The organism is Hymenobacter sp. BT491 (assembly GCF_014349165.1).
In the GTDB taxonomy this organism is placed as follows: Bacteria; Bacteroidota; Bacteroidia; order Cytophagales; family Hymenobacteraceae; genus Hymenobacter; species Hymenobacter jejuensis.
In genome coordinates this window covers 1,211,098-1,267,879 of the sequence record NZ_JACSJJ010000002.1, presented here as the reverse complement: position 1 = coordinate 1,267,879, position 56,782 = coordinate 1,211,098, and the positions used below count along the sequence as shown (strand labels likewise).

Sequence of the window (56,782 nt, the reverse complement as noted above, 5' to 3'; positions counted from 1 at the left end):
AAACCGCAGTAGGCACGCCGTTCCCGGCGCCCGGCAAAGGCCAGATTGTGCGCCTGAACGCTTCCGGGAGCCGCGAAACCATTGCCACCGGCCTTTCCATGCCTACCGGTATTACCTTAGGGCCTGATGGTCAGCTGTATGTGTCGAACGTCGGGTTTGGCCCCTTAGCCGTCGGCGGTGGCCAGATTTTGCAGATTGATGTAAGGGCCTGCACCAACAACGGCTCGCCTTATACCAGCATGCACCCTTAGCCAAGCCGCAGGCGCACGCTTTACGCGCAAGCCCCCAGAAAAGGCCACCCCGCAAAGTGGGGTGGCCTTTTCTGGGGGCTTGTTTGCTATAAAAGCTTGATTAACTAACTAATTGATAATTAGTTAGTTACCTGTACGCCTTTCCAGAAGGCTACGCGGTCTTTGATTTGCTTGGCGGCGTCTTTAGGCTCGGGGTAATACCACGCAGCATCTTTGTTCAGCTCCCCGTTGACGCGCACGGAATAGTAGCTGGCCCGGCCTTTCCAGGGGCAGGTGGTGTGGGCAATGCTGTCCTCGAAATACTCTTTTTTGATAGAATCGGCGGGGAAGTAGTGGTTGTTTTCGACCACGACGGTATCGTCGCTTTCGGCCAAAATGGTGTTGTTCCAGATAGCTTTCATGGCAATAGAGGAAGGAGGGTTTAGCAGCAAAAGCCGCAACGGCGGTGCTTTGTTTTCACTGACGCTCAGTTACCTTACAAACCAACGGCCGCCGCACTGAACATTGCGGCCGGGCGCGTTGTTCTTTTAGCTCAATTACCTGACTTATGGCTGCTGGCTTCCGTTTCCGAGACTACGTTCCCGACGAGTCGCCCGAAAAGGGCTTCGACTCGCTTTTCAAGATATTTATGCAATTGGTCACCATCACGTCCGGCGACGTGGGGGAGGCGCTGTCGTGGCTGTCGGAACTGGACAAGCAATATGGCCTCACCGACGACCAATACGGCATCGGTGACTTCATCGAAGACCTCAAAAAGAAAGGTTACATCGACGACGATCCGCAGAAAGCCGGTGCGTTTAAGATTACGCCCAAAAGCGAGCAAAACATTCGCAAAAGCGCGCTGGAAGAGATCTTTGGCCGCCTGAAAAAGAGCAACACCGGCAACCACCGCACGCCGCACACCGGCCAGGGCGACGAGATGAGCACCGACATGCGCGAATTCCGTTTTGGCGACTCGCTGGATCAGATTTCGATGACCGAATCCATCCGCAATGCCCAGCTCAACCACGGCTTGCAGGACGAATTCATGCTGGCGGAAGGTGACCTGGAAGTGCGAGAAAACGAGCATAAGTCGCAGACCAGCACGGTGTTGATGATCGACATTTCGCACTCGATGATCCTGTACGGCGAAGACCGCATCACCCCGGCCAAGAAGGTGGCGATGGCCCTAGCCGAGCTGGTGAAGCAGAAGTACCCCAAAGATTTCCTCGACGTAATCGTGTTCGGCAACGACGCTTGGGAGATCAAGGTGAAGGATTTGCCCTACCTCGAAGTTGGGCCGTACCACACCAACACGGTGGCCGGGCTGGAGCTGGCAATGGACTTGCTACGCAAGCGCAAAACCGCCAACAAGCAGATCTTCATGATCACCGATGGCAAGCCAACTTGCTTGAAAGAAGGCAATAGCTACTACAAAAACAGCTTCGGCCTGGATCGCAAAGTGGTTAACAAAACGCTGAACCTAGCCGCCGCCGCTCGCCGCCTCAAAATCCCGATTACCACCTTCATGATCGCTTCCGATCCTTATTTGCAGCAGTTCGTGGAGGAATTTACCGAAATCAACCAAGGCAAAGCCTATTACAGCGGCTTGAAAGGCTTGGGACACTTGGTGTTTGAAGACTATAAAAAGAACCGGCGTAAAACATTGTAAATCAGGATTTTATAAAACAAAAAGGGGAGCCGAACTTGGCTTCCCTTTTTGTTTTAGCCCCAGCAGCAAGCCGCTGTTACTTTGCAGCTATAGCGCCATCTTCAGCGGTGGCGTTGCGTAGTTTGGGGATGGTTTGGAGGTAGGCGAACATCGCCTTTACTTCTTCGTCGCTCAGCACCGAAAACTTGGGCATGGGCAGGCGCAACGGGCCGTGCGGCGACTGCCCAAACTTCACGGCCTTCACAAACTGCTCTTCCGACCAATCACCGATGCCGGTTTCGGGTTCGGCAGTGAGGTTGCGCGAGAAGATGGTCTCGCCATTAGGCGTGATAAACTTGTTGCCGCCGGCCATAAAGCCTTCCGACCTTTCGGGCTCTAGGATGTTGTTGGTCTGAAAGTCCTTGGAGTGGCAATCGTAGCACAGATAGCGCCCCGTTACTAAGTAATGGCCAAAAGCAACTTTGTCGTCGGGGTTGGGCTGGACGATGGCGTGCGCCGGCATGGGTGTCGGTTTCATCACTGTGTTCACGAGCACTTTGCCCAGAAAGGACGGCTCTTGGGCATGCGAAGCCACGGCTTTGGGCTGTACCCATTCGTGGTTGGAGCGCAGAAAGACCACCAAGCTGTTGATGTCTTCGTCGGACATGTGCACGAACTGGGGCATTACGATGCGGAAACGGCCGTCGCGCCCGATGCCGGTCCGAAACAGCGTGATCAGCTCGGCGTCCGTCCACTTGCCGATGCCGTGCTCGGGGTCTTGGGTGATATTAGCCGAATACAGCTTGCCAAATTCGGGCGGCAGGTCACTGATATAGCGGCCGGAAAAGGAATTGGCTTTCCGATCGAGATGGCAGTCAGCGCACATCGACATAGCGATTTTCTCGCCGTTGGCGAGCAAGGCCGGCGTGGATACCACGCTGCGGATGGCCACTTTAGGCACCTCATACGTTGGGATGCCGCGCACGCTCACAAACGCGGCCGCTCCGGCCGCTACTACAAGTACAACAACGATTATGGCGAGAAGTATTCGTAGGGCTTTTTTCATAATGTATTGTTTTGTTTAGGTAAGGCGCTGACTATCAAGGATATTTTTGCAATTATAATATCAAAAATTCTCTATATCTGTCACATAATGATGTGAGCGCTTTTGCTTGCGTTTTGATTAAATAACCGTAATAATCCTTTTGGCCTGAACCTCAGGTGGGGCTCGGCGGTTAAACCATGGGGACCAATTCTCCACTCTCATTTGCACATGACCCACGACCATATCCGCACCCTTGGCCAACTCCGCGCCAGTGGGTATCAGCCGCGTTCCGTCAAGCAGGAACTGCGCGACAATCTTATCGCCAAACTCCGCAACAAGGAGGAAGTATTTCCGGGCATTTATGGCTATGAAGAAACCGTAATTCCGGATTTGCAGCGTGCCATCCTGAGCATGCACCACATCAACCTGCTGGGGCTGCGCGGGCAGGCCAAAACGCGCATTGCCCGCCTCATGGTGGACTTGCTCGACGAGTACATTCCGGTGGTAGAAGGCTCGGAGCTGAACGACGATCCGTTGCAGCCGCTCTCGATCTACGCCAAAAACCTCATTGCCGAAAAAGGCGACGACACGCCCGTGTCGTGGATGCACCGCTCGGATCGCTACACCGAAAAACTGGCAACGCCCGACGTTTCGGTAGCTGACCTGATTGGGGATGCTGACCCCATCAAAGCGGCAACGCTCAAACTGCCGTATTCCGATGAGCGCGTGATTCACTTCGGTCTGATTCCGCGCTCGCACCGAGGCATTTTTGTGATCAACGAATTGCCCGACTTGCAGGCTCGCATCCAGGTGTCGCTGTTCAATATTTTGCAGGAAGGCGACATCCAGATTCGCGGTTTTAAAGTGCGCTTGCCGCTGGACATTCAGTTTGTGTTCACGGCCAACCCCGAAGACTACACCAACCGTGGCTCGATTGTAACGCCGCTCAAGGATCGTATTGATTCTCAGATCATTACGCACTACCCGAAATCCATCGAGATCGGTAAGCGCATCACCAAGCAGGAAGCTCGCATCAAAGAAGAGCAGAAGGGCATGGTGACCAGCAACGAAATCATCCATGACCTCGTGGAGCAGGTAGCCGTGGAGGCTCGCGGCAGTGAGTTTGTCGATGCCAAAAGCGGTGTGTCGGCGCGTCTGACCATTTCGGCCTACGAAAGCCTGATCAGTGCCGCTGAGCGCCGGGCGCTCATCAACGGCGAGAAGAAAACCTACGTACGAATCGCCGACTTCATTGCCGCCGTGCCTGCGCTTACCGGCAAGGTGGAATTGGTGTACGAAGGCGAGCAGGAGGGCGCCGGCATTGTGGCCGAGAAGCTGATGGGCAAAGCCATTCGTACGCTGTTTCTCAATTACTTTCCCGACCCCGACAAGCAGAAAAAGGTGAAGACCAAACCCAATCCGTACAAGGAAGTGCAGGATTGGTTTGGCGCCGGCAACACCGTCGACGTGCTCAACGATTCGTCGGACAAAGACTACCAAAAAGCGCTCGACCAAGTACCGGGCCTGCGCAACATCGTGACGTTCCTGCACCCGAATGAGGACAAGGAAACGACGTATTTCCTGATGGAATTCTGCCTGCACGGCCTAGCCGAGCACAGCCTGATTTCGCGCAACCGCGTTACGGCCGGGGCGCAGTTCAAGGACCTGCTCTCGTCGATGTTCACCATGCCTAGCTTCGGCGGCGACGAGGACGACGACGAGGACGAGAAACCCCGCCGTCGCCGGTAGTTCTTTGATTTAGCTCATAAATTTAGCTCATAAAAAAGCCGCCATCTCAGTTCTGAGATGGCGGCTTTTTTATGAGCGGTTTTGCGAGCTACTCGCTGGTGTATTTACGGCTTAGTCTGAGAGATATATGTAAATATCTGATAATAAATTATTTGTGATTACAGCCGCACGACCATTCCAGCTTGCCATTGCTTGTCTGGAATGTGATATCGACCTGGGCCACTCGCTCACCGGGGCTGAACTTAGCGGTGGTTGGGCTTCCTTTCGTGAAATAGCCACTCAGGAAAGTCAGTCCGCCGGTAGCTGCGTTGTAGCTGTATTTTCCGGCTTGCCCCATGTATTGGTATTGGCCGTTGGCGCCGAGCGTGAGCGCACCTTTAGGGTCGGATTTCATGCGGCGCTCGCTTACGTCCCAATGGCCCGCGTCGCAGGCATAGACGCCTAATAGGAGTGGACCACCAACCGCGCGGCCCGTGGGGGCTGGTGCTGCGGGCGTTGGGCGTACGGCTGGTGCAGGGGCCGCCGGAGGAGCTGGGTTTACTGCAACGGGGCTTGCCGGCGCAGCGGGTGCCGAAGCTGCAACGGCCGCATCCAATTGCGCGAGGTAGCCGTTGGCTTCGTCGCGGTAAGCAGGATTTAGCTCCACAGCTTTTGCCAATTCTGTACGCGCTTTCTCTGCTTTGCCTAGTTGCACGTAGCATTGGCCCAAGCGAAGATGCCCCTCCGCAACTGCTGGCCATTGCAGCACTACAGTTTCGTAGCGCCACGAAGCATACGTGTAGTTTTTATTGGCCAAATATTCGTTGCCATAGCGCAGCTCGGATTCCATTGAACCCGGAGCTTGAGCCTGGCTAGCTGTCGAACAGAGGACCAGCGCCACAAGCAGTAAAAAAGTGTAGAGTTTGAGCATACGCAGTTGGGGTGTGGGGAAGAAGAGTACCGCCAAATGTAAAAAAAAGAGGGCCAGCGAAATCGCCAGCCCTCTTTTTATGTGCAAGCAACCGATGCCTGCAAGTCAATCGTCAATCTTACGATTCGGTGACCGTGATTTTCTGGATCTCGTCGTTGGCTTTGATCTGGTCGATCACGTCCAGGCCTTCCACAACTTTCCCAAACACGGTATGGTTGCGGTCGAGATGGGCCGTGTTCTGACGATCGTGCACAATGAAGAACTGCGAACCACCCGTGTTGCGGCCGGCGTGCGCCATCGACAGGACGCCGCGCTCGTGGTACTGGTTGTCGCCGGTAAGTTCGCAGTCAATTTTGTAGCCAGGGCCGCCGGTGCCGGGCACGCCCTTCGCGCCATCGCGGGAATTCGGGCAACCGCCCTGAATCACGAAATTCGGGATCACGCGGTGAAACTTAAGGCCGTCGTAGAAGCCTTTTTTGGCGAGGTCGGTGAAATTTTTGACCGTGTTGGGAGCGTCTTTTTCAAAAAACTCCACTTTCATTACACCCTTGCTGGTGTGGATTTCGGCAGTTTTCATGCGGGTAGGAATTGATAAATCGGGAAAGTTATCCCGAAGCTGGAAAGCGGCTTCGGATGCGGCAAAGGTAGCCATTTCGGCGCGGAGCAAACATCCGAAGCGTTACTGGGTTTCGTAGGTCAGTAAACAGCCGGCATCTGCGTGCTGTTTTCGGGTTCGCTTTTAATATTTGCGTTCCTAACCCAACTTTTTTCTTTTTCTATGACCAACGTGTTCAAAAGTACTTCCTTCTCCTTGCTGACTGCTGGCCTCTTTGCACTTGGCCTGGCCAGCTGCGGCGACAACACCAGCACCGAAAAATCGGCGGCTACAACGGCCGCCGACCTAGCCGTAGCCGACTCAGCAGCCATGCCCACCGACTCGGCCCGCATGGGCAAATCCGACGGCGTGATGGTGGATGGAGTGGCCATGACGCCCGACAAAACCATCATCCAGAATGCGGTGCAGGCCTCAAGCGTGAGCACGCTCGTGAAGGCCGTGCAGGCTGCTGGCCTCGATGGCACACTTAGCGGCGCGGGTCCTTTTACGGTGTTCGCACCCACCAACGCCGCCTTCGATAAGCTGCCCAAAGGCGCAATGGCCGGCCTGCTGAAGCCCGAAAGCAAGGACAAGCTCAAAGGCGTGCTGACTTACCACGTAATTGCCGGCCGCCTGCTCGCCGCTGACTTGCGCGACGGGCAGCAACTTACTACCGTCAACGGCGAGAAAATCAAAGTTTCCGTGAAAGGTGGCAAGGTCATGATTAGCAACGGCAAAGATGCGCCAGTGACCGTCACGACGCCGGATGTAATATCAAGCAACGGAGTCACGCACATCGTCGATGGCGTGCTGTTGCCTCCGCCCGCTTCCGAGTAAGATTTCCCAAATGGTGAAAAAAGCCCGGCTGTTTCGGCCGGGCTTTTTTGTGTATGGGTTAAATTATAAATAATTGACTATCAATTATTTATAATTATCAACGCCGGCGTCATCCGATACGCGTTGGGCAAAGCTGGCCCAATCGATGTTTTCGTCGTTGCGGGCCATCGTAGCCGAAAGCCGGTCGAAGATGATGTTGGCGAAAGGTAGTGGCACCACACGTTCGCGGCCTTCGTTGAGCATGAGTTTCAGGTCTTTGCGAATGATGGAAGGCGGCGCGCCTACGGGTTGGTAGTGCTCTTCGGCAATGAGCTTGCCGTAGCCTTTGTACACGGGCGAGTTAAACAGCGTGCTCGTGAAGAATTCGTACATCTGCTGCCGCGGAATGCCACTTTTCTGCCCCAGCGTGAAAGCCTCCGCCATTGCCTCGATGGCCGCGCCCAACATAAAATTGCCGCAAAGCTTCACGACGTTGGCCGCGCCCGGATCGTCGCCAAAATCCTGCGTGCCTTGTCCCAATGCAGCCAGAATGGGCTTTATGCGTTCCCGTGCTTCGGCAGGGCCTGCCACTGCCAACCAAAGCTTAGCTGCCGCCGCTGCGTCGGGCTTGCCAAACACCGGTACCGCGACGAGGTACGAGCCGTGAGTTGCGTGTTGGGCGGCCAGTTGGCGGTTGGTTTCGGGCGCTACCGTGCTACAGGAAGCGTGTATGGCATTGACCGGCAAGTCGCTCAGAATTCCAGCCGGACCGGTGGTGAGTTCGGTTAGGGCATGGTCGTCGGTAACCATTGAAAAGACAAATTCTGCCTCGCGTACCGCTTCGGCCGGCGAAGTTGCCACGCGTGCGCCTTGCTGCTTTAGCGCGTCGGCCTTTTCGGGTGTGCGGTTGTATACGGTGAGCGCATGGCCCGCTTTGAGCAGGTTGGTGGCCATGGCTTCGCCCATGCGGCCTAAGCCGAGGAATGCGATTTTTGACATTTGAAAGAAGAAATAGTAGAAGGTAGAATACGTGAAAAGCACGCGGAAAGTCGGTGCAGGCCTTTCAGTTTGCCATCGCCTGCATAGCAGATAAGCTAAAATCGCCTGTCATCCACAGCGTAGAGCTGGATAGCAGGCGATTTTGGAAATAAACTCTTTTGAGTAAATGGTTGACTTAGTGTCGGTTATCTTCGCCGTTCATCATGCTCAGGTAGCTGTCGTAGCGAGGTAGCGCAATTTTGCCGGCATCGACGGCTTCGCGCACGGCGCAGCCGGGTTCCTGCAAGTGGCGGCAATTATGGTAGCGGCACTGATTGAGGAGGGCGCGCATTTCGGGGAAAAAATGCGCCAGCTGCGTCGGCGGAATGTCTACCAAGCCTAGTTCTTTAATGCCTGGAGTATCAATTAGATATGTGCCGGGCCGTACTTCCAGCATTTCGGCGAAGGTGGTCGTGTGCACGCCCTTATCAGAAAAACCGCTGATTTCCGAGGTTTTCAAATCCAGATCGGGCACCAACGCATTGATCAGTGTGCTTTTGCCCACGCCCGAATGCCCCGACAATAAAGTGACTTTCCCATCGAGTTCGGCGTCGACTTCCGCGATGCCTTCGCCGGTTTCGGCCGAGCACCGCAGGCTGTCGTAGCCGGTGCGCTTGTACATCTTCCGGATCTGCTCCTGGTACTCGGTGAGGTCGGCATCGTAGAGGTCGATCTTGTTGAAAATCAGCTTCACCGGAATGCTGTACGCTTCGGCCGTGACCAAAAATCGGTCGATAAAGCCAAAGGAAGTGGCCGGCGAAACCAGCGTCACGACCAGCATGGCCAAGTCGAGGTTGGCGGCTACGATGTGGGCGTGCTCGGCTTTGTGCACCGAGCGCCGGATGATGTAGTTGCGGCGCGGCTCGATGTGGTGAATCACGCCGGCGCCCTCGGTTTGCTCTTCCACCGTAAACTCCACCTGGTCGCCGACGGCCAGCGGGTTGCTCACCTTCAAGCCTTGGTTTTTAAACTTACCCCGCAGCCGACAGCGGTGCAGCTTACCCGTTTCGTGCTCCCGCACCAGATACCAAGAGCCCGTGGATTTGATGACTGTGCCGATCATGAGTTAACTGCTTCGGGATGAAACCATTGCGATAGCGCTGTCATTATTTTCGGAGTGGCGCCAGCATGATCGATAACGTATTGGCGATTAGTAACGCTTTCTGCTTCACGCGGTTGGTCAGCCCGAAGCCAGCTTCGCAAAACGGTTTCCAATTGCGCGCTGTCGGTTACTGAGTGTGCTCCGCCCAGGGTAATCAGGTCAATGGCTTCCTGAAATTTTGCATAGCGCGGCCCAAACACCAGCGGCAACCCAAACGCTGCCGCTTCGAGCGTGTTGTGCAGGCCCTTGCCAAACGCGCCGCCGATGTAAGCAAAAGAGCCATAGCGATATAGGTCGCGCAGCAGCCCAATGGAATCGATGAGCAATAGCCGGGCGCTGGCCGCCGTCGCAGGCGTCGCTCGCGAGTAGCGCACCGTTTGGCCCGGCAGCACGGCTTCAATTTGCTGTAAGCCGGATTCGTGCAGTTCGTGGGGGGCCACGATTACGCGCAGGCCGGAAGTTGCCGCGTCCGATATAAGCCGTTGAAGCGCAGGCGCTAATACGGAAATGTCCTCTGGCCAACTGCTGCCCACCACCAGCACAGGCCGCTTGTGGGCCGTATCGCTGGCCACAAAAGCTTCCAACAACGGCAGCAGCTTATGCGGCGCAGCGGCGGTGGCTACTACTGTATCAAAGCGCGTGTCGCCGGCGATGCTGGCTTGTGTAACTTCCGCTGAATGAAGGAGTTGCACGGAAGCTTCATTTTGGGTGAAAATATGCGTGAACCGCCCCAAAATCTGCCGGAAAAAGCCACCCCAGGGTTTGAAAAACGCTTGCTGCGGCCGAAAAATGGCCGAAACGCAGATTGTGGGAATGCGGCGTTGGTTAAGGACAGTCAGGAAATGATACCAGAACTCGTATTTCACAAACACCGCTAGCTGTGGCTGCACCGCTTCGACGAAAGCGCGGGCATTGGCAGCCGTGTCGAGGGGCAGGTAAAAGACATAGGCCGCACCCGGCCAGTTTTTACGCACTTCGTAGCCAGAAGGCGAGAAGAACGTCAGCACGATTTTGTGCGTCGGGTATTGTTGCGCAAACGCTTCCATCAGCGGGCGGCCCTGCTCAAATTCGCCCAAGGAGGCGCAGTGAAACCACACCCGCGGCGCGGCATCTGGTTGCAGCGTTTGCCGAATGTGCGTTAATAATCCGCGTCGGCCAGCCGTCCATTGTGCGGCTTTTGGCACAAACGGAGACAGGAGCCGTAGCAGCAACGCGTACGCTTGCAGCGCTAAAGTGTATAAAAATGGCAAGTTGTTGTAAATCAGTTGTTTATGTGCCTGCCGTTTTTGTGCTTCTGGGCAATAGAAAAGCGGTGGCCGCTCAAAATTACTTCCTTCTGACTTAGCCCAAGAAAAAAGCCCCGACCGCAAGGCCGGGGCTTTTCGCTAAGCACCAGAAGCGCAGTACTTTACCTAGTGCGAATCGCGCTTGCCGAGGTAGTTGGCTACGCCCTCACGGGTAGCCGACATGGCCTCTTTGCCTTCTTCCCAGTCGGCGGGGCATACTTCGCCTTTCACCTCGAAGTGTTGCAGAGCGTCCACCATGCGCAGGGCCTCGTCGATAGAGCGGCCCAGCGGCCCGTCGTTTACCAACTGGTGACGCACGATGCCGTCACGGTCGATCAGGAACAAGCCGCGGTAGGCGAGGGGCGAACCTACGAATACCATTTCGCCTTGCTCGTTGTAGTCGTAATGACCACCCAGCACGTCGTAATTGGCCGCGATGGTTTTGGTAGCATCGGCTACCAACGGATAAGTAACTCCCTGAATGCCACCGTTGTCGCGGGGCGTTTGCAACCAAGCAAAGTGCGAGAAATGCGTGTCGGTCGAGCAGCCCACTACGGCAACGCCTTTGGCTTCAAACTGCGCGATCTGATCCTGAAAAGCAATGATTTCGGTAGGACACACGAAGGTGAAGTCGGCGGGATAGAAGTAAAAAATCACGTGCTTCTTGCCCAAGTAACGGTCGAGGGAGAAATCTTCTTCGAATTCGCCATCGATTACAGCCGTAGCCTTGAAAGAAGGAGCACGTTTGCCAACGAGAACTGCCATTGTAAATGAATTTGGGGTGTTAAAAAAGAGGTACTAAAAACAAGGAAATCAAAAAGTTATAGCGGTTTTATCTCCTGCGCGGCATCTACTTTCTCGCCCGTGATGTGCAGGGAAAAAGCGCGGGGCTGGAAATTCTGGAAGCCGCGAGCCGCAAAAAACTCCTGAATGAGAAGATCAAGCTGTGGATTGCAGTAATCGATAATCTCTTGTGTGTCAGTGCAATACAAATGGTGATGCGCCGAGCAGTCGGCGTCGTAGCGGCGGCTGGCACCTTCGGCAGCCGCCACGCGCTTGATTAGGCCGGAAGCCACAAACGAATCGAGCGCTTTGTAGATGGTACCCAGCGAGATGGTGGGCGTTTCCAACACCACACGTCGATGCACCTGCTCGGCCGTGGGGTGGCCGGGCAATACCATCAGGCTTTCCAGAATTACAATGCGCTGCTGCGTAGCTCGTAACCCCGCCTGGGCCAGCCGGGCGCGCACCTGAGCGCGGTCCGGCTGCGAAAGAAACTGATCAGAAGAAGGGGACACAGACAAGAATAATTCTCCGCAAAAGTAGTTCTATAAGCTTTTGTCGGCCAAAATTGTTTCCGGAGAGCATTGCTCTTTCTGCCCGAACCAACTGCTTGTCAAGCGGTTATCGGCCTTTAAATTCTGGCTTGCGCTTCTCCACGAAAGCCGCCATGCCTTCCTTCTGGTCTTCGGAAGCAAACGTGAGGTAGAAGTTTTTGCGCTCAAAGTGCAGGCCTTCGTCGAGGTGAGTTTCGAACGCCCGATTCACCGATTCTTTTGCGAGCCGCGCTGCCACCGGCGACATTTCGGCGATGCTGGCCGCCAAGCGGAAAGCTTCTTCCAAATACTGGCCTACTGGTACCACCCGATTTACAAGGCCATGACGTTCAGCTTCTTGTGCTGTTATAGGTCGGCCCGTGAGTACCATTTCCATGGCGCGTGCCTTGCCCACCGCCCGCGTCAGGCGCTGCGTGCCGCCGGCCCCCGGCATGGTGCCAATGCGAATCTCGGGTTGGCCAAACTGGGCGGTTTCTGAGGCTACAATCATGTCGCAGGTCATGGCCAATTCGCAGCCCCCGCCCAGCGCGAAACCCGATACGGCCGCAATCAGGGGCTTGCGCGTCTTGCGAATCTGATCCCAAGTGCTAAACTGATCGACAATGAGCATGTCGATGGCCGTGCGCCCGGCCATTTGCTTGATGTCGGCACCGGCAGCAAAGGCCCGCTCGTTGCCGGTCAGCACGATCACGCGCACCTCATCGTTGTCGTCGAGTTCGCGCAGGGCATCGCGGATTTCCAGCATCAATTGCAGGTTCAGCGCGTTGAGCTCTTTTGGGCGATTTAGCTGAATAAGGGCTACCTGCGGGCGGGCATTGGGCGTAACAGTGATGAATTCCATGGGAGTTGGGTGGGGGTGAAAGGCAAATGAGTGAAACTTTAAAATATTATAAATAATTGATTATGAGATAATTATAAATCTATTTAATGTATTCATTGGCGCTGCCTCGGCAGATGAACTGAAACGTCTGGCGCGTGCGCTGCTCCAGCAACAGCTCGCGCCCGTCGGTGAGGCGGCGGATGCTGGGCGCATCGTAATTCTTGATGGTATACAGCTCAAGACCCGTGTTGTAGTGAATGGTAAACTGGTCGCGGAGGAGCGCCAGCAGCTTTTCCAGCCGATACGCCGAAAAATCGGTGCACACGGAAAAGGAGATAGCCGAATTCTGCATCAAATGGATTTTGAGCCGCACCTGCGCCAGCGCCCCGAAGATCACCTCTAGGTTTTCTTCCGAAATGAATGTCAAATCCTTCGATTCGAAGGAGATCAGGCATTGACCGGTCTTGCGGATAAATGCCGGGGCGAGCAGCGCATGGCGGCAGTCGCCGATGCGGGTGCCTTCCGCCGCCGGATCCAGAAACGACTTTACATACAGCGGAATCTGCTTGACGGCCAGCGGTTTGATCGTCTTGGGGTGAATCACGGAGGCGCCATAATAGGCCATCTCGATGGTTTCTTGGTAGCTGATTTCGGGGTAGCGCACCGTGTCAGCAAAGAACTTGGGGTCGGCGTTGAGCAGACCGGCTACGTCTTTCCAGATCGTTACGGCTTCGGCGTGCAGGCAATAGGCAAAGATGGCGGCCGTGAAATCCGAGCCTTCGCGGCCCAAAGTCGTAGTCTGGCCGCTGGCCGTGCCGCCCAAAAAACCTTGCGTCACGACTGGCCCGCGCTGCAAAAGCGGCGGGACCGCAGCGCGCACATTGCGCTCGGTAGTCGGCCAGTCCATACGGCCTTCCCGCCACGTATGGTCGGTGCGCAGCAGGGGTCGGCAATCCAACCAATGCGCACCCAAGGCCTTGGCAACAATTACAGTAGCCAGCAATTCTCCAAAGCTCACTACCTGATCGTATTGCCGATCGTAGTCGCCGGGCGTAAGGGTTGCTAGGCGGTCGCCGAGTTGCTCGAGCAGACTTCCCAGCGAATGTGGTTCGGCGTTTTGCCAATCGTGGGGAAGAAGCTCGGCGGCTACCCCCAGATGAAAATCGCGCAGGGCCGCGAGCTGAGGTGCATACTCCTGCCCGGAATGTGCCAAGTGAAAGAGTTCTTCGAGCGCATTAGTCGTTTTGCCCATCGCCGAAACCACGATCAGCAATTGCGTGTCGCGGCCGTACTCGCGCGCAATGCGGACGAGGTTTGTGATGGCCTCGGCGTCCTTTACCGAAGCGCCCCCAAATTTGTAAACGTGTATCGCATGCGGTCTCTGCATGGTTCAAAAGTAACAACAGTTGGCAGTTAGCGAGCGGCTACTTCAGAACTGCCCAGTTGATTTCTCGTACTTGAAATAGGCGTTGGCTTTCAGCATCCGAAGGTCCGGAATGCCGACGACTGTCGTTTTGAAACCCGCAACTCCCGACTCGCAACAGCTAATCGCAACCCGAAAAAGGTTAGTTTTGTACACCATTCCGATAGCACATTCTTTCCTTACTCATGGACCACAACAAACTGGCTCTTCCCGTTGGCACTACCCTGGATCGCTTCATCATGCGCAAGCAAGAAGACTTTCCGTACGCTACCGGGGAGCTTTCGCAATTGCTGCGTGATATCGCGCTGGCTGCCAAAATTGTAAACCGCGAAATCAACCGTTCCGGGCTTATCGATATTGCTGGAGCTTACGGCAACCGCAATGTGCAAGGAGAGGACGTGCAAAAGTTGGATGTAATTGCTAACATTCGCTTTATCAGAGCGTTACGCAACGGAGGGGAAGTCTGCACCATCATTTCCGAAGAAGAGCAGGAAATGATTCAGACGGGCAACCACCAAGGCAAGTACGTGGTGGCCATCGACCCCTTGGATGGCTCGTCTAACATTGATGTGAACGTCAGCATCGGGACCATTTTCAGCATTTATCGCCGGGTATCGCCAACGGGCAGTGAGGGTACGGAGCAGGATTGCCTGCAGCCAGGCACCCATCAAGTAGCGGCCGGCTATGTGATTTACGGCTCGAGCACCATGCTGGTATATACTACCGGAAACGGCGTAAACGGCTTCACGTACGAGCCGTCGCTGGGCGAATTTTTCCTGTCGCACCCCAATATCACCATTCCCAAAACGGGCTCGATTTATTCCATCAACGAAGGCATTTCGGAGTCTTTCACACCCGCTACAGCAGCCTTTGTTAAGCACTGCAAAGACCAGAATTACTCGGCTCGCTATATCGGCTCGTTAGTGGCTGATTTTCACCGCAATCTGCTCAAAGGCGGTATTTATATGTATCCCGCTACCAAAAAGTCGCCGGAAGGCAAGCTGCGCCTCATGTACGAGTGCAACACGCTGGCTTTTATCGTGGAACAAGCCGGTGGCAAGTCCAGTAACGGGCAGATCCGCACGATGGAAATTGAGCCCAAAGGACTGCACGACCGCTGCCCGTTCTTCATTGGCTCGATGGAATTGGTAGAAAAGGCTGAAGAGTTTATGGCCAGCGAGTTTTCTAATTCTTCCGCTCCGGCGGTTTAGATCATTGCTTGCAGACACAAAAAAGGCCGCCTGCGCAAGCAGGCGGCCTTTTTTGTGTCTTTCAGACCGGTAAAAGCTATTTCTTGGCGCCCTTACCAGTTGATGAAACTGCCTCTTTGGTCGCGGCCTCCGGATTGGCAGGAGCGGAGCTTTCTTCCTCGGCCGAAATGATACCGGCCGTGCTCAAGGCTTCGTCGGCAGCAGGTGTATCTTGTTGGGTTGATTCTGTATCCGTTTCATTATCAGATTCTTGTGAATCATTGCCAGCAGCTTGATACTCCAAGTTACTGCTGACGGCCTTGTACCACGTCACCAGCTTTTTGATGTCGGACATGTACACGCGCTGGCGGTCGTAATCCGGAATAGTTTCTTCCATAAACGCCACCAGATCACGGTCATCCGATTTGCTGTTGACGGGCAGCTCAGTGCCGTACTTCTGATAGACGCGGTCGAAAGCCTCTGTCAGCGGCACCGTTTGGTCGTAATCCTGAGTATAAATTGAGATTTCCTGCAGAAGGGAAACCTTGTTGCGGGCCGAAGCCACCGAGCGGGCGGCCCGCTCGTCGAGCGATTCTACAATCACACCGGCGCGTGTGGGGCGCACCAAGCGGTAAAGACCGGGCATACCGCTAATCGCGGCTATTTCCTTCAGGTCGTAAGGCATAGTAAAAAGGAGTTGGTAGAAGATTCAAAGGTAGGAAGTAGTGCCGACCTCGTGGTAGGTTAGAGCTTAAAAGGCACTGGCAGGCTGGTCAGGATGGCGTAATCGGGCTTCTTGAATTTGAGCAGGCGCACTACACGCAGCGCTTCTTCGCCACAACCGCCGCCAATGTTCTTTACCAGTTTAATGCCCGACATTGTGCCATCAGTATTGAGTGTAAAGCTCACAATGCAAGTGCCCTGAATGCGGTTGCGTTTCGCCAGGATCGGATACTTGAGTTCGTTTTCGATAAAGGCGTACATGGCTTCTTGGCCGCCCTCGTAGTATTCGGCAACTGGTATTGCTTTGCCCACACCGGCCTGCGCTGTCTGGGGAGCTGCGGGCGCCGGGGCAGCAGGGTCTGTAGTGGGTGTTTCCGTCTGAGGCTTCGCTTTTGCTTTCTGGGCGAAAGCGGGTGCCGAAGCAGCCAACAAACCGAGGGAAAGCAACAAGGCAATTTTTTTCATGGTGTACAACCGAAAAAGGAAGGGTAAAAGATAATTTGTAATGCCCATGGCCAAGGCAATTACAAGGCCAATCTACGCATTCGCAGGGGCCTGCACCAATTGTTGATTGATCTCGTCGATGAAGCCCAGAAGCTCTTCGCGCCCAAGTTTGGTCTCCGCCGACGTAATAAAATAGCGGGGAATTTCATCCCAAGTTTCTTGCAGCTTCGCAGCGTAGCTGGCTATATTTTGCTGAGTGCGCGAGCCTGATAATTTATCGGTTTTGGTGAAAACAATCACAAAAGGTACCCCCTCGGATCCTAGCTTTTCCATAAATTCTAAATCGGGAGCCAAGGGTTCGTGACGCGAATCAATTAATACAAATACGCAAGACAGGTTTTCCCGCTTGCTCATATAATAGTTAATCATTTTAGCCCATTGCGCCCGCGATTCTTTGCTGACTTTGGCATACCCATACCCCGGCAAATCGACCAAATACCATTCGTTATTTATAAGAAAATGGTTGATAAGCTGCGTCTTACCTGGCAAGGAAGAAGTTTTGGCCAGCCCTTTTTGACCGGTGAGCATATTGATAAGCGAAGACTTGCCCACATTGGAGCGACCGATAAAGGCGTATTCAGGCAGAGTTGGCGCAGGGCATTGGTCAACGCGCGTGTTGCTGGTAAGAAATTTTGCTTCGCGGATGGTCATGGCAAATAAGGAAAAGGCAGCGTAAAGATAGCGCAGGCAGGCTGCCCAAGGAATTAGCAAATTTTTCGATGATTTTATTGTAGTCTACAAAGGCCGACTATATTTGCGCGATTTGTTATCAGTCCAAGTGCTATATAGGCAATAACAAATGCGTTTTTACACAAGGGTACTCTTATGCAAGCCGATAGGCGGAAGGGCGTATTATAAAAATTCTATCTTTGCCCGCAAACTTGCTTATTTGTGTACAACCCATGATTTCAGCGAGTAGGCCTGAACATCAGTTTTTAGCGTTTGAGCCGAGAAATTATTTGTTTAGTCTTAACCCTGTGTTGGGTTTTAAGTATAAGAGGCATCTCTTTAAAAAAAGGAAGCCTTTACAAACTGGCCTCCTTTTCAACTCCTTGCAACTCCCTATTCCCAAATCCTCCTAAAATGGACAACTTAGTCAGAAGGTTATTGAAAGCCTCTTGTACCTTCGCGCTTGCCGCGGCCGTGGCTCAGCCTACTTTGGCCCAGAGCACGCGCAAGCAACTGAAGACCGCAAATAAGTTCTTCGATCAAGAGAACTACCGGGCCTCCATCCCTTACTACGAGCAGGTATTGGCAAAGGAGCCAAACAACGCACAGGCGTTGTTTCGGGCGGGCATTTCTTACATGTCATTCGACAAGGAGAAGGCCAGTGACTACATCTACAAAGCCCAGCGCCTCAAGCCGAAAGTCTCGAAAGACGTAGAATATTGGCTCGGCCGCGTCGATCACCTCAACTACAACTTCGACGAGGCCATTGCGCATTATCAAGCTTATAATGCTACGCTGAAGAAGAAGAAAGATACCCGAAAGGCAGAACTCGCTCAACTGATTCAACACAGTAAAAATGCGAAGGTTCAATTCAATAGCCCCAAGGACATCTTTGTAAAAAACCTGGGCCCAACGATTAACACGCAGTATTCGGAGCACAGTCCCGTTATCTCGGCCGACGACAAGCTCTTGTTGTTTACATCGCGTGGTGAAAACGTAACGGGTGCCGGCAACGCCAACGGCAAAAAAGGCGGTAACCTAGCCACCGACGGCGAGTATTACGAAGACATTTTCGAAGCCAAGCGCATCGACGACGAGAACTGGGAGAAGCCCCGCTCGCTGAGTGGCGTGCTGAACGGCAAAGGGCACGATGCCTCGATCCAGGTTTTCGACAACGACACAAAAATGCTGATGTATCGCCAAGATGAGAACGGCGATATCTTCTACTCGGAGAAAGCCGGTGGCGACTGGACTGAGCCTAAAAAGTTGAATAATAATATCAACTCAAAGAGCTTTGAATCAGATGCTTATATAACGCCGGATGGCCTAACGATTTACTTTTCAACCGGTAAGTACTCGGAAGACGGTACGCTGGACCTGTACTACGCCACGCGCCAACCCGGTGGCGATTGGGGCGAAGCCAAATCGTTGGGCGGAGCCATCAACACGAAGTATGACGACGACAGCCCGTACTTGAGCAAAGACGGCAAAACCCTCTATTTCAGCTCGCGTGGTCACAACACGATGGGTGGCTACGACATATTCAAATCGGAGTATGATTCGGTAGGCCGCAAATGGGGGCAAGCCGAAAACATGGGCTACCCCATCAACACGCCCGACGATGATACTTATTATCGCTTGAGCCCAGATGGTAGCTATGCTTACCTATCTAGCTATCGCATTGGGGGTTATGGTGAAAAAGATATTTACACCATCAACTATATCAAGAACGCCATCATTCGTGGTAAGGTGTTCTCGGCCCGCGATAGCTCTTCGGTAATTCCGGGAGTAGAACTGGTGTTCAGCGGTACCCAAGCCGACAAAACGGCCCTGAGCTATCGCGACATTACAAAGCCTGATTCGGGTAATTACCAGGTAAGCGTACTGTCGGGCCGTACCTACCAAGTGGCCGTTTCGAAAGACGGGAAGAATATTGAAACCCAAGAGTTTACCGTGCCGGTAATTACCGACGATTCGACGGTGATCACGAAGAACTTCTACGTACCGTATGTAGACACGACTTCGCAATACGCTTTCCAGAAAATCTACTTCGATACCGACAAGTATAAGCTACGTCCGGAGTCGATCGCAGAACTGAATAACATCAGCAGCATTCTGAAAGCCAATCCGGGCATCAACATCTCTATCGAAGGCCATTGCGACTCGCGTAATACTGACGAGTACAACATGGTACTGGGTGAGAACCGCGCAAATGCCGCCTACAACTACCTGAAGAAAAACGGAGTAGCTGAAACGCGCATGGTGACGGTAAGCTATGGTGAGCGTCGTCCGGCCGCCCCGAACGATTCGCCGGAGAACATGCAGCTCAACCGCCGCGTTGAGTTCCGCGTGATTCTGAAAGAAGGGGAAACGATGCCGCAAATTAACAGCGGAACGGGTACTGGTTCGGGGACTTCCACCACGAGCACTGCTCCAAGTACTTCTTCGCCATCGAGCACGCCACGCACCACGGTACCGCTCGCACCGGGCAAAACCAAAGTGAAGGCTGCCGACGGTACCAAGGTGAAAACCAAGGTTGACGAAGATTCGGATAAAGTAAAAGTAAAAACCAAAGGTGCCGCAGGCGACGAGTCTAAGACCAAAACCAAAGAAGGTGAGATCGACTCGAAAGCCAAAGACGCTACAGGCGAAAAAACTAAAGTGAAGACAGGCAACTAATAACGCCATCTGCACGCCGCAAAAACGGGCTGGGCATTTTGCCCGGCCCGTTTTTTTTAACATAATGCGATGCGAGACGTTATGTTTGGGCAATTCCGCTCTCGCTTTTTCGTTTTGTTTTCCGAATCATGTCCATTGTTCCCTACAAAGACGATGCTGCCGGCAAGAAGTCGCAGGTAGCCCAGATGTTTAACAGCATCGCTGGCAAGTATGACTTCCTTAATCACTTTCTCAGTGTCGGAACCGATATCTACTGGCGCCGCAAGGCGGTAGGCGAGCTGAAAGCCATGAGGCCGGCCCGCATTCTGGATATTGCTACTGGCACAGCTGATTTCGCCATCGAAACCCTGAAAGCCGCCTCCGCCGATGCTCACATCACAGGCGTGGATATTTCGGAAGGCATGCTGGACGTAGGCCGGCGCAAGCTTGCCGAAAAAGGGCTGACGCATCGCATTCAACTTGAGCTCGGCGATTCGGAAAACCTACCTTTCCCCGATAATCACTTCGACGCGGTAACAGCCTCGTTTGGGGTGCGTAATTTCGAAAACCTGCAACAGGGACTCGCCGAAATGCGGCGGGTGCTGCGGCCCGGCGGCAAGCTCGTGATCTTGGAATTTTCAAAACCTACGGCTTTTCCGCTCAAGCAGGCATACAATTTTTACTTTCGGCGTATACTGCCCGTATTCGGTAAACTCATTTCAAAAGATCGCGCTGCCTACACCTACCTGCCAGAGTCGGTGCAGGCATTTCCGGATGGTCCCGCTTTTTTGGCTATCCTTGCGCAAGTCGGTTTCAAAACTCCTGCATGGCAACCTCTCACGTTCGGTATCAGCTCCATCTACACGGCCCTAAAATAGGCCGTATCGTTTCGGTACTATTGCTGCTGGCAGTGCTGCCTTTCACGGCTGCCCACGCGCAAAAAAAGAGCCGTTCTAGCCGCGGCAAACACGGGCGGGTGAAATCCATCACGGTCAATAACCTGCCGGGCTACGACAGCAAGTGGTTTCACCCTGGCTTTTATGTAGCTCCCAACTTTTCGAGCTACAAGATCCAGCAAGCCACCAAAAACCTTGGTAGCGTCGCCTCCAATTCCATCATCAGCCCCGGCTTTTCAGTTGGTTTCATTGCCGATGCTGCGATGGGAGACTATTTCAATCTGCGTTTTACTCCGGGTGTAAGCTTTATCACGCGCCGCATTGAATTCAAGGATGCCGGTTATACGCCAGTGCCGCCGGAGCCGCCGCAAGTGGAAATTTTTACGCAGGAAATAGGCACCACCCAGATTGATTTGCCGCTGCTGCTCAAGTTCAAATCGGATCGGCGGCGTAATACGCGGGTGTATCTTATCGGGGGTGTGAAACCAAGCTTTAACCTCGGCAATCGTCGCAAAGATCCCGATCGCAACCTGTTGCAGGCCGAGTCTGCTGACTTTGCAGTGGAATATGGAGTAGGCCTGGATCTGTTTTACCCACTCTTTAAATTTGCGCCGGAACTGCGCTTTTCCAACGGACTGATCAATCTGCACAAGCCCGGCAACGACTTATACAGCCGCAGCCTACAAAGCATGCGCAGCAACACGGTTACGCTGTACCTGAATTTCGAATAAAGATCTAAGTGCTTTATTAGTAGAGTATTATACTAAAATCATAATGTTCTAATAATCAAGCACTTAATCGTTTGTAAATTATTTCATGACCAAAACTGCTTTTATCACAGGTGCTTCCTCTGGCATCGGTCGCGCTACGGCCATAGCACTGGCGCAATCGGGCTTTCAATTGGTAGTTACCGGCCGCCGCCGCGAACGTCTGGAAGAACTGGCACAGCAAGTAGCTCCTACGCCCGTCCATATCCTTACGTTTGATGTGTGCGACCGCGCCGCAACTGAAGCCGCCGTTGCTGGCTTACCTGCTGATTTTCAAGATGTTGCGGTTTTGATCAACAGCGCAGGCGGGGCACACGGCTTGGCGCCGATTCAGGATGGCGACCCCAATGATTGGGACGCTATGCTCGATGGCAACGTAAAGGGGCTTCTGAACGTGACCAAGGCCTTGTTGCCGGGCATGACGCAGCGCAACCGGGGTCATATCATCAATATAAGCTCTGTGGCCGGCTCTGAAGTATACGCCAACGGTAATGTGTATTGTGCTTCCAAAGCCGCCGTTTCGGCACTCACGAAAGGCATGCGCCTTGATCTGTTGGCGCACAACATTCGGGTAGCAGAAATCAACCCTGGGGCTGTCGAAACAGAGTTTTCTGAAGTGCGTTTCAAAGGAGACGCTGCGCGGGCGGCCTCCGTGTACAAGGGCTTTGAACCTCTCACGGCCGAAGACGTAGCCGATGTCATTCAGTTTATGGTGACGCGTCCTCCGCACGTCAACATAGCCGAAGTGCTGCTTTTCCCGGCGGCCCAGGCTGCCGCTACCACGATCAAGAAGGATCTGTAACGCGCTGAGGATAAGTAAAAGCCGAAGGCCGGATAGTTGCATGCATTGCAACTATCCGGCCTTCGGCTTTTCTGTAAGTTGTATTCTTGCAAGGCGTTCTACAAGCGATCAAACGTGCTTTTTAGCTGTTTCATCACGTCGGCCTGCAACGTGTGCTTGCCGTTGAAACGCACGACCGCTGGCTCGACGCCGCGTTTTTGCAGAAAAGCGCGTTGTTTGGCAAAAGCATCCCCACTGATAAACTCGTCTTGATCGCCGCAAACCAAGGTGATGGGAAGGTGCTGAAGCAGCCGCGAGGCTACCGCAAAATCTACATCTTCCGGAAAGGCGCCGGCCCACAGAACAAGTTGAGCCGGCCGAAAAGGAGCGTGCGCCAGCCACCGGCTCACAGTAGCGGCCCCTTGCGAAAAACCAAGTACCAACACTTTGGTCTGCTCAGCGCACTGGGATAAAATGCTGGTAGATAGTTGGTTGAGATACTCTACGTAATCCTCAATTTCGGCTAGCCGGTCTTCACGCGTCATCCAGGTAGCCCCGATGCGGCCTCCCGTGCCCGAAAGATAAAAGCGGGAGAGACCTTCGGGAGCAACGACCACCAAAGTCGGATCGGCTTGCACCAGCGGCGCAAAATGGCGAATAAAATATGCTGCCAACTGCCCGTAGCCATGCGCTACAAACCACACCTGCCGCGTATGCGATGATAGCTCGCCAAGCTGGTAGTAACGTGCCGAACGGGTTACCGAAAAATGGTGCTCTTGCGCAAACGCCATCAGTTAAAAGAACTCCAGCGCGTCAGTCAGGACAACCCTGCAACCTAACGCACTTCATTACGCTACTTCAATAAAATTATAAAGCATTTACAATCAACATATTATGATTTGGGCGGAAGGTCGTTGCTGGAAAACTGAAACGGCAGCAAATCGCCTAACGACCGGAAGCGGTAGATGGACCCGTTGGGGCCCGGCAGCAGCAACGGAATAGATTGGCCCTGCCGGTTCTCGTATTCGGTCATGACTTGGCGGCAGGCTCCGCAAGGCATTGCCAAGGTAAAGTCGCCGTTGGCGGGGCGCGCCGCAACGGCCATATACGCAATGCGACGCTCAGGATGCGCGGCGGCAACGCCAAACAGAGCCGTGCGCTCGGCGCAAAGCCCCGACGGATAGGCTGCGTTTTCCTGGTTGGTTCCCTGAAATACCGACCCGTTGTCGAGCAGCAACGCCGCGCCTACGTGAAAATGAGAGTAAGGAGCATACGCCCGATCGGTGGCGGCGCGGGCCTGTTGCCACGTAAGCGCTTCTTCGGGGGTAAGTTCGGCTTCGGAAGCCAGTACGTCGACGGTGATGGTAAGATGGAGTGGCTGAGCCATCGGAGAGAGAAATGAGCGTTCCGGTACCGAATGGCGGCCCCGGTAGGGTAAGGGGCGGTGAATGTACTACAATTATCAATTATGATTTAACAAATGACATTTCGCGATCGATAATCTCGGAGAAGGCTGAATTCTGAAGACAATTGCCGTTTTTGCCACCCCTTACCAACCCGTAGTGCTTGTCCGCATAGCCTGTTTACCACCCAATTGTTGCTTACCGCTGCTTCTACCATGACAAACATTCTGTTGCTGGGCGCTGGCCGCTCGTCGTCGTCTTTGTTGCACTATTTGCTGCGGTACGCGCCGCTGGAAAAGTGGCAGATCACCGTTGGCGATGTCAACCCGGCGCATCTGGCCCCGGTGCTGGCGGCGCATACCGAGTACGCCCGCGCCGTGACCTTTGCGATAGAGCACGAAGCGCAGCTGTCGGAACTTGTGCAGCAGGCCGACGTGGTCATTTCGATGTTGCCGGCTCTGTTTCACGCGCCGGTGGCACGGGCCTGCGTTCAGTTTCGGCGGCACTTGGTCACGGCGAGCTATGTCTCGGAGGAAATCCGGAGTCTGCACGAAGAAGCACAAGCCGCCGGCATCATCCTTCTGATGGAATGTGGTCTCGATCCCGGCCTCGACCATATGTCGGCCATGGCGGCCTTGGCCGATATCCGAGCGCAGGGCGGGAGCCTGACAGGATTCAAATCGTATTGCGGCGGCCTGATGGCCCCGGACTCCGAAGGCGACAACCCGTGGCGCTACAAGTTCACCTGGAACCCGCGTAACGTGGTGCTAGCCGGTCAAAGCACTGCCAAATACCTGGAGCAAGGACATGCGCGATTCATCCCGTATCAGCAGCTATTTCGCCGTACCGAGTTGTTAGATGTGCCCGGATACGGACAATTTGAAGGCTACGCCAACCGCGATTCGCTGAGCTACCGTGCGCCGTACGGGCTCGAAGAAATTCCCACGATTCTGCGCGGCACGCTGCGCCGCCCGGGTTACTGCGCCGCCTGGCACGCGTTGGTGCGCCTCGGCCTGACCGACGACACCGTGCGCCTAGGCAACAGCGCCGCTCTGACGTGGCAGGAACTGATAGAATCGTATTTGCCGGCCAGCGCCACCCCTAACGCCGACGTGGCCACTCGGCTAGCCGCCTACCTCGGCCTCGAGCCCGAAGGTGCGGAAATGCAGCGCCTTATGTGGTTGGGCGTTTTCAGCGAGCAACCCGTTCACTTATCCGATGCCACCCCCGCGCAGTTGCTCGAACGCCTACTCACGGAGAAATGGCAATTGCAGAGCGGCGACCGCGATATGGTGGTCATGCAGCATTTGTTTGATTATCAGGTAAATGGCAGGTCGATGCGCCGTACGTCTTCTTTGGTTGTGTTGGGCGATGATGCTACGCACACAGCCATGGCCAAGACGGTAGGTTTGCCGGTCGGGATGGCGGTGCGGCAACTCACGCGGGGCAATATCGGGCAGCGAGGCGTGGTGATCCCGACGCACGCTGATCTGTACCAACCCATTCTGGTCGAATTAGCAGCGGATTACGATATCGCTTTCGAGGAAGAAGAATATGTCCTGTAAAATATTTATAATCAAGTAGTTATAGATACTCTGCTTTCGATATCGTTAGGAGGCTAAAAAGCCAAATAAAAGTCTTGCAGCAACGTCCGAAAGGCTGGCGAATAAGCTTCGCTTGCTTCGGTGTGAATAGCCAGGGCTTGCTGCTCTAATGGCTGCGGCTGCCGCTCGAAGGAGGTAATATGACGCAGGGCGCGGCTGCTGGCGCGGTGGTGCAAGGTAAGGCGGTGTGCCGCGTACAGGCCTGCTGCTGCCGCTTCGCGTTCAAAATGCTGCATTTCGGGCGGCGGTAATAACACCGTCAGTTGTCCGTGCGCTACTAAGTGTTGTGCTGCGAACGCCGCGATCTCCGAAAAGGGCAAGGTATCGGGCGCGGTATGGCGCGCCGCAGTGCGGGCCGCATCGGGCGAGCGCAGGGAGTTGCGAAAGAAGGGTGGGTTGCAGAGAATATGATCGAAAAGGGCGGGGTTTCGGGCTGCGTATTCTTGCAAGCTTACCGCTTGTAGTTGCAGCCGCGATGCCCAAGGGCTGGCTTGAAAGTTTTCGGTGGCCTGCGCAGCAGCGTCTGCGTCCACTTCTACGGCTTCAATGTACGCTGTGGGCGCTCGTTGCGCGGCCATCAGAGCCAACAGGCCGGTGCCGGTACCAATGTCGAGGATATGCGCAGCCGTTTCAACGTCCGCGGTAGCGCCCAGCACACACGCATCGGTGCACACTTTCATCGCGCAACTGTCTTGGTGCACGGTGAAGTGTTTGAACTTGAAATAGGGATTGGGCACGGAAAATTTATTTTGCTACTGCATCCTGCTGCCAATCCCGGAGCAGCCGCTCGAGCGCGAAGTATTCCTTGGAGGTTTCTTCGCCGATCGGGAAGTCTGCTTTCAGCTTGCGGAAATAGCTCAGCGCCTGCAAATTGCCCGACAAGGCCGCGACGAACAGCTGATTAGCCATGTCAATTTTTTGCCCCTCTTTTTTGCCGGTCATCTTTTCAAACGCCCGCAATACCTGTGCCTGCTCTTCAGTCGAATAAGAGCGCAGGTTGTGGTTCAAAAATGCCGTTTGGCCCACCTGATCTTGCTTCGGAAAGAAGCGGTAAATTTTAAACGGTACGAACTCGTATTTGAAGTTTTTGCCCACTGGCAAGTACTTCAGGGTATTGACGCTCAGCGTATCGTTCTGGAACACAAGCTGGCATTGTTCGCGCAAGTCCCAGTAATGCAGCACTTTGCTGGACTGGCACGACGATACGGCAAACTCCGAATACAGAACGCGGTTTTCTATGGTCTCCTGTGAGCCGCACACCGAAGCCACCTGGCCGTTGCTGAATGCAAAAAGCGTATCGGGCTTCTGTTCCGAGACGGGCACGTCGGCGGGGCAGGCGCACGAGCTGGCCTGCTCAAGCGGTACACTTTTGGCGGTGCCAGGTGAGCTGCGCTCGGGTTGCTGCTGACAGGCGCTTATCAAGCTTGTAATGCTGATCAACAAAGTGTAGCGGCTTTTCATGGGTTACTTCTTTTGAAGTTCCTGTTCGTAGCCAGCGTCAATTAGCAACGGGCCATTTTCGGCGCTCCACACGGCCAGTTGGTCGCAGCGCTCATTTTCGGGGTGGCCATTGTGGCCGCGCACCCAGTGAAAGCGCACCGTGCGCTGCCGGTAAATTTTCAGGAAACGACGCCACAGATCTTCATTGGCTTTCTTGCCAAAATCGGGTTTGTTGGCCCACCCAAACACCCATTTTTTCTCCACCGCGTCCACCACGTAGCGCGAGTCAGTGACTACGGTAATCGGAATTTCGGGTTTAGTGACTGCTTCTAGGCCCACAATCACGGCCAGCAGTTCCATGCGGTTGTTGGTAGTCAGACGGAAGCCTTGCGTAATTTCTTTCTCATGGCGGCCAAAACGCAGGATGGTTCCGTAACCTCCAGGGCCGGGGTTTCCACGCGAAGAGCCGTCGGTAAAGAGCTGAATCAAAATGAATTGTAATTTAATGAGCTGTCATGCCGCGGGCAGATACTAGTATCTGCCACACTTGTTTTCGTCCTACGCTGAGGTTCTGGATAACCGCGGCTTTTTACGAGACGAAGAAGTTGGTTTTGAAGAGCTTGATGGCAATGGCGAGCAAGATCACGCCGAACACGCGCCGCAAAATGTCCTCGCCAGCTTTGCCCAACTTACGCTCAATCCAGGCGCTGCTTTTTAGCACGACGTATACAAACACTAGGTTTAAGCCTATGCCTACCAGCACGTTAGGCAGCGAGTAAGCGGCCCGCAGCGACAGCAGCGTCGTCATGGTGCCAGCCCCCACGATGAGGGGAAATGCCAAGGGTACAATGGAGCCGCTGGCCGCCATCGAATCGGTTTTAAACAGCTCGATGCCCAAAATCATCTCCATGCCGATCAGGAAAATGATGATAGCGCCGGCCAAGGCAAAAGACTGATAGTCAACGCCAAACAACGACAGGATGCTTTGCCCCAAAAACAGAAATACCACCATCAACACCCCGGCCACCAGCGTGGCTTTCTCGGAGTGAATCCGGCCCTCGCGCTGCCGAATCTGGATGATAATCGGGATGGAGCCCAGAATATCAATCACCGCAAACAGCGTGAGCGTAACGGAGAATATTTCCTTGAGTGAAAACACGGGAGAAATTTGCGGTGTAAGGTCGTTATATAAATAATTGATTGTCAATTATTTATATAACGACCTGGATTGATTCTTTTTTAAGCGTATTCTTTGGCGAAGAATTGCACCAGTTGCTCGAAAGCTGCGTCGGGGATGGCCGGGAAGTTGGCGATGCGCAGCGAAGTAGGCTTCCAGTTGCCGTAGCCATTGCCGAGCTGCAACCCCAGTTGCAAGGCCCGGCGTTTTACGTCGTCGATGAGCTGGGGTGGGCCTTGCAGGCCGATAACGGTAGTCGAGCGCGTTTCGGGGTTTTGCACCAGTGGCTTAAGCTGCGTGGCTTGGTCGAAGTAATCGTAGAGCTTAGTCGCGCGGTCAAGCAGGTGCTGGTGCACGGTTTTGATCGGCTGCCGGTCTTGTAGCACGCGGTACAACAGATAGATTCCCAGCACGTTGGGGGTGTGCGTGGTTTGGTAGTTGAGCATCTTCTCGTACTGGGCCGTGAGGCTGTTGTAATGCGAGCGCTCGTTGATTTGGCGAAACCGCGCCACAGCTCTTGGCGAGAGCACCATCAAGCCCAAGCCCGCCGGCAGCCCGAAGCATTTCTGCACCGACGCAAACCATACATCAGCCTTAATGTATTTGAGTTGAACGCCGCCCAGCGAGGAAGTGGCGTCCACGGCTAGTAGCGCGCCGCCCAAGCGGTTGTAGAGGTTCAGGATGAAGCCGTCGCGGAGCTGGGTGGCGTTGGACGTTTCGTTTTGGGTGATGCACACCATGTCTACTTCGTCGTCGGGTAGGGGCAAGGCCGCCACGTCGGGTACTTCGTCGATGCCAAATGGGTAGCCCGTGCACGCCGGCCGAAGCGCTTTGGCATACTCGTACCACTTCTCGCCGAAAGCGCCGCTGTAGAGGTGAAAGCTTTTGGTAGGCGTCAGGCTTTGGGCCAGCACTTCCCAGCATTCGGTGGCCGAACTGAGGAAAAATACCGTGTAATCTTGGGGGATATTGAGCTTTTTCTTCAGCTCTTCAATGGTTTGGCGCATGAGCCCGGTGAAGCGCTCGCCACGGTGCGGCGCCGACAGCCAGCCTTCGTCGTAAGCCGCGGTGAGGTAGTTGCGCACTTCCGGATAAACGGCCGCCGGACCAGGATTGAATGTATACATAAGGAAAGAAGAGTCGGGTTGAGAAGGCAAAGGTAATGGTGTAGGAGCGCGTTGCACGCGCCCGCCGTTGAACGAACCATGAATAAGCGAACGTATCCATTGCTCTAATAACAACGGGCATGCGCAACGCGCCTTTACACTTTAAAGCCCACCCGTTTGGGCCGCGTGCCTTCAAAGTAATGCAAGGCTAGTTTGTAACTTTCTAGTTTGAAGCCGCTTATGCTGCCAATGCAGTGCTTGCCGATGAGACTCGTCTGCCGAAATTGCTCGCGGGCGGCCAGGTTGCTCAGGTGCACTTCTACCACCGGTGAATTGATGGCGGCAATGGCGTCGGCGAGAGCGATGCTGGTGTGCGTGTAAGCACCCGCGTTGAGCACGATGCCGTGGTGCTTAAAACCGACTTCGTGCAGCTTGTCGATGAGTTCGCCCTCGTGATTCGACTGAAAATATTCCAACTCCAGATTCGGGAAGGCCTCCCGCAGCTCGGGCAGGTAGTCTTCGAAGGAGCGCGTGCCGTAAATGCCGGGCTCGCGGCGGCCGAGCAAGTTGAGGTTGGGGCCGTTGATGATAAGGATGTGCATATGCAGGGCTTAAAAAAACGTAGGAGCGTGGAGGCCGGCAAGATTCGCCGCACTGAAATAACACGGAAAACTACTGCTTCGTACGGCCGCTCAAAATTTCAGTCGTTAAACTTGCGGCTTCTTCCGCCCGCCCTTAGCCCCGATATGTGAACTGGTCCGTCAGCATCCGACAATTTGAAGGGTACCTCCAACTCGAAAAATCCCTTTCGCCCAACAGCGTCGAAGCCTATGTGCGCGACATCGGCAAGCTGCGCCAATACTTGGAACTCTCGAAGCTGGCCGCCAATCCGGAGCAGGTGACTACGCGCATTCTGCGCGATTTTTTGTCGTGGCTGGGCGAACTCGGCATGAGCGCCACGTCGCAGGCCCGCACGCTGTCGGGCATCAAGGCTTTCTACGACTTCCTGATCATGGAAGACTTACTCACAATCGACCCCACCGACACGCTGGAAGCGCCCAAAGTAGGCCGCAAGCTGCCCGACACGTTGGCGTACGAAGAGATTGTGCAACTCCTGGATTCGGTAGACCTGAGTACGCCGGAAGGCACCCGCAACCGTGCCATCTTGGAAGTGTTGTACTCGTCGGGCCTGCGCGTGTCGGAACTGACGGAGCTGCGCCTCTCCAACCTCTACGCCGACCAAGGCTTTGTGCGCGTGACGGGCAAAGGCAATAAGGAGCGCCTCGTGCCCATCGGCCGCGACGCGCTCAAGCATCTGGGCTTTTACCTCAGCGGCATTCGCGCCCACCTCGACATTCAGCCCGGGCACGAAGATGTGGTGTTTCTCAACAAGCGCGGCTCTAAGCTATCGCGGGTGATGATCTTCAACATTATCAAGGACTTAGCCAGCAAAGCCGGCGTTCGCAAAACCATCAGTCCGCACACGTTTCGCCATAGCTTCGCCACGCACCTCATCGAAGGCGGCGCCGACCTGCGGGCCGTGCAGGAGATGCTGGGCCACGAAAGCATCACCACCACCGAAATTTATACCCACCTCGACCGCGATTACCTGCGGCAGGTCATCACAGAATTTCATCCGCGGAGCTAAATTTTAAAGAATAAACACAAGTAATTGATTATCAATTACTTGTGTTTATGAGCAAAGCTATGGTCCGGCGCGGCGGTGCAGGGCGTTACTTTTGCGCCAACTTCTGCCGTATGTCTCCTTTTTCTTTGCCTTCCAAACCACTGCATCTGGCCTTGCTGGGGCTGCTGCTGTTTTTGCTGCCTTTCGCTATTCTGCGGGAGCGCAGCTACGTTACCATCGACGACAATCTCGATACCGAGATCAGCATTCCGTACCTGCTCACGCGCTACCACGTCGCCCTCGACTACCGCCCGACGGCTGTGGTGCCGCCCGTTATGAACGGCCTGCCGCGCAACGCCATGCGCTCGGGCCTGAGTGTGACGGTGGCAGTATTTGCGCTGCTGGAGCCGCTCCCGGCTTACTTAGTGCACCAGGCACTGGTGCGAGTGCTGGCGTTGCTGGGGATGTATGCGCTGCTGCGCGCTCACTTTCTTAAGCGGGACAATGATAAGGCGTTAGCGGCGGGGTTGGCGTTGGCGTGGGCCGTGCTGCCCGTGTACTCGATGTACGGCATGTCGGTGCTGGGGCAGCCTTGGTTGTTGCTGGCATTCCTCAACCTGCGCCAAGGCCGCAGCCGCTGGACCGATTGGGCCTTGATCGCAGGGTTTCCGTTGTGGTCGTTTTTTGTGTTCGTGGGGCCGTTTGTGCTCGTAGCGCTGGCCGGGCTGCTGCTCTGGGATTGGCAGCAGGGGAGAGGCATCAGCAAGCGCGTGCTGCTGGGCATGGCCCTCCTGACCATCTCTTATTTGGTAGTTGAATATCCGCTGCTGTATTCCTTGCTGATTGCCAAGCAGTTCGTGCCGCACCGCGTAGAATTTGATTTGGGTAAACTCGGTCCGCAAACGCTCGCGGCACAGCTCAAAAGTGCTTTTCTGTATTTCGTAACGGGTCATTATCACGCCAGCCGTTTTTTCCGCGGCGCGGCAGTACTTGCCGTAGGCGCCGCTTTCTTGCTGACGCCCGCTGCCAAGCGCCGGGCTTTGTTACAACAGGTGCTGCCGCTGCTGGTAGCGCTGGCTGTCGTGGCACTGTTCTGCGGTTTTGCGCAGCAAATCACCGATTCTTTGCAACGAGTCATTCCGCCGTTGCGCACCTTCAACCTCAGCCGCTTCCACTTCCTGACGCCTTTGTTGTGGTTTGTGGTGTTGGTGCTCAGCCTGCGCTGGCTGACGAGCCGGAAGTTACAGGCAGCTTTTATCGCGCTGCAATTGCTGATCGGGCTGGGAATGAATACCGAATGGCTAAACAACCTGCGCGAACTGGCCGGCCGGCCGCTGCCCGACGAGCCAAATTATCAGGCGTATGTTGCGCCTTCGTTATTTGCTGATATTCAACGCTATACGATTGAGAATGCTGGTCCGCCGGCGTTGTATCGGGTGGCGTGTTTAGGGTTTCCGCCCAGTGTGGCCCAGCTCAACGGTTTCTATACTCTCGACAGCTACCAAAACAACTACCCGCTGGCCTACAAGCACGAATTTCGGCCCCTGATCGCGGGCGAATTGGCTAAAAATGCCGCGCTACGCACATACTTCGACGACTGGGGCAACCGTTGTTATCTTTTTTCAGCTGAATTGGGAAGAAATTTTCGGGTAAGCGCCCGCCAGCATCGGCAAGTGCAGGACTGGGCCTTCGACGCCGCAGCTTTTCAGCGCTTAGGCGGGCGGTATGTGCTGTCGGCGGTGCAGCTGCAAGCCCCGGCTCGCAGCGGATTGCAGCTGCGGGGCGTGTTTTCGGCTAGGACGGCGTACTGGCGCGTGTATCTTTACGAAGTAGTGCCTTCGTCGAGTCCCAAGCCGGGGGCTGCGGTAGGGCAGAAACTGCCAGAAATCTCTAAATTTGGCCTTTTGGTGTGCAAGAATGGCTAAGAATAATACCTACAAACAACCTGATTCTCCGACTCCGAGCCGCAACAACGAGCCGCGGCCGGTACGAAATCAGCCGAAGCCGGCTGCCGAAGCTCCCCGCGAGCCTCGCCGGGCCGAACCCAAAACGACAAAGGCTCCGAAAGCTCCGCGCCGCCCTCTGAAACTGCCTTCCCTGCGCGGGGCGTTTTCTTTCTTGCGCGATCGGCGTTTTCAGCTTTTCCTCGGGTTCTTCTTCCTGCTAGCTTCTATTTACCTCACCATCGCGTTCGTGTCGTTCCTGTTCACCGGGCACGCCGACCAAAGCGTGGTGGAAAGCGTAAGCAGCACGCCGGTGAAAGAAGCCGGCCAGGAATCGGGCAACTGGCTGGGGCTGATTGGCGCTATGCTCGCGCAAGCCCTGATTTACAAGGGTTTCGGAGTGGCTGCTTTCGCAGTCATTCCTGTGGTGTTCTTCCTGGGGTACAAGATTGTATTCCGCCGCGCCGACGTGTCCATCAGCTACGTGCTGGCGCTGTGCCTTTTTGTGATGGTGTGGTTGAGTGTGCTGATGGGCTATCTGGTGCTCACGTTGGAAGCGCCCGATGCTGACCCAATTCTGGCGCACAACCTCGACTTCCTCAGTGGGGGCGTAGGCTACGAAGCAGCGCTGTGGCTCGATAGTCTAATTGGCTGGGGCACAGTGCTTTTGCTTGCCTTCCTGTTGATTTCATTCGTGGTTTTCTTCTTCAACGTTACAACCTTAAACCTGCGCCGCAGCGCCGACGAGGACGACGATCTGGCTCCTGCGCCTACTTCAAACGAGAAAGATCTGTATGAACACGCTGGCTTGGGCGTAAACCACAATGCCAACCCCACCGTCTCGCTCGATCAGGAAGAGGAGGATGACGCGATGGGCATGACCGTGCGTCGGGTAGGCCCAGTTGCCCAACCCTCTCGTTCTCAGCCTGTTGTCAGCAAACCCAGCTTGAGCGAAGATGAGCCATCTGATCAGCTACCCGTTACGAATAACGGCAGTGTTGCTAACAATCAGGTAGCCAATAATATAGCTGCATCGGCCAGCGTGCCGCTTACGGTCGCGTCGGCTGCGAGCGCACCTCTGAGCGCTGCTGCAACCATGGCAGCGGCAGGAGCAGTGGCCAGCACTGGTCCGAGCTTTTCAATCGAAGCCCCCGCAGCTGATCCTGAGCCTGTTGCACCGGTTGCTTCGCGGATCCCAACACCGCTTTCCTTGGCGGATCTAGCCGATTCCAATGCACCAGCGCCGGTTGCCTCCGTCCTGCGTGAAGTGCCCACGCCTGCCCTGGAAATCGAAACGACCACCGACGAACTCGACCCTTCGGCCGGCGCCGACATGGCTGCTATTGCCGAAGACGACGATAGCGAAGCGATGCCCACGGTCAACTACGACCCTACGCTGGATCTGCCTCGCTATCAGTATCCTACGTTGGAATTGCTTAATGACTACGGGGCCGCCAAGGCGCAAGTCAGCAAGGAAGAGCTGGAGGCCAACAAAGACCGCATCGTGGAAACGTTGGGCCACTACGGCATCAACATCGCCAGCATCAAGGCTACTATCGGCCCTACGGTTACGCTGTATGAGATTGTGCCGGATGCAGGCGTTCGCATTTCCAAAATCAAGAGCCTGGAAGACGATATAGCGCTGAGCTTGGCCGCGTTAGGTATTCGCATCATCGCGCCGATTCCGGGTAAGGGAACCATTGGCATTGAGGTGCCGAACACTAAAAAAGAGATGGTGAGCATTCGTTCGGTGTTCAACACGGATAAGTTCGTGAACACCGAAATGGACCTGCCCATCGCGTTTGGGCGCACCATCACCAACGAGGTGTTCGTAGCCGACTTGGCTAAAATGCCGCACTTGCTGATGGCCGGGGCTACGGGCCAGGGTAAGTCGGTGGGCCTCAACGTGATCTTGGCCTCGTTGCTGTACAAGCGCCATCCTTCGCAGCTGAAGTTTGTGCTCGTTGACCCGAAGAAGGTAGAACTCAGCATCTTCAATAAGATTGAGCGCCATTTTCTGGCCAAACTGCCTGATACCGAAGAAGCTATCATCACCGATACCAAAAAGGTGGTAAATACGCTCAACTCGCTCTGCATGGAAATGGATCGGCGCTACGACCTGCTCAAGGACGCTGGCTGCCGCAACCTAAAAGAGTACAACCGCAAGTTTGTCGAGCGCCGCCTCAACCCAAAGAAAGGCCACCGCTTCATGCCGTTTATCGTGTTGGTAATCGACGAGTTAGCCGACTTGATGATGACTGCGGGCAAAGAAGTGGAAACGCCCATCGCGCGATTGGCGCAGCTGGCTCGTGCCATCGGCATTCACTTGATTGTGGCTACGCAGCGGCCCTCGGTAAACGTAATTACGGGTATCATTAAAGCTAACTTCCCGTGTCGGATTTCCTTTAAAGTGACGTCGAAGATCGACTCGCGGACGATCCTGGACACCGGCGGTGCCGACCAGCTAGTCGGGCAGGGTGACATGCTGTTCTCGGCCGGTTCCGATCTGATTCGCGTGCAATGTGCCTTCATCGACACGCCCGAAGTCGATCGCCTCTGCGATTTTGTGGGAGGGCAGCAAGGGTATCCCGAAGCCTACGCACTACCTGAAGTAGCCGGCGAAGACGGCGGCAACAGCAGCAGTGAAGACTTCGACGCCGCCGACCGCGACTCGATGTTTGAGGAGGCGGCCCGCGTGATCGTTACGCACCAGCAGGGCAGCACCTCGCTGTTGCAGCGCCGCCTGAAACTTGGCTACAACCGCGCTGGTCGCCTAATCGACCAGCTCGAACACGCCGGCATCGTAGGGCCATTTGAAGGCAGCAAGGCACGCGAGGTTTTGATTCCGGACGAGTACAGTTTGGAGCAATTATTGAATAGCCTGCCCAAAAGTTAAGCTTGAGTACCAAAACATCGGAGAAAAGTCTAGTTTCCGACTGGAATGAAGCTCGTTGAAACCTTGTTACTCTTCTCACGTCTCAGTACTCTACGCTCCATTCCACCACCTTTTTCAAAATGAAAAAATTTCTCGCCCTGCTTGCGTTTTCGGTAACACTGGCGCACTCCGCTCCGGCGCAGCAGGACCCCAAAGCCGGTAAAATTCTCGACCAGATGAGCGCTAAGTATCAGGCACTCAAGGCTTTTAATGCATCTTTTACCCAGACTTTGGAAAACGACGCTGCGAAGGTGAAGGAGAACCTTACCGGCGACATCACCGTGAGCGGCCAGAAGTTTCGGCTGAAGATGAAAGGCCAGGAAATCATCAACAATGGCACGACGCTCTGGACGTATATGAAGGCTGAAAACGAGGTTAATATCTCGGATTATGAGCCTGACGAAGAGGAAGTTTCGCCCTCACAGATCTATACGCTTTACAAGAAGGGCTATAAGTACACGTATGTGCAGGAAGCCAAAGAAGGCGGCGAATTGTGCGATGTGATCGAACTGTCGCCGGAAGACCGCAACAATGCTGTGTTCAAAGTCCGTCTGTCGGTTAGCAAAGCTGACAAATCGGTGAAGAGCTGGAAAATGTTCAAAAAGAACGGCAACCGCTACACGTTCACCATCAAGAAATTCGTGCCGAACCCGCCCGTTACGGCAGCAACTTTTACTTTCGATAAATCAAAGTATAAAGGCGTGAAAGTCATTGACTTACGTTAATAGGTAAGAAATATCTGCCTTTCTGACCGGCCCGCTTCCTCTGGAGGCGGGCCGGTTTGTTATTGAGGGTTGCTGAACTCGTCAAGGCGCTATTCGTGGGCGGTGCCATTGGGTTGCAAAAGCGATTCCCTAATTTTCGGACCGAAGCACGTCGAATAGGATATTTTTAAGTGTTTTATCCATTATGAAAGAGGATTTTCTGCATTATATCTGGCAGTATCAATATTTTGATAAGCTTAATCTGAATACAGAGGAAGGAGAAGCCATCACCGTATTGCGGCCCGGCTACCGCAATTCTGACGCCGGACCTGACTTTTTGAATGCCCGGTTGCAGATTGGCGAAGTCGAGTGGAACGGGGCCGTCGAAATTCACTTGCGGGCTTCGGACTGGCAACGCCACCAGCATCAGCATGACCTCAAATACGACCAAGTGGTGCTGCACGTGGTGCATACCGCCGATCAACCCGTGCGGCGAACCAATGGCACTTTGGTGCCCACGCTGGCCGTTGGTGCGCGTATTGCCCCGCATATGTTGCAGACCTACAATGAGTTGCTGGAAAGCGCTACTCCGTTGCCTTGTGCGCCTTTGCTGGAACAAGTGTCCACACTCACCCGCACTATGATGGCCGCCCGTACACTACTCGAGCGAGTGGAGGAGAAGGGAGAAGCCCTTAGCCGGATGCAGGAAAACCTGGACGGCGATTGGGAAGCAACGACTTATCATGCGTTGGCCGCGGCCTTTGGGTTCAAGAAGAACAGCGAGCCTTTGGCTAGATTAGCCAAAGCCTTGCCCATCAATATACTACGACGCCATCGGCACAGCTTGCCCCAATTGGAGGCATTACTCTTCGGGCAAGCCGGTTTTTTGATGGAAGTTGTTGATAATGAAGAAGATATATATTTAGCTGCATTGCGCAGCGAGTACAGCTTCTTGAGTCATAAGTACAACCTGTCGGCCACGGCCCTTAAGCCCCACGACTGGAATTTCCTGCGGCTGCGGCCTGCTAATTTCCCGCCTGTCCGGATTGCTCAATTGGCCGCCGTATTGCATGCGCGCCCAGCGCTTTTCGATGCCTTGCTGACCGCTACGGATACGCTGGCGTTAGAGCAGTTTTTTATGGCACCAGTTTCGGAATATTGGCGCCATCACTACCGGCCTGGGAAAGCCGGCAAAGTTCCGGCCCTTGGCCGTAGCAGCGCGCACTTGCTGATTACCAATGTGGTTGTGCCACTGCGCGTTGCGTACGCCCGCTACACAGGACAAAGCGAGCTGGTCGAGCAGGCGTTGGCGTTGCTGGAACAATTGCCGGCCGAGCACAACCACCTAACCGACGTCTACGATGCATTGGGGTTCGAGCATCGTACCGCCGCCGACTCGCAGGGGTTGCTAGCTTTGCAACGAGGATATTGCGCGCCCAGGCGTTGCTTGCAGTGCGCCATCGGGAGCCGAATCCTGCAACGTAACGTAGTAGTGCGGTGAACATACTTGTAGCCATTGCGCTGAACCTGAGTATTTTACTGGCGTTGAGCATTTGGCTTCGGCGCCAGATGCACGTGGTTGGCCTTGGTAAACTGGTTCTGCCGCTGTTGGCTCTCAAACTAGTGGCCTGTTGGTTATCGGTGCGGTGGTTTTTGAGCGGGGATGCGCAATACTTTTTGGAGTGGGCTAGTCTGCTCACGCAGCAGCTCAGGGCTGCACCGAAAGCTTGGCTGCATACGGCCGTGAGCGAAACATTCCGCTACCGCGGCTCTAGCTTAGTGTTTCACGGCTTTTCCAATACGTTTTTCTTCATCAAAATCTTGTCGTTGCTGAATCTGGCCTCGTTGGGGAACGCCCTGCTCAATGGCGTATACTTGTCGCTGTTCAGCTTTATAGGCTTTTGGAAATTGGTGCGAGTGCTGCAACAAGCATTTTCCAGCGTGGCAGCATTGGCGGGCGCGATCAGCTTTTTGGTCTGGCCAACTACGGTTTACTGGACTTCAGGAATCACCAAGGAAAGTCTGCTGGTGGGGAGTGGCGCGTGGCTCACCGCGATCGTGTTGGGGTGGTTGTACGCCGGCAAGCGGCCGCAGGTACTTACCGTTGTGGGCCTGCTGGTGCTGATCGTGCTGCATTTCAAGATGCGGTTTTTCTTCGCGGTGGTACTGCTCGGCGCTTTGGTAGGAGTGACGCTCAACCGAATAGTACAGCGCATGGGCCTCGGGCCGGCTCGCGGCTTGCAACTTGTGCTTTTTGCCGGGCTGATGTTGCTGGGCACTTGGACGGCCAGCGAAATCAGCCCCGTTTTCCGATTCAATAAGTTTACCAGCCAACTGATTCGTAATTACTCCGACCTGTTGGCCGTTTCGCACTATCGCCCGCACATCGAGTACGATGATCTGGCCCCGACCTGGCAGAGCATTGCCTGGAACGCGCCGAAAGCGGTTTTTAGTACCTTAGCACGGCCGTTGCCTTGGGAAGAAATGCGGGGTGTGTATGTATGGGCCGGACTGGAAAACCTGTTTTTGCTGGCCTTGGTAGCGATAGCTTTGGGTGCATTGCCGCGCCAACGGGCCGGCGTATTGCCCTTTGCCCTGGTGCTGGCATTGGTCTTTTACAGCTTCGTGCTGGCAGTGTTGTTGGGCTTAAGCACGCCCAACCTGGGCACGCTCAACCGCTACCGGGTGGCGATGCTGCCGTACTTGGTGCTGTTATTACTGCAAAATGAGTACGTAGCCCGCTGGCTCCGTCGCTTGCTGCCAAGCACCTCGCACGACATAAAGGAACCCTCGCTTGGCGCCCGTCGTCTGGGGGTGTAACTTTGTTGTTTCGATCCGCACGGCCACTTTCTGGCTGCTCTTTAGTTTTCTATGGAAAATCCCGTAATCATTCTGGGTGCCCAATCGCTGGGTATCACTGCTTTAGACGCGTTCACCAGCAACGATGTAGTCGTATACTGCCTGCTCGACGACGACGCCAAGCTCCAGAATACCGAACTCAACAACGTGCCCGTGATGGGCAATACCGAGGATAAACAGCTGCTGAAGCTGCTCGGCAAAAAATGCGAAGTATTCGTTGCGACCGAAGATTCGGCTAGCCGCCGCAGCCTCACCAACATGCTGCGCGAGGAATACCAAGTTGCTCCCGTCAATTCCATTCATGCTCGCGGCAGCGTGTCTGAGCACGCATGGCTGGGTCACGGCAACCTGATTAGTGCCGGAGCCATAGTCGCCAGCAATGCCAAACTCGGCGACGGCTGCCTGATCGGGCCCAATGCCGTAGTGGATGTAAAAGCAGAACTTTCTGATTATGTGCAAGTTGGCGCCGGCGCTATTATCAATGCCGACGTGCTGGTAGGCGAAGGCGCCTTCATCGGGCCGGGGGCTGTGGTGGTAGCCGGCGTCAAGATTGGAGCCAAAGCCCGCGTAGGTGCCGGTTCGGTAGTGGTAGCGGATGTGCCTGCCAACCAGACTGTTTTTGGTAATCCTGCCGCAAAAATTTAGACCTTGGTTTGGAGAGATATGGAGTGATTTAAGTTTGTATCTATTTGATAACCAAGTAGATGTAGTAAAGCTAAATTGCCTCGTGCCTCTCAACTCTTATTTCTATTAAAATGGACTACCGCGTTTTACTGTACTACTGCTATTCGCCCATCGACGATGTGGAGGCGTTTCGGGAAGAGCATCACCGCTTGTGTCTGGCCCTGAACCTGCGGGGGCGCATCATTGTGGCGCACGAAGGCCTGAACGGCACAGTGTCGGGCTTAATGGCTGACTGCGAGGAATATATGCGCGTGGTAAAAGCCGATCCGCGGTTTGCAGCGTTAGAGTTTAAAATAGATGAGGCCCCAGAGCACACGTTCCAGAAGCTGCACGTGCGCGTAAAGCCCGAGATCGTGCACAGCAGCCTGCACCACGTGAAGCCCCACGAAAAAACCGGGCAGCACGTATCGCCGCAGGAGTTTAAAGAGCTCAAAGACCGCGACGATGTAGTGCTCGTCGATGTGCGCTCAGACTACGAATACAACGTGGGCCGCTTCAAAAATGCCGTTACGCTCGACATTGAGAACTTCCGCGATTTCCCGGAGCGCGTCGAGCGCCTACGTGAGTTCAAGGACAAGAAGATCGTGACGTACTGCACGGGCGGGGTGAAGTGCGAAAAAGCCAGCGCTTACCTGTTGGAGCAGGGTTTTGAGAACGTTTACCAACTGCACGGCGGCATCATCAAATACGGCCTCGAAACCGGTGGGGAAGATTTTGATGGCAAATGCTACGTGTTCGACAACCGCGTAACCGTGGACGTAAACCGCATCAATCCGACGGTGATTTCGCAGTGCTACCACTGCGGCACGCCTTCTGACCGCATGGTAAACTGTGCCAATCCGCATTGCAACGCGCACGTCGCGATGTGTGAAACGTGCGGACAGCAACTCGACGGCGCCTGCTCGGTTACGTGTCGGGAACACCCCGAAAAGCGCCCTTACGACGGCACCGGCGCTTATCCCAAGTCCAGCAACAACTATAATCCTGTACAGGGGCTGCTTTCGTATCGGCCGCCGGTAGCGGGCTAAGAATCAGGAAGTAACGCGGGCTTCGATTAGCCGTTTAGGGAGCAAAACCCAACGGCTTGGTCGAAGCCCGCGTTTTTGTTTGCGTACAGAATTAGCACCGCCCTTGGGAAGCCCGGTCTAATTCCTGATTTTTACCCCTTCACCCTTACTTTTTACGCCCATGGCCGCCATCCCCGAATCGGAGCTGATACTCAACCGCGACGGCAGTATTTACCACCTTAACCTCCTGCCCGACCATATTTCCGATACCATCATCACGGTGGGCGACCCGGAGCGTGTGCCACTCGTCAGCCAGCACTTCGACTCCATCGAAACGCAGATTCATAAGCGCGAATTTGTCACCCACGTCGGCTACTACAAAGGCAAGCGCCTCACAGTGATTTCGACCGGCATGGGCACCGATAACATTGATATTCTGCTCAATGAGCTGGATGCTTTGGTCAATATCGACTTCGTGACCCGCGAGGCCCGGCCCCTGGAAGAACGTATCACGCTGCGCATTATTCGGGTGGGTACCAGCGGCGCGTTGCAGGCTGATATTCCGTTGGGTTCGCACCTAGTGACCGAGCACGCCGTGGGCCTGGATTCGCTGATGCAGTTCTATCCGCTCGTGGAAACGGGGCTGGAAGTGGAAGTCGGGGCCGGCGTGCAGCAAGCCCTGAAGCTCGATTACCGGCCGTACTGCGTCCGCGGCTCCGATTTGCTACGTGAGCAGTTGGGCGCCGGCATGCTGGTTGGCAACACACTTACTTGCCCCGGTTTTTACGGTCCGCAAGGCCGCGTGCTGCGCCTCGACCTGCGCCAGTCCGATCTGATCAGTCAGTTCCAGAATTTCCGCTACCAGAGCGCTGAAGGTGAGTTTCGGCTGACCAATTTCGAGATGGAAACTGCTGGTTACTATGCTCTTGGCCGCATGCTGGGGCACGAAGTAGTGTCGCTCAATGCCATCGTAGCCAACCGCGCCACTGGGGAGTTCGCCACGAATGCCGAGGAAGCAATTAATAGCTTAATCATGAAGGCTTTGGACAGAGCTTAATCAATCCCGTTCAAACAAAAAGACTCGTTGGCCTTGCAGCATGTGCAAGGCCAACGAGTCTTTTTGTTTGAACGGGATTGATTATTAAATGCTTAGCCTAGTAGAAGTCGAAGCGGGTTACGGCTCGAAGCGGGAGCGTAATGCCTGACTTGAGGGTAAGGTATTCCTCGTGCGCGGCCCATACGCTGGTGTACACGCGCTTGGTGGCGCCATCGGCAGTTTGGAAGTATATATCTAGTTTGCCGTGGTAGGCATTGCCAAGCGTAGCAGCGCGCTCGGCGTCGTGGCGGCGCTGGATACGGGCTTCGGGTTTGGCCAGAACATCGTATGCGGGAAAGTGCAGATTCGGAATCGCTTCTTTCTCAATGGTTTCTACAGTTTGCAGATCAGGTTCCATGATAGAGATTGGCTGAAGACGTTCAGCAGTACAACAATTATTTCTGGAAAATATCTTCGCCCCATGAAGAACGCGTGAGAAGCTGGGCAATCGGTCTGTTTTACGCCAATTCTGCCAGGAAGGCCATGGTGTCAATGCCATCGGCGTAATCGCTGACGGCCGGAGTTTGGGCCCGTCCAAACGGGAAACTGCCCGGATAGAGCCCGCCCGACGACACGATGCACTGCGTCTGTTCGGCAATGTCGGTGAGCTGATCGACTAAGTTGACTTCGTTTTTGTACGCGGCATAATGCACCACCGAAATCGGAGAAACGAGCTGCGGGCTTTCGGTCAGCAACAGAAACCCAGAGTCGAAATGCGGCACCCGGTTAACCAACAGGATGCTTTTGTTGTAGTCGTAGTTGTTGTTGTATTTGTGATGGTCGAGCACCGAATGCCACGGCTCCAGAGAATCCAACAAGTCGGTAAACTGGTATCCGACAGGCACATACATTTTGGAAACGTTGCGGCAACCCAGCCCATAATATCGGAAGATATCGGCCCCCAACAGGCCCAGGTCGTGGGGCGTTTCGTGGCCCGTGAGCACGGCGATGCTGGTACGGTTGCGCCGGATGATATGGGGCTTTTTGGCGAAATAATACTCGAAGTAGCGAGCCGTATTGTCGGAGCCCGTGGCGATGTAGGCGTCGGCAGCGTTGAGGCGCTCCTCAAATTGCAGGCGCTCGGCAAAGCGCGGTTCTATTTTGATTAATTCGTCGGCCACCCAGCGCATGAGCAGGCGGTCGTCTTTGCTGGGCTTGGCCAGCAGCGTATGCCCGCTGATCAGCACGCAGAGCAGATCGTGGAAGCCTACCAGCGGAATGTTGCCGGCCATCACGACGCCCACTGTACGGGGCGTGGTGGGCTCGGTAGGGTAGCGCCCCGACCAATGGCGCAGGGGCTCCTCATCCAAAAGGTGAGCAATGCCGTTTAAAGCTGCAGTAACGTTTGGTTGGTCGAACCAAGCGTTGGCGTTGCGGGCCTGAGCGCTAAGCACAGCAATTTCGTCGCTGGAAAGCTGACGGAGGCGCTGGCCCAACGCCACAAAAGCGGCAACACGTTCGGAATATGTCATAAGGAAGTTGTCGTAGACAGCAAAAAACTCGCAAGAGTACAGGTTAGTTTCTACTTTTGCCTAGTGTTGCCGGTTGTCTTCGGGCACAAGTGACCTAAAGTTCAGAGAAAAAGAAGTTTACAATACAAATAAGGAGGAACGGCAATGGCCATCATGATAACCGACGAGTGCATCAACTGTGGTGCCTGCGAACCGGAATGTCCTAACAACGCAATTTACGAGGGTGGCGCGCAGTGGCGCTGGGCCGATGGCACAGCCCTAAAGGAGGTGGAAGTCGATGGCGGTGAAGTGGTATCGGGCACGGCTCCCCAAACCCCGGTTTCGGACGAGTATTACTACATCGTATCGGACAAATGCACCGAATGCGTGGGTTTCCACGAAGAGCCCCAATGCGCCGCCGTCTGCCCCGTGGATTGCTGCGTCGATGACCCGGATTACCGTGAGTCGCAGGACGAGCTCATGAAGAAAAAAGAATGGCTCCATGCGGAAGCTGTATAACTATTTGATGATCAATTAGTTATGGAAACCCGCTTCTAGGAGCGGGTTTTTTTGTAGGCGGGCCTTGTCAGGTGCGCTTGCTGCCACCCGGCATTTCGGGCTAACCGCCTGAAATGCCTACTTTTGTTCTTATTCCGAACCGATTTTCTCTGTCGATGTCCATCGCCAAAACCTACACTCCCGCCGACGTAGAGGCCAAATGGTACCAACGCTGGCAGGAGCAGGGCTTCTTCAAAGCCAAGCCCAACCCGCGCAAACCTGCTTATTCTGTGGTCATTCCGCCGCCCAACGTGACGGGCGTGCTGCACATGGGCCACATGCTCAACAATACCATCCAGGACGTACTGGTGCGCCGTGCCCGCATGCAGGGCAAAGAAGCCTGCTGGGTGCCCGGCACCGACCACGCCTCCATTGCCACCGAAGCCAAAGTAGTAGCCTTGCTGAAGGAAAAAGGCATCGAAAAGCGCGACCTCACCCGTGAGCAGTTCTTGGAACATGCCTGGGAATGGAAGGAAAAGTACGGCGGCATTATTCTGGAGCAGCTCAAGAAGCTCGGTGCCTCCTGTGACTGGGACCGCACGCGCTTCACAATGGAGCCCGAAATGACCGAGGCAGTACTGCGCGTTTTCGTGGATTTGTACCGTAAAGGCCAGATCTACAGGGGTGTACGCATGGTAAACTGGGACCCGCAAGGGCGTACTGCTATTTCCGATGAAGAGGTAGTCGCCAAGGAAACCACGGCCAAGATGTATTACCTGCGCTACGAAGTAGTGGGGCAGGACGGGCAGTTTATTACCGTAGCCACTTCGCGTCCGGAAACGATCATGGCCGACGTGGCCGTAGCCGTAAACCCCAACGACGAGCGCTACAAGCACTTACACGGCCAAAAAGTGCGCATCCCGCTGCTCGGTCGTGAGATCCCCGTGATCACCGACGAGTACGTAGCCATGGATTTCGGTACGGGCGGTCTGAAGGTAACGCCCGCGCACGACCTGAACGACTACGAGTTGGGCGTGAAGCACAATCTGCCTGTAATCGACATTCTGAACGACGACGGTACGCTGAACGAAAAGGCTGTACTCTACGTCGGGCAGGATCGCTTTGCCGCGCGCAAACAGATTGCGAAGGACTTGCAGCAAGCGGGCTTGCTCGACAAGATTGAGGACTACGCCAGCGTGCTGCAAACCTCCGAGCGTACCGGCGCCGTGATCGAGCCCCGCCTGTCGTTGCAGTGGTTCTGCAAGATGGACGAGATGGCCAAGAAGGCGCTAGAAGTTGTTGAAACAGACGAAATTAAACTGCACCCGCCTAAGTTCAAGAACATGTACCGGGTGTGGATGGAAAACATCCGTGACTGGTGCATTTCGCGGCAGCTGTGGTGGGGCCAGCGCATCCCGGCGTGGTACCTGCCCGACGGCTCGTTCGTCGTGGCGCTGAACGAAGGCGAAGCACTTAAGCTAGCCAAGGAAAAGGCTGGTAACGAGCAGCTCACCCGCGCCGATCTTCGCCAAGACGAGGACGTGCTGGATACGTGGTTTTCGTCGTGGCTGTGGCCGATTTCGGTGTTCGACGGCTTCAAAGACCCCGACAACCCCGACATCAACTATTTTTACCCGACCGATGACCTCGTAACGGCCCCCGAAATCTTGTTTTTCTGGGTGGCTCGCATGATCATGGCTGGCTTGGAATACCGTCGTGAGGTGCCGTTTCGTAATGTGTATCTGACTGGTATTGTGCGCGATACGCAGGGGCGAAAAATGAGCAAACAGCTCGGCAACTCTCCCGACCCGCTCGACCTCATTGCCGAGTACGGCGCCGACGGTGTACGCACGGGCATGCTGTTCTCCTCACCGGCCGGCAACGACTTGCTGTTCGATATCAAGCTCGTGGAGCAGGGCCGCAACTTCAGCAACAAGCTCTGGAACGCCTTCCGCCTCACGCAAGGCTTGGAAGTGAACTCAGAACTGCCATTTGCGAGTGAAAAGGCCGTGGAGTGGTTCGGTGCGAAGCTGCAAACGACACTTACGGAGCTCGACGAACACTTCGCCAAGTTCCGCATGTCGGATGCGCTCATGACGGTGTACAAGCTGGTGTGGGACGACTTTTGCTCGGTATACCTGGAAATGGTAAAACCGGCTTATCAGCAACCCATTGATGCCGAGACGCTTAAGTATACTACAGGTTACCTCGAAACACTGTTGAAGCTGCTACATCCCTTCATGCCTTTCATCACCGAAGAGATCTGGCATGAGTTGGCGGAGCGTGGCCCCAAAGACTACGTGTGCGTAGCGCCGTGGCCAAAAGCGCAGCCGGTAGCCGGTGCCACCGACATTCTGGACCGCATGGGAAAAGTGCTGGACATCGTGGCCGGCGTGCGCAACGTGCGCAACCAGAAGAACATCGGCCCCAGCAAAGCCCTGACGTTAGCTGCCAAAACCGATGAGCCCGAATTACTGACGGCCTACGAGTCTGTGATTCGTAAGCTGGCGAACGTGAGCGAGCTAAGCTTTGTGGAAGCTGGCCCAGCGGCCGCGGTGAGCTTTGTGCAAGGGGGCAGTGAGTTCTTCATCCCACTGGAAGGCCACATTGACCTCGATGCCGAACGGGCTCGCCTGCAAAAGGAAATCGAGTATGCGCAAGGGTTTCGCGATTCGGTGCTGAAAAAGCTCAGCAATGAGAAGTTTGTGCAAAACGCCAAGCCCGACGTTATCGAGCGCGAGCGCCAAAAGCAAGCCGACGCCGAAGCTAAAATTGCCGCGTTGGAGCAAAGCTTAGCGGCGCTGTAAACCCATCCGAGAAGGTTATCAAAAAGCCCGGTGCCGAAAGGCGCCGGGCTTTTTGCGTAGCTGAGAAAAGCCCCGCTTTACTCGTCGCGCAGGCTATCGGGAGTGACGCCGCGGGTGCGGCCGGTAAGCTGGTTTTGCAACTGAAAGCTCACTTGCTCACAATCGGCGAATCGCTTCTCGGCCAGCTTCAACGCCTCTTCGGTAGCCGACAGTCGCTGGTAGAGATATAGGATCAGGCCCAAGGAAATGACCAGCGCGATTAATGAAATGATGTTCTTCATAATGATCTGATTATGAAATAAATAAGCCCATCTGGTTGACGGGCTTATTTATATAAAATGCTTGCTGAAAATAGAAGATTAAATGACCGTATTTGGGTCAAACTGCTCTAGGTAATCGGCTACCCGGCGCACGAACATTCCGCCTAACGAGCCGTCTACCACGCGGTGATCGTAGGAGTGCGATAGGAACATGAAGTGCCGAATTCCGATCAGATCGCCTTGTGGAGTTTCGATCACGGCGGGCTTCTTCTTGATCGCGCCGAGGGCCATGATGGCTACCTGTGGCTGCATGATGATAGGAGTGCCCATCACGTTGCCAAACGAGCCCACGTTCGACACGGTGTATGTGCCACCTTCCAGATCGCCGGGAGTGAGTTTGTTGATACGAGCGCGGTTGGCGAGGTCATTTACCTTCTTGCTCAGCCCGTTGAGGTTAAGCTGGTCGGCTTTGTGAATGACGGGCACAATCAGGTTGCCGGAAGGCAGCGCCACGGCCAAACCAATGTTGATGTCGCGCTTCTTGATGATGTAATCGCCTTCGACCGACACGTTGATGTTGGGGAAATCCTGAATGGCCCGCGCAATTGCCTGAATCAGAATGGGCGTAAAGGTCAGGTTCTCGCCCTCGCGCTTTTTGTAGACATCCTTGTGTTTGTTGCGCCAGTTCACGATTTCGGTCACGTCGGCTTCTACAAACGAGGTCACGTGCGGCGAAATGCGCTTGCTGTCGACCATGCGCTGCGCGATCATTTTGCGCATGCGGTCCATTTCGATCAGCTCGTCATTGCCGCTTACCGACGGCGCCGGTTTGGAAGCCGCCGCCGCTACTGCCTGGGCCGGCGCTGCTACTGGGGCAACTTGTACTTGCGGCACCTGAGAAGGCTGAGCAGGTGCAGATGGGGTCTTTTCTGTAAGGAATTGATTATCAGATGTTTGTGAAGCAACCTGGGGTGCTGCTTCACTCTGCTTGCCGCCCGCCACAAAATCGAGGATATCTTTCTTCGTGACGCGGCCTTCTTTGCCGGTGCCGGGCAAGCGTTCGAGGTCCGCCATTGAAATGCCTTCTTCCCGAGCGATGCTCAGCACCAGGGGCGAATAGAAGCGGCCCGGCTGAGCCACGCCAAGCCGCACATTGCTCTGTGGGTCGTGGGGCTCGGGCAGGTAGGGTACTTCCGCTCCGTTGAGGGCGGGGGCGGGAGTTGCCTGTGGCGTAGCGGGCGTGGCAGCAGGTGCCGTTGTAGCGGCCGCAGCAGCGTCGGTTTCGATGACGGCAATAGGAGCCCCTACGGCGACTACTTGGCCTTCCTGTACCAGAATTTCCTGCAAGACGCCGGCATGCAAGGCAGGTACTTCGGTATCTACTTTATCGGTAGCCACTTCCAGTACGGACTCGTCCTGCTCAATGGGTTCGCCTACTTGTTTGAGCCATTTCAGGACGGTGCCTTCCATAATGCTTTCGCCCATTTTGGGCATCACCATTTCCACTCGTGCCATGCAGATTTTCGGGGGTTGATTTGTTGGGTGTTGAAGGTCAGACAGCTAGCTCTGGACAACTCATAACAAGGGGTGGGGTTGTCTAAAACCGAATCAAAGGTAGCGCTTTTGCCCGTGTAGCGTAAGGTTTCGCTCACGCTCACCACAGGAATCAGGACTTCCCAAACTGGAGTTTGGCTACTGAACCGGGGGCAGGCTCAAGCGCAGCAGGTTAAGCACGGCCGTTGTGGTATACTCGATATTGATCTGGCGGCCGCGGTTGAAAGAGAACCGCCGGCTTACGGTTTGGTGTGCGTCGGCATAAGCAATGCAGATAGTTCCAACGGGTTTGTCTGGGGTGCCGCCGTCGGGCCCGGCAATACCGCTGGTAGCAATGGCTACGTCGACGCCAAGGTTCTTGCGGGCGCCTTCTGCCATTTCCCGAACGGTCTGTTCGCTCACTGCTCCATATGAAGTGAGAGTTTCAGTACTTACTGATAATTGCTTGATTTTGATTTGGTTATCATAGGCCACAATGCTGCCCAAAAAATAGCGTGAGCTACCTGCTACACTCGTCAGCTTATGTGCTACAAAACCGCCCGTGCAGCTCTCAGCCGTCCCAACGGTGAGTCCGCGCTCGGTTAGCAAGCGGCCAATTGCTTCTTCCAGCGGGATGTCTTCCTCAGCAAAAATGTACTCTCCGATGCGCTCGCGCAACGCAGGCAGCAGGGCTTCCATGCGACCGCGGAGGTTGGGTTGGCCGTCATCGGTACCGGTGAGGCGCAGGCGCACGTTGCCCAGCGAGGGCAGGTAGGCCAGCTTCATATTGGGGGGGAGCGCATCTTCCCAGTCCGCAATCTGCTCGGCCAAAAACGATTCTCCTAAGCCGGCCGTCTGGATAACAAGGTGCTCGATGGCGGGCGTTTGGAAGTGCTCCTTCAGCTTGGGCAGCACAATGTCGGTCATCATGCGCTTCATCTCAAACGGCACGCCGGGCATCGACACAAACACCGTTCCTCGGTCTTCAAACCACATGCCCGGCGCCGTACCCATGGCATTGCGGATGGGCGTGCAGCTGGCCGGCAAGTAGGCCTGCTGGCGGTTTACTTCCAGCATTGGCCGGTTGAAGCGGGCAAAAATAGCCTCCACATCGCGCAAAGACGGCTCGTTGAGCACCAGCTCAGTCCGAAAGTACTCCGTCAGAATATTCTTGGTGAGGTCGTCTTTAGTAGGGCCGAGGCCCCCCGTAATCAGTACCACGTCAGCGCGTTCGCGGGCTGCGTCGAGGGCCAGCACGATTTCAGCAGCCCGATCCGATACGCTCGTTATTTGGCGCACGCGCAGACCGATCTTGCCAAGCTCCTGGCCCATAAAAGCGGAGTTGGTATCCACGACCTGTCCGTAAAGCAATTCGTCGCCGATGGTAATTATTTCTGCGTTAGGTATCTGCTGCATGTTGGGTGGAATAGAAACTAAAACGTGTTTGTTTTGGTCCGGTTTATGCCTAAGTAGCGGCATCGGCCCGCATGGCCGTTACGTATTTGCCGCCCCGAGTTATGAAAAAGATTCACTATTTCTTGCCTTTTGCCCTGGTCTTGGGCCTTCAGCTTTCTGCATCGGCTCAGGTTTTCAAGCTGCCCAAAATCGGGAACATCAAGCTCCCAATTCCCAGCACTACTACCACCCCCGGCAGTTCGGTTAGCCAAGACGAAGCCGCTCGCGGCCTGAAAGAAGCCCTTACTCAAGGCATCAGCAAAGGCACCGATCAGGCATCGCAGCAGGATGGCTTTTACCTGAACAAGCTCATCCGCATTCCGTTTCCGCCCGATGCCCAGCGCGTAGCTAACACTTTGCGAACCATAGGGTTAGGCTCGCAGGTCGATCGGTTTGAGTTATCGCTGAACCGCGGCGCCGAGGATGCGGCCAAGAGCGCAAAACCGATTTTTATCTCGGCCATTAAAGCCCTGACTTTCAAGGATGTATGGGGAATTCTGACGGGTGAGAAAGATGCGGCTACGAATTACCTCAAACGCACCACTAGCCAGCAGCTTACCACGGCTTTCAAGCCCATCATTCAGCAATCACTTGACAAAGTAAACGCCACGCGCTACTACACCGATCTGACCATGCGCTACAACCAGATTCCGTTGGTCAAGCCCGTCAACACCGACCTGAATAGCTATGCCACTGGCAAAGCCATCGATGGGTTATTTACCTTGGTGGCCCAAGAAGAAGCGAATATCCGGGAGAACCCCGTCGCCCGTACCACGGAGTTGCTTCGCCGCGTATTTGGTGGCTCCAAGAGCTAACACAAAGAGCCATAGCCAACAAAAAACCCCGGCTACATGTAGCCGGGGTTTTTTGTTGGGCGTTAACGCCGGTTAATAGTCATCGTCATCGTCACGGCCTCGGCTCCGGCCGCGTGAGCGGCTGCTGTAGGCATCGTCGTCATCGTCGTCAGCGAGGTCATCCAGATCATCGTCGCCGAAGCTGGAGTAGCCGCTGCTGCCATCCGGATCTTCGGCGGCTTCGGCCGTGGTGTATTCTTCCTCCGTCATGCTGGCAAGGTCAAGCGCTTCGTCGTGCGAAGAACCCGTGTCGCGCCACATCAGGTAGTCGGCGTACTTGGCACTAAGGCGTTCTTCGGGGCTACCGCTGCTTTTGCGGCCTCCTTTCTGAGCGAAGGTATCCAGCTCGTCTTCATCGTCGAGGAAATCGTCGTCGAGGTCGTCGTATTGTTTCATGGCCGGGTGAGGGCAGATAAAAGTGAATGGTTGAAGAATGTCGTAGAAGGGGACCGTCGCGAAGATACGGCTCGGTTAGTATCTGCCTTGGCCGCAGTGTACGTTTCAAAGCGGCCGGCAGGTTGCAGTTCAGTTGGTAGAAACACTGAAATTACGCCTGCCGATGATCGGACAGAGGTAATAATTCGTGCAGGCGAAACAACCACAATTTGGTCAGTTCAACCTCGAAAGAAGCTGTTTGAGATGGTGAAGGAGCGAGACGTTACCAAAAATAAGAACTAACGCGCAAAAGAAATACACCTGCCCTGGTTTACCGGGCCATTTTTGCGCCGAAATCTGTCACGTCGAGTTGCTCGGTGCAGAAATCGTATTCCTCCGGAACGTTCGAGCTTACCAGCACCAGACGGTCCGCTGTGGTGGCCTGCACGTGTTCGTGGTACCAGTCTACGCCGGTGCGGTCGAGGTTGGTCGTGGGTTCATCCAGCAGCAGGAGCGGGGCGTCGCTGTACAGGGCCAGGGCCAGCTTGAGGCGCTGCTTCATACCCGACGAGAAATCGCGGATCAGCTTATGGCGCGACTTTTCCAGGTACATCAACTCGATCAGACGCTTAGCTGTGAATCCAGTTCGAAGCGGCTTAAAGCGGGTATGAAAATGCAGAAGTTCTGTAAGTGTCAGTTCCTCAATGACTTCCAAATATGGTGCGCAATACGCCAGCAATTGCGGTATTTCTTCTACGGCTATAGCTCTGCCTTGGTAAGCGTACGAAAGCGAGCCCTCGGTGCTAAGTAATTGGCCTGAAAGTGTGTTGAGCAATGTGCTCTTGCCCGAACCGTTGGGGCCAAGAATTGCAGTTGCCGAGCCCGGCCGGAAAATGTGCGTCAGGCCCCGGAAGATCCACTCGCGGTGGAAGCGTTTGCCCAACCCAACGGCCTCAATCTGCACCGTTTCCGTTGCGCGAATAGCCTTTAATCACGCCGCGACCCGAGTTGCGCACAAAGTTTACTACTTCGTCGCGTTCGGGGCTGGGCAATAACTCCAGTTCAATTTTGTCGAGGGCGTCGTTGTTGTTTAGCCCGCTCAAAAACAGCAGGCGATACAGTTGCTGAATCTCGCTGATCTTCTGATCGGAGAAGCCCCGGCGGCGCAACCCGATGGAATTGATACCGCTGTAAGTCAGCGGTTCACGGCCGGCTTTTACGAAAGGGGGCACATCCTTGCGCACCAGCGAGCCGCCCGAAATCATGGCGTGCTGGCCAACCCGCACGAATTGGTGTATGGCCGAAGTCCCGCCGATAATGGCATAATCGCCAATCTCCACGTGGCCAGCTAGCTGCACGCAGTTAGCCAACACGCAGTAATCGCCGATAAGGCAGTCGTGGGCCACGTGCACGTAGGCCATCAGCAGGCAGTTAGCACCTACTACAGTCCGGAGCTTATCAATAGTGCCGCGGTTTACCGTCACGCACTCCCGAATCACGGTGTTGTCACCGATGTGGGCGGTCGTTTTTTCGCCGGCGAATTTCAAATCCTGCGGTACTGCCGCAATGACGGCACCAGGAAATATCTTGCAGTTTTTGCCAATACGCGCCCCCGACATGATCGTCACGTTGGGGCCAATCCAGGTGCCTTCCCCGATCTCGACGTCTTTATCGATAGTGGTAAAGGGCTCTACCACAACGTTTTGCGCGATCTTAGCCTCGGGGTGTATATAGGCGAGCGGCTGGTTCATTTTGTTCAATTATCAATTATCAGTCAACGAGTAACAAGAGCATCTGACGGCCGGGTATCAACGCTTGAAAAGGCTGTCCATTGTTCAGGTACCGCTCATTACTTGTTAAGTGAGAAGCTTAAGCGTCTTTGCGGACAATGGCGGCGCTCATTTCGGCTTCCATCACCACTTTGCCGTTCACGAAGGCTTGGCCCTTCATTTTGGCGATGCCGCGCTTGACGGGAGCCAGCAGCGAACAGCGGAAAATGATGGTGTCGCCGGGGATCACCTTTTTGCGGAAACGGCAGTTTTCGATGCCTAAGAAATAGGTCCAGTAGTTTTCCGGGTCCGGCACAGTATTCAGCACCAGGATGCCGCCGGTTTGGGCCATGGCTTCAATCTGAATCACGCCGGGCATAACGGGGTTGCCAGGAAAGTGACCCTGGAAGAACTGCTCGTTCATGGTCACGTTCTTGACGCTGGTAACCGTCACGGTATCCAGATGAATGATCTTGTCGATCAGCAGGAACGGGTAGCGGTGCGGTAGCGTGGCAGAAATCTGGTTGATGTCCATGACCGGCGTCCGCGACGGATCGTAAGTCGGAACGGGACTGGTATCAGCCTCCATCATCTTCTTCTTGATCCGCTTGGCAAACGCTACGTTAGCGGCGTGACCCGGCCGAGCCGCCAGAATCTGGCCTTTCAGCGGACGGCCTACCAACGCCAAGTCGCCTACCAAGTCGAGCAGTTTGTGGCGGGCGGGCTCGTTTTTGTGCCGCAGATCGACGTTGTTCAGGATGCCTTCCTTCTTGACCGCTACTTTGGGCTTGCCCAGCATGGTGGCCAAGTCGCTCAGCTCTTCTTCGCTCACCACGCGATCCACGACCACGATGGCATTGCTCAAATCGCCGCCCTTGATGAGGTTTTGCTTGTAAAGCGCCTCTAGCTCATGCAGAAAACAGAACGTGCGTGACGAAGCTATTTCCGTGGCAAAATGCGTGATGTCGTTGAGCGAGGCATGCTGCGAGCCCAGCACCGGCGAATTATAATCGACCATTACCGTTACGCGGTAATCGTTGAGCGGGAGGGCCGCAATTTCCACTGCCCGGCCATTATCCACAAAGCGGATTTCGTCGGGGATTTCAAAGTAGTTGCGCAGCGCGTTCTGCTCTTCCAAACCTACTTCCTGAAGCGGCCGGATGAACTCATACGACGAACCATCCATGATGGGCGGCTCAGGCCCATCGAGTTGGATCAGGACGTTGTCGATTTGCAAGCCTACCAGCGCCGCCAAGGTGTGCTCCACCGTATTGACGCGGGCGCCGTTTTGCTCGATGGTCGTGCCGCGCGACAGATCCACTACGTTGTCAACGTCGGCATCCACGATGGGCTTGCCGGGCAGGTCAATGCGCTGGAATTTGTAGCCGTGGTTGATGGGCGCGGGGCAGAAGGTCATGGTGGCCTCAACGCCCGTGTGCAGGCCAATGCCGCTCACGGTCACCGGCGCCTTAATCGTATGTTGCTTGTCGTTCATCAGTAGGGAAGCGCGAAACGAGAACTAGGAAGGGAGCAAAGAACAATTTCAAAAGGCAGAAATCGTCTTACTGCTCACGCCTTAGTTCGCATCTCTAAAGGGAAGTGCAAAGCTAGGAGTTTTCCGGTTGGGTATTTTGATGTTCCAAAGCATCAAGGCGGCGTTCCAAATCGGGCAAATGGCGGAAAATGGCGTTCGCCCGTAGGCTGTCGCGCAGGCTGAATGCCGGCGAGCCTTGCAGAAAGACACCTTCCGTTTTGATGGATTTGCCTACGCCCGATTGGGCCGTGACGGTGGTGCGGTTGGCCAGCGTCAGGTGCCCGGCAATGCCAGCCTGCCCGGCCAGCACACAGAAGTCACCGATTTTGGTTGAGCCCGAAACACCGGTCTGGGCGGCAACGACTGTGTGGCGGCCAATCTCCACATTATGAGCCAGTTGTACTAAGTTGTCAATTTTGGAGCCTTCCCGGATGACGGTCGAACCCATGGTGGCACAGTCGATGGTGGTATTGGCCCCGACGCTCACGTTGTCTTCCAGTACCACGTTGCCAATCTGTGGGATGGTGCGGTACGAGCCGTCGGCTTGCGGCGCAAAGCCAAAGCCATCGGAACCCAGCACGGCGCCCGCATGAATAGTGCAGCGCGCCCCAATCACGGTATCGGCGTAAATTTTGGCGCCGGCATAAATAATAGTGCCATCACCGATTTGGCAGCGATCGCCAATGTAGGCCTGCGGAAAAATCAGTACGTCGCGGCCAATGCGGCAGCCTTCGCCGATGTACGAAAAGGCGCCGCGGTAGTGATTTTCGCCGATCTCGCTGTTGGCCCCTACAAAAGAAGGCTCTTCCACGCCGCGCCGGCCGGTGCGGCTGGCCTGCTGGTAAAACTCAAGCAGCGTAGTGAAGCTGGAATACGGGTCGTCTACTCGGATCAGGGCCGCCGCGACAGGCTGGCGCAACACCAGCGAGTGCGCCACAATCACGGCCGACGCGCCCGTGGTATAGAGGTAGTGTTCGTATTTGGAGTTGGCCAAAAAGGAGAGGGCGCCGGCTTGGGCTTCTTCGATTTTAGCCAGCCGGTCAATGCGCTGCGTCGCATCGCCTTCTACGGCGCCGCGCAGCACTTCTGCTATCTGGCCTACGGTAAATTCCATCGCGCAAAAGTAATGAGTTGAGGCTTATCAGTTGCCGATTGCCCGGTGCGAGTTACCAACTGCTCGGCCAAGGCGAGAAGCAACACGAAAACGCAGCAAGTAGGAGAGATAAGTTGAGGGAAAGAGCATTTTTGTAATAATATGATTGTCAAATAATTATGAATTGTCGTGACTCGCGGCTTTCTCAGAAGAATGCGCCACTATTTACTGCGCAATTTCCTTTGGGTAGCAGATGTAGTGTTTCTCTACGCGCTGGCTCAACGCGCGGATGTTGGGCAAATCGGATGCCTCAGCCACGTTGACTACCCGGCCGCGCTTAGTGAGCACGTCGATAGTGTCTTTGCCATCGGCATCGTAGGCATTGTTGCTAATGCGGCCCGTGAGCATCAGGAGCTTGGCTTCGTCGGGCGGCAATTGAAAATGGTCAGCGATCAGTTCTACTACGCCTAGTTGAAACTCCTCGTCGAAGGGCTCGCTCTGCAAGACGATCTTAAACAAATGACGATCCAACATGCTGCGCGACATATAGCTCAGTACTTTGTCGGGGTGGTTGGCCCACATTTTTACGGCGCTCCACACATCTGTATCGTCCAGTTGCACAAAGCGTTGCAGAATGGTGTCATCTTGCTCAAAGTTCAACAGGCTGACGGGCTTGGCCAGAAAATACTGCAAGTCGGGCGAGGCTGGCAGCGCGTGCCCCGTGCGCGCCAGGTCGCGGGCGCGCTGCATGATCCGGATGATCATCTGCTCGGCGCTCGTAACCGTCTTGTGCAAATACACTTGCCAGTACATGAGGCGGCGGCTCACCAAAAAGTTTTCGATGCTGTAAATGGCTTTTTCTTCCAGCACCAGCTTCTCGTCGGCTACCGTGAGCATTTTGATGAGGCGGTCGGCACCGGGCCGGCCTTCCTGCACGCCGGTATAAAAGGAATCGCGGTTGAGATAATCGAGCCGGTCCATGTCGAGCTGGCTGCTCACCAGTTGGTGAAAAAACGGCCGGTGGTAGCTCCCCTGAAAGATTTCGATGGCCAGCGTAAGTGCGCCGTTGAACTCATTGTTGAGCCGTTGCATTAAATACAACGAGAGTTGCTCGTGGGGCACTTCGTGAAAGATGGACGTCTCGAGCGCGTGCGAGAGCGGGCCGTGACCAATGTCGTGCAGCAGAATGGCCGCCAGGGCCGCTTCGCCCTCGGCGGCCGAAATTTTGATATGTTTGTCTTTCAGCGTGCGCAAGGCCATGCTCATCAGGTGCATGGCTCCCAAGGCATGGTGAAAGCGCGTGTGCAGCGCGCCGGGGTACACAAACCCCGTAAGCCCAAGCTGCTGAATGCGCCGCAGCCGCTGGAAATACGGGTGT

At 55.0% G+C, this 56,782-nt stretch carries 55 protein-coding genes (2 of these 55 running past the window's edge); 22 read left to right on the top strand and 33 right to left on the bottom strand.

The genetic code is table 11. The features are described 5' to 3' along the window. Window positions 1-251, top strand: partial view of a ScyD/ScyE family protein gene (locus tag H9I52_RS11150; protein ID WP_187453897.1) — the end only. The gene continues 901 nt to the left of window position 1, outside the view; the window shows 251 of its 1,152 coding nt (coding positions 902-1,152); the start codon falls outside the window, past its left edge; its stop codon occupies window positions 249-251. A gap of 119 nt (window positions 252-370) precedes the next feature. Here H9I52_RS11150 and H9I52_RS11145 read toward each other — a convergent pair whose 3' ends face one another. Continuing rightward, complete coding sequence (locus H9I52_RS11145; protein ID WP_139517485.1) at window positions 371-652, bottom strand: DUF427 domain-containing protein; 282 nt, start codon at window positions 650-652, stop codon at window positions 371-373. Between the two features lie 146 nt (window positions 653-798). Between H9I52_RS11145 and H9I52_RS11140 the strand changes: the two genes are divergently transcribed. After that, entirely contained in the window at window positions 799-1,902 is a 1,104-nt protein-coding gene (locus H9I52_RS11140) for a vWA domain-containing protein (RefSeq protein ID WP_187453896.1), read from the top strand. A gap of 76 nt (window positions 1,903-1,978) precedes the next feature. Here the strand turns inward: H9I52_RS11140 and H9I52_RS11135 are convergent, their stop codons facing one another. Then, a complete protein-coding gene (locus tag H9I52_RS11135; RefSeq protein ID WP_187453895.1) occupies window positions 1,979-2,947 on the bottom strand; it encodes a c-type cytochrome in 969 nt (322 codons plus the stop codon). 207 nt (window positions 2,948-3,154) lie between these two features. Between H9I52_RS11135 and H9I52_RS11130 the strand changes: the two genes are divergently transcribed. Next, on the top strand, window positions 3,155-4,675 hold the full coding sequence (locus H9I52_RS11130; protein WP_187453894.1) for a sigma 54-interacting transcriptional regulator: 1,521 nt from the start codon (window positions 3,155-3,157) through the stop codon (window positions 4,673-4,675). A gap of 148 nt (window positions 4,676-4,823) precedes the next feature. Here H9I52_RS11130 and H9I52_RS11125 read toward each other — a convergent pair whose 3' ends face one another. Both H9I52_RS11125 and H9I52_RS11120 read right to left on the bottom strand, forming a co-directional pair. Then, window positions 4,824-5,504, bottom strand: coding sequence for a tetratricopeptide repeat protein (locus H9I52_RS11125; RefSeq protein WP_187453893.1), 681 nt, complete (start codon window positions 5,502-5,504; stop codon window positions 4,824-4,826). 199 nt (window positions 5,505-5,703) lie between these two features. Next, a complete protein-coding gene (locus H9I52_RS11120) occupies window positions 5,704-6,162 on the bottom strand; it encodes a peptidylprolyl isomerase (RefSeq protein WP_139517481.1) in 459 nt (152 codons plus the stop codon). Between the two features lie 201 nt (window positions 6,163-6,363). Here H9I52_RS11120 and H9I52_RS11115 point away from each other — a divergent pair, with 201 nt between their 5' ends. Then, complete coding sequence (locus tag H9I52_RS11115) at window positions 6,364-7,017, top strand: fasciclin domain-containing protein (RefSeq protein ID WP_187453892.1); 654 nt, start codon at window positions 6,364-6,366, stop codon at window positions 7,015-7,017. Window positions 7,018-7,101: 84 nt separating this feature from the next. Here H9I52_RS11115 and H9I52_RS11110 read toward each other — a convergent pair whose 3' ends face one another. The 7 genes from H9I52_RS11110 to H9I52_RS11080 form a co-directional block, all read right to left on the bottom strand. Then, window positions 7,102-7,995 carry an NAD(P)-dependent oxidoreductase gene (locus H9I52_RS11110; RefSeq protein WP_187453891.1) on the bottom strand — a complete coding sequence of 298 codons (894 nt, stop codon included), beginning with the start codon at window positions 7,993-7,995 and terminating at the stop codon, window positions 7,102-7,104. A gap of 175 nt (window positions 7,996-8,170) precedes the next feature. Further along, window positions 8,171-9,097: a ribosome small subunit-dependent GTPase A gene (rsgA, locus tag H9I52_RS11105; RefSeq protein ID WP_187453890.1), complete on the bottom strand. Its 927-nt coding sequence runs from the start codon at window positions 9,095-9,097 to the stop codon at window positions 8,171-8,173. Further along, entirely contained in the window at window positions 9,094-10,320 is a 1,227-nt protein-coding gene (locus H9I52_RS11100; protein WP_316248027.1) for a 3-deoxy-D-manno-octulosonic acid transferase, read from the bottom strand. Before H9I52_RS11100 ends, rsgA begins: the two co-directional genes overlap by 4 nt. Window positions 10,321-10,548: 228 nt before the next feature. Continuing rightward, complete coding sequence (locus tag H9I52_RS11095; protein WP_187453888.1) at window positions 10,549-11,187, bottom strand: peroxiredoxin; 639 nt, start codon at window positions 11,185-11,187, stop codon at window positions 10,549-10,551. 56 nt (window positions 11,188-11,243) lie between these two features. Further along, entirely contained in the window at window positions 11,244-11,720 is a 477-nt protein-coding gene (locus H9I52_RS11090; protein ID WP_187453887.1) for a Fur family transcriptional regulator, read from the bottom strand. A gap of 106 nt (window positions 11,721-11,826) precedes the next feature. Further along, entirely contained in the window at window positions 11,827-12,600 is a 774-nt protein-coding gene (locus H9I52_RS11085) for an enoyl-CoA hydratase-related protein (RefSeq protein ID WP_187453886.1), read from the bottom strand. 79 nt (window positions 12,601-12,679) lie between these two features. Next, window positions 12,680-13,966 carry an aspartate kinase gene (locus H9I52_RS11080; protein WP_187453885.1) on the bottom strand — a complete coding sequence of 429 codons (1,287 nt, stop codon included), beginning with the start codon at window positions 13,964-13,966 and terminating at the stop codon, window positions 12,680-12,682. A 221-nt stretch (window positions 13,967-14,187) separates the two neighbouring features. Between H9I52_RS11080 and fbp the strand changes: the two genes are divergently transcribed. Further along, window positions 14,188-15,213 (top strand): class 1 fructose-bisphosphatase, encoded by a 1,026-nt coding sequence (fbp, locus tag H9I52_RS11075; protein WP_187453884.1) that lies wholly within the window; start codon window positions 14,188-14,190, stop codon window positions 15,211-15,213. A 76-nt stretch (window positions 15,214-15,289) separates the two neighbouring features. On the opposite strand, the gene H9I52_RS11070 is transcribed toward fbp, so the two are convergent. From H9I52_RS11070 to yihA, 3 genes are all read right to left on the bottom strand, one after another. Then, complete coding sequence (locus H9I52_RS11070) at window positions 15,290-15,877, bottom strand: DUF5606 domain-containing protein (protein ID WP_187453883.1); 588 nt, start codon at window positions 15,875-15,877, stop codon at window positions 15,290-15,292. Window positions 15,878-15,936: 59 nt separating this feature from the next. Further along, window positions 15,937-16,380 carry an energy transducer TonB gene (locus tag H9I52_RS11065; protein ID WP_139517470.1) on the bottom strand — a complete coding sequence of 148 codons (444 nt, stop codon included), beginning with the start codon at window positions 16,378-16,380 and terminating at the stop codon, window positions 15,937-15,939. A gap of 72 nt (window positions 16,381-16,452) precedes the next feature. Beyond that, a complete protein-coding gene (gene yihA, locus H9I52_RS11060) occupies window positions 16,453-17,070 on the bottom strand; it encodes a ribosome biogenesis GTP-binding protein YihA/YsxC (protein WP_187453882.1) in 618 nt (205 codons plus the stop codon). Between the two features lie 432 nt (window positions 17,071-17,502). Here yihA and H9I52_RS11055 point away from each other — a divergent pair, with 432 nt between their 5' ends. From H9I52_RS11055 to H9I52_RS11040, 4 genes are all read left to right on the top strand, one after another. Next, complete coding sequence (locus H9I52_RS11055) at window positions 17,503-19,767, top strand: OmpA family protein (RefSeq protein WP_187453881.1); 2,265 nt, start codon at window positions 17,503-17,505, stop codon at window positions 19,765-19,767. A gap of 128 nt (window positions 19,768-19,895) precedes the next feature. Continuing rightward, window positions 19,896-20,624 carry a bifunctional demethylmenaquinone methyltransferase/2-methoxy-6-polyprenyl-1,4-benzoquinol methylase UbiE gene (ubiE, locus tag H9I52_RS11050; RefSeq protein ID WP_139517468.1) on the top strand — a complete coding sequence of 243 codons (729 nt, stop codon included), beginning with the start codon at window positions 19,896-19,898 and terminating at the stop codon, window positions 20,622-20,624. After that, complete coding sequence (locus H9I52_RS11045; protein ID WP_187453880.1) at window positions 20,573-21,373, top strand: porin family protein; 801 nt, start codon at window positions 20,573-20,575, stop codon at window positions 21,371-21,373. Before ubiE ends, H9I52_RS11045 begins: the two co-directional genes overlap by 52 nt. 85 nt (window positions 21,374-21,458) lie before the next feature. Then, window positions 21,459-22,211 carry an SDR family NAD(P)-dependent oxidoreductase gene (locus H9I52_RS11040; RefSeq protein ID WP_187453879.1) on the top strand — a complete coding sequence of 251 codons (753 nt, stop codon included), beginning with the start codon at window positions 21,459-21,461 and terminating at the stop codon, window positions 22,209-22,211. A 98-nt stretch (window positions 22,212-22,309) separates the two neighbouring features. On the opposite strand, the gene H9I52_RS11035 is transcribed toward H9I52_RS11040, so the two are convergent. Continuing rightward, complete coding sequence (locus tag H9I52_RS11035) at window positions 22,310-22,981, bottom strand: alpha/beta hydrolase (RefSeq protein WP_187453878.1); 672 nt, start codon at window positions 22,979-22,981, stop codon at window positions 22,310-22,312. Between the two features lie 101 nt (window positions 22,982-23,082). Further along, window positions 23,083-23,577 (bottom strand): cytidine deaminase, encoded by a 495-nt coding sequence (cdd, locus tag H9I52_RS11030; RefSeq protein ID WP_139517464.1) that lies wholly within the window; start codon window positions 23,575-23,577, stop codon window positions 23,083-23,085. 231 nt (window positions 23,578-23,808) lie between these two features. Between cdd and H9I52_RS11025 the strand changes: the two genes are divergently transcribed. Beyond that, window positions 23,809-25,158: a saccharopine dehydrogenase C-terminal domain-containing protein gene (locus H9I52_RS11025; RefSeq protein ID WP_187453877.1), complete on the top strand. Its 1,350-nt coding sequence runs from the start codon at window positions 23,809-23,811 to the stop codon at window positions 25,156-25,158. A gap of 53 nt (window positions 25,159-25,211) precedes the next feature. On the opposite strand, the gene H9I52_RS11020 is transcribed toward H9I52_RS11025, so the two are convergent. From H9I52_RS11020 to aroQ, 6 genes are all read right to left on the bottom strand, one after another. After that, window positions 25,212-25,934, bottom strand: a complete 723-nt coding sequence (locus tag H9I52_RS11020) for a tRNA1(Val) (adenine(37)-N6)-methyltransferase (protein WP_316248026.1) — start codon at window positions 25,932-25,934, stop codon at window positions 25,212-25,214. A gap of 7 nt (window positions 25,935-25,941) precedes the next feature. After that, the gene (locus H9I52_RS11015) at window positions 25,942-26,658 is read right to left on the bottom strand and encodes a hypothetical protein (protein WP_187453876.1); all 717 of its coding nucleotides are present in this window, start codon (window positions 26,656-26,658) and stop codon (window positions 25,942-25,944) included. A 3-nt stretch (window positions 26,659-26,661) separates the two neighbouring features. Then, window positions 26,662-27,126 carry a ribonuclease HI gene (gene rnhA, locus H9I52_RS11010; RefSeq protein ID WP_139517461.1) on the bottom strand — a complete coding sequence of 155 codons (465 nt, stop codon included), beginning with the start codon at window positions 27,124-27,126 and terminating at the stop codon, window positions 26,662-26,664. 100 nt (window positions 27,127-27,226) lie between these two features. Then, on the bottom strand, window positions 27,227-27,796 hold the full coding sequence (locus H9I52_RS11005) for a MarC family protein (protein ID WP_139517460.1): 570 nt from the start codon (window positions 27,794-27,796) through the stop codon (window positions 27,227-27,229). A gap of 80 nt (window positions 27,797-27,876) precedes the next feature. Further along, window positions 27,877-28,941 carry an aminotransferase class V-fold PLP-dependent enzyme gene (locus H9I52_RS11000; RefSeq protein ID WP_187453875.1) on the bottom strand — a complete coding sequence of 355 codons (1,065 nt, stop codon included), beginning with the start codon at window positions 28,939-28,941 and terminating at the stop codon, window positions 27,877-27,879. A 134-nt stretch (window positions 28,942-29,075) separates the two neighbouring features. Continuing rightward, the gene (gene aroQ, locus H9I52_RS10995; protein ID WP_187453874.1) at window positions 29,076-29,522 is read right to left on the bottom strand and encodes a type II 3-dehydroquinate dehydratase; all 447 of its coding nucleotides are present in this window, start codon (window positions 29,520-29,522) and stop codon (window positions 29,076-29,078) included. A 146-nt stretch (window positions 29,523-29,668) separates the two neighbouring features. Between aroQ and xerD the strand changes: the two genes are divergently transcribed. The 9 genes from xerD (at window position 29,669) to H9I52_RS10950 (ending at window position 41,736) form a co-directional block, all read left to right on the top strand. After that, window positions 29,669-30,568, top strand: coding sequence for a site-specific tyrosine recombinase XerD (xerD, locus tag H9I52_RS10990; RefSeq protein ID WP_187453873.1), 900 nt, complete (start codon window positions 29,669-29,671; stop codon window positions 30,566-30,568). Between the two features lie 110 nt (window positions 30,569-30,678). Then, the gene (locus H9I52_RS10985; RefSeq protein WP_187453872.1) at window positions 30,679-32,472 is read left to right on the top strand and encodes a DUF6044 family protein; all 1,794 of its coding nucleotides are present in this window, start codon (window positions 30,679-30,681) and stop codon (window positions 32,470-32,472) included. After that, on the top strand, window positions 32,465-35,386 hold the full coding sequence (locus H9I52_RS10980) for an FtsK/SpoIIIE family DNA translocase (RefSeq protein ID WP_187453871.1): 2,922 nt from the start codon (window positions 32,465-32,467) through the stop codon (window positions 35,384-35,386). Before H9I52_RS10985 ends, H9I52_RS10980 begins: the two co-directional genes overlap by 8 nt. 119 nt (window positions 35,387-35,505) lie before the next feature. Further along, window positions 35,506-36,150: a LolA family protein gene (locus H9I52_RS10975; protein WP_187453870.1), complete on the top strand. Its 645-nt coding sequence runs from the start codon at window positions 35,506-35,508 to the stop codon at window positions 36,148-36,150. Between the two features lie 184 nt (window positions 36,151-36,334). Then, window positions 36,335-37,630, top strand: a complete 1,296-nt coding sequence (locus H9I52_RS10970; protein ID WP_187453869.1) for a DUF2851 family protein — start codon at window positions 36,335-36,337, stop codon at window positions 37,628-37,630. Continuing rightward, window positions 37,627-38,949 carry a hypothetical protein gene (locus H9I52_RS10965; RefSeq protein WP_187453868.1) on the top strand — a complete coding sequence of 441 codons (1,323 nt, stop codon included), beginning with the start codon at window positions 37,627-37,629 and terminating at the stop codon, window positions 38,947-38,949. The genes H9I52_RS10970 and H9I52_RS10965 overlap by 4 nt, the downstream gene beginning before the upstream one ends. A 51-nt stretch (window positions 38,950-39,000) precedes the next feature. Beyond that, on the top strand, window positions 39,001-39,633 hold the full coding sequence (locus H9I52_RS10960) for a NeuD/PglB/VioB family sugar acetyltransferase (RefSeq protein WP_139517451.1): 633 nt from the start codon (window positions 39,001-39,003) through the stop codon (window positions 39,631-39,633). Window positions 39,634-39,743: 110 nt separating this feature from the next. Further along, window positions 39,744-40,700, top strand: coding sequence for a rhodanese-related sulfurtransferase (locus tag H9I52_RS10955; protein WP_187453867.1), 957 nt, complete (start codon window positions 39,744-39,746; stop codon window positions 40,698-40,700). Window positions 40,701-40,860: 160 nt separating this feature from the next. Beyond that, on the top strand, window positions 40,861-41,736 hold the full coding sequence (locus H9I52_RS10950; RefSeq protein ID WP_187453866.1) for a nucleoside phosphorylase: 876 nt from the start codon (window positions 40,861-40,863) through the stop codon (window positions 41,734-41,736). Window positions 41,737-41,833: 97 nt separating this feature from the next. Here the strand turns inward: H9I52_RS10950 and H9I52_RS10945 are convergent, their stop codons facing one another. Further along, window positions 41,834-42,133 (bottom strand): hypothetical protein, encoded by a 300-nt coding sequence (locus tag H9I52_RS10945; protein ID WP_230471212.1) that lies wholly within the window; start codon window positions 42,131-42,133, stop codon window positions 41,834-41,836. A gap of 100 nt (window positions 42,134-42,233) precedes the next feature. Beyond that, window positions 42,234-43,247: an acyl-CoA reductase gene (locus tag H9I52_RS10940; RefSeq protein ID WP_187453865.1), complete on the bottom strand. Its 1,014-nt coding sequence runs from the start codon at window positions 43,245-43,247 to the stop codon at window positions 42,234-42,236. 144 nt (window positions 43,248-43,391) lie between these two features. On the opposite strand from H9I52_RS10940, the gene H9I52_RS10935 reads away from it, so the two are divergent. Then, the gene (locus H9I52_RS10935; RefSeq protein WP_139517447.1) at window positions 43,392-43,745 is read left to right on the top strand and encodes a 4Fe-4S dicluster domain-containing protein; all 354 of its coding nucleotides are present in this window, start codon (window positions 43,392-43,394) and stop codon (window positions 43,743-43,745) included. A gap of 155 nt (window positions 43,746-43,900) precedes the next feature. Continuing rightward, window positions 43,901-46,531 carry a valine--tRNA ligase gene (locus H9I52_RS10930; protein WP_187454010.1) on the top strand — a complete coding sequence of 877 codons (2,631 nt, stop codon included), beginning with the start codon at window positions 43,901-43,903 and terminating at the stop codon, window positions 46,529-46,531. A 77-nt stretch (window positions 46,532-46,608) separates the two neighbouring features. On the opposite strand, the gene H9I52_RS10925 is transcribed toward H9I52_RS10930, so the two are convergent. The 3 genes from H9I52_RS10925 to H9I52_RS10915 form a co-directional block, all read right to left on the bottom strand. Continuing rightward, on the bottom strand, window positions 46,609-46,812 hold the full coding sequence (locus H9I52_RS10925) for a hypothetical protein (RefSeq protein ID WP_139517446.1): 204 nt from the start codon (window positions 46,810-46,812) through the stop codon (window positions 46,609-46,611). Window positions 46,813-46,890: 78 nt separating this feature from the next. Next, window positions 46,891-48,306: a dihydrolipoamide acetyltransferase family protein gene (locus H9I52_RS10920; protein WP_187453864.1), complete on the bottom strand. Its 1,416-nt coding sequence runs from the start codon at window positions 48,304-48,306 to the stop codon at window positions 46,891-46,893. A gap of 177 nt (window positions 48,307-48,483) precedes the next feature. After that, window positions 48,484-49,740: a competence/damage-inducible protein A gene (locus H9I52_RS10915; protein ID WP_187453863.1), complete on the bottom strand. Its 1,257-nt coding sequence runs from the start codon at window positions 49,738-49,740 to the stop codon at window positions 48,484-48,486. Window positions 49,741-49,841: 101 nt separating this feature from the next. On the opposite strand from H9I52_RS10915, the gene H9I52_RS10910 reads away from it, so the two are divergent. Next, window positions 49,842-50,594 carry a DUF4197 domain-containing protein gene (locus H9I52_RS10910; RefSeq protein ID WP_139517443.1) on the top strand — a complete coding sequence of 251 codons (753 nt, stop codon included), beginning with the start codon at window positions 49,842-49,844 and terminating at the stop codon, window positions 50,592-50,594. Between the two features lie 72 nt (window positions 50,595-50,666). Here the strand turns inward: H9I52_RS10910 and H9I52_RS10905 are convergent, their stop codons facing one another. From H9I52_RS10905 to H9I52_RS10880, 6 genes are all read right to left on the bottom strand, one after another. Beyond that, window positions 50,667-51,029, bottom strand: a complete 363-nt coding sequence (locus H9I52_RS10905; protein ID WP_187453862.1) for a hypothetical protein — start codon at window positions 51,027-51,029, stop codon at window positions 50,667-50,669. A gap of 310 nt (window positions 51,030-51,339) precedes the next feature. Beyond that, complete coding sequence (locus tag H9I52_RS10900) at window positions 51,340-51,972, bottom strand: ATP-binding cassette domain-containing protein (protein WP_187453861.1); 633 nt, start codon at window positions 51,970-51,972, stop codon at window positions 51,340-51,342. Further along, entirely contained in the window at window positions 51,962-52,759 is a 798-nt protein-coding gene (gene lpxA, locus H9I52_RS10895) for an acyl-ACP--UDP-N-acetylglucosamine O-acyltransferase (protein WP_139517440.1), read from the bottom strand. Before lpxA ends, H9I52_RS10900 begins: the two co-directional genes overlap by 11 nt. A 118-nt stretch (window positions 52,760-52,877) precedes the next feature. Next, complete coding sequence (locus H9I52_RS10890) at window positions 52,878-54,272, bottom strand: bifunctional UDP-3-O-[3-hydroxymyristoyl] N-acetylglucosamine deacetylase/3-hydroxyacyl-ACP dehydratase (RefSeq protein WP_139517439.1); 1,395 nt, start codon at window positions 54,270-54,272, stop codon at window positions 52,878-52,880. A 112-nt stretch (window positions 54,273-54,384) separates the two neighbouring features. Further along, on the bottom strand, window positions 54,385-55,425 hold the full coding sequence (gene lpxD / locus H9I52_RS10885) for a UDP-3-O-(3-hydroxymyristoyl)glucosamine N-acyltransferase (RefSeq protein ID WP_139517438.1): 1,041 nt from the start codon (window positions 55,423-55,425) through the stop codon (window positions 54,385-54,387). A 204-nt stretch (window positions 55,426-55,629) separates the two neighbouring features. Further along, window positions 55,630-56,782, bottom strand: the 3' portion of a protein-coding gene (locus H9I52_RS10880; RefSeq protein ID WP_187453860.1) for an HD domain-containing protein. Its footprint extends 80 nt past the window's final position; only the last 1,153 of its 1,233 coding nucleotides appear in the window; its start codon lies beyond the right edge, outside the window; its stop codon occupies window positions 55,630-55,632.

Bases quoted from the DNA above. Each gene is read 5' to 3' on its own strand.
- H9I52_RS10950 (WP_187453866.1), top strand. From the start codon at position 40,861: ATGGCCGCCATCCCCGAATCGGAGCTGATACTCAACCGCGACGGCAGT.
- H9I52_RS11045 (WP_187453880.1), top strand. From the start codon at position 20,573: ATGGCAACCTCTCACGTTCGGTATCAGCTCCATCTACACGGCCCTAAA.
- H9I52_RS10890 (WP_139517439.1), bottom strand. From the start codon at position 54,272: ATGAACGACAAGCAACATACGATTAAGGCGCCGGTGACCGTGAGCGGC.
- H9I52_RS11015 (WP_187453876.1), bottom strand. From the start codon at position 26,658: ATGAAAAGCCGCTACACTTTGTTGATCAGCATTACAAGCTTGATAAGC.
- H9I52_RS11120 (WP_139517481.1), bottom strand. From the start codon at position 6,162: ATGAAAACTGCCGAAATCCACACCAGCAAGGGTGTAATGAAAGTGGAG.
- H9I52_RS11055 (WP_187453881.1), top strand. From the start codon at position 17,503: ATGGACAACTTAGTCAGAAGGTTATTGAAAGCCTCTTGTACCTTCGCG.
- H9I52_RS10980 (WP_187453871.1), top strand. From the start codon at position 32,465: ATGGCTAAGAATAATACCTACAAACAACCTGATTCTCCGACTCCGAGC.
- H9I52_RS10915 (WP_187453863.1), bottom strand. From the start codon at position 49,740: ATGCAGCAGATACCTAACGCAGAAATAATTACCATCGGCGACGAATTG.
- H9I52_RS11135 (WP_187453895.1), bottom strand. From the start codon at position 2,947: ATGAAAAAAGCCCTACGAATACTTCTCGCCATAATCGTTGTTGTACTT.
- H9I52_RS10955 (WP_187453867.1), top strand. From the start codon at position 39,744: ATGGACTACCGCGTTTTACTGTACTACTGCTATTCGCCCATCGACGAT.
- H9I52_RS10910 (WP_139517443.1), top strand. From the start codon at position 49,842: ATGAAAAAGATTCACTATTTCTTGCCTTTTGCCCTGGTCTTGGGCCTT.
- H9I52_RS11140 (WP_187453896.1), top strand. From the start codon at position 799: ATGGCTGCTGGCTTCCGTTTCCGAGACTACGTTCCCGACGAGTCGCCC.
- H9I52_RS11110 (WP_187453891.1), bottom strand. From the start codon at position 7,995: ATGTCAAAAATCGCATTCCTCGGCTTAGGCCGCATGGGCGAAGCCATG.
- H9I52_RS11080 (WP_187453885.1), bottom strand. From the start codon at position 13,966: ATGCAGAGACCGCATGCGATACACGTTTACAAATTTGGGGGCGCTTCG.
- H9I52_RS11125 (WP_187453893.1), bottom strand. From the start codon at position 5,504: ATGGAATCCGAGCTGCGCTATGGCAACGAATATTTGGCCAATAAAAAC.
- H9I52_RS10925 (WP_139517446.1), bottom strand. From the start codon at position 46,812: ATGAAGAACATCATTTCATTAATCGCGCTGGTCATTTCCTTGGGCCTG.
- H9I52_RS11145 (WP_139517485.1), bottom strand. From the start codon at position 652: ATGAAAGCTATCTGGAACAACACCATTTTGGCCGAAAGCGACGATACC.
- H9I52_RS11065 (WP_139517470.1), bottom strand. From the start codon at position 16,380: ATGAAAAAAATTGCCTTGTTGCTTTCCCTCGGTTTGTTGGCTGCTTCG.
- H9I52_RS11115 (WP_187453892.1), top strand. From the start codon at position 6,364: ATGACCAACGTGTTCAAAAGTACTTCCTTCTCCTTGCTGACTGCTGGC.
- cdd (WP_139517464.1), bottom strand. From the start codon at position 23,577: ATGGCTCAGCCACTCCATCTTACCATCACCGTCGACGTACTGGCTTCC.
- H9I52_RS10945 (WP_230471212.1), bottom strand. From the start codon at position 42,133: ATGGAACCTGATCTGCAAACTGTAGAAACCATTGAGAAAGAAGCGATT.
- lpxD (WP_139517438.1), bottom strand. From the start codon at position 55,425: ATGGAATTTACCGTAGGCCAGATAGCAGAAGTGCTGCGCGGCGCCGTA.
- H9I52_RS11070 (WP_187453883.1), bottom strand. From the start codon at position 15,877: ATGCCTTACGACCTGAAGGAAATAGCCGCGATTAGCGGTATGCCCGGT.
- fbp (WP_187453884.1), top strand. From the start codon at position 14,188: ATGGACCACAACAAACTGGCTCTTCCCGTTGGCACTACCCTGGATCGC.
- H9I52_RS10960 (WP_139517451.1), top strand. From the start codon at position 39,001: ATGGAAAATCCCGTAATCATTCTGGGTGCCCAATCGCTGGGTATCACT.
- H9I52_RS11095 (WP_187453888.1), bottom strand. From the start codon at position 11,187: ATGGCAGTTCTCGTTGGCAAACGTGCTCCTTCTTTCAAGGCTACGGCT.
- aroQ (WP_187453874.1), bottom strand. From the start codon at position 29,522: ATGCACATCCTTATCATCAACGGCCCCAACCTCAACTTGCTCGGCCGC.
- H9I52_RS11025 (WP_187453877.1), top strand. From the start codon at position 23,809: ATGACAAACATTCTGTTGCTGGGCGCTGGCCGCTCGTCGTCGTCTTTG.
- lpxA (WP_139517440.1), bottom strand. From the start codon at position 52,759: ATGAACCAGCCGCTCGCCTATATACACCCCGAGGCTAAGATCGCGCAA.
- rsgA (WP_187453890.1), bottom strand. From the start codon at position 9,097: ATGATCGGCACAGTCATCAAATCCACGGGCTCTTGGTATCTGGTGCGG.
- yihA (WP_187453882.1), bottom strand. From the start codon at position 17,070: ATGACCATCCGCGAAGCAAAATTTCTTACCAGCAACACGCGCGTTGAC.
- H9I52_RS11085 (WP_187453886.1), bottom strand. From the start codon at position 12,600: ATGGAATTCATCACTGTTACGCCCAATGCCCGCCCGCAGGTAGCCCTT.
- H9I52_RS11035 (WP_187453878.1), bottom strand. From the start codon at position 22,981: ATGGCGTTTGCGCAAGAGCACCATTTTTCGGTAACCCGTTCGGCACGT.
- H9I52_RS10935 (WP_139517447.1), top strand. From the start codon at position 43,392: ATGGCCATCATGATAACCGACGAGTGCATCAACTGTGGTGCCTGCGAA.
- H9I52_RS10930 (WP_187454010.1), top strand. From the start codon at position 43,901: ATGTCCATCGCCAAAACCTACACTCCCGCCGACGTAGAGGCCAAATGG.
- H9I52_RS10920 (WP_187453864.1), bottom strand. From the start codon at position 48,306: ATGGCACGAGTGGAAATGGTGATGCCCAAAATGGGCGAAAGCATTATG.
- H9I52_RS10985 (WP_187453872.1), top strand. From the start codon at position 30,679: ATGTCTCCTTTTTCTTTGCCTTCCAAACCACTGCATCTGGCCTTGCTG.
- H9I52_RS10970 (WP_187453869.1), top strand. From the start codon at position 36,335: ATGAAAGAGGATTTTCTGCATTATATCTGGCAGTATCAATATTTTGAT.
- H9I52_RS10905 (WP_187453862.1), bottom strand. From the start codon at position 51,029: ATGAAACAATACGACGACCTCGACGACGATTTCCTCGACGATGAAGAC.
- H9I52_RS11130 (WP_187453894.1), top strand. From the start codon at position 3,155: ATGACCCACGACCATATCCGCACCCTTGGCCAACTCCGCGCCAGTGGG.
- ubiE (WP_139517468.1), top strand. From the start codon at position 19,896: ATGTCCATTGTTCCCTACAAAGACGATGCTGCCGGCAAGAAGTCGCAG.
- H9I52_RS11000 (WP_187453875.1), bottom strand. From the start codon at position 28,941: ATGTATACATTCAATCCTGGTCCGGCGGCCGTTTATCCGGAAGTGCGC.
- H9I52_RS11040 (WP_187453879.1), top strand. From the start codon at position 21,459: ATGACCAAAACTGCTTTTATCACAGGTGCTTCCTCTGGCATCGGTCGC.
- H9I52_RS10940 (WP_187453865.1), bottom strand. From the start codon at position 43,247: ATGACATATTCCGAACGTGTTGCCGCTTTTGTGGCGTTGGGCCAGCGC.
- H9I52_RS10975 (WP_187453870.1), top strand. From the start codon at position 35,506: ATGAAAAAATTTCTCGCCCTGCTTGCGTTTTCGGTAACACTGGCGCAC.